Below are 57671 nucleotides of genomic sequence, written 5' to 3' on the forward strand. Positions count from 1 at the left end.
TAATCGATAGCCAATAAACTTGTAGTTGTTTGGGTTAATGATTCTGCAATTATAACTTCCCCTTTACTTTTATAAGATTGAAAAGAGGGGGTAACAATTATTGCCCAACTATTATTATTATAAGGAAGATAAATTTCAGCTTCGATTTCAGGGCTTAGCCTCTGTTTACTTTCAAAGTTAAATTTATTAAAAGCTAAAGTTGGATGTTGAAATGAAGCCGACATACTATTGTAGTTAGCCTTTATCCAAATATTTATTCCTTTGCGATACTTTTTAACGACTTCTTCTTTATATTCTGGATCTGTACCATTATTAAATTTGTTGAATATTTTGGTAAGATCTTTTTTTAGATATTTGGTTTTTTTAATATCTCCAATTTTGATATTATCACACTTTAAATTATCCCATAATTGTTTTTTATAAGTTTTATTGGTTTTGATGATATTACGATCAACCATATATTTTTTTGAAATTAGTTGTTGTACAGAATCTTCTTTAATATTAAAGAAATAACGTTCAACACTATTTTCGTTATACATGTATAAGTTGGCATCACCTGCAACAATTTGTTTAAGGAATATTGTCTCGGTCTTAAATTTTGGTTCTATATTCTTGCTTATTGGTGATAGGGCAGTGACAGATCTGTCAATATCGACAGTAAACCGTTTATATTTCCAAGAGTTATGAGTTTTAAATTCTTGAATGTCTTTAATGCTCGCTATTTTAATTGTTGATCCTTCGAATATTTGATATTTGAATGTTTTGGGATTATCTCTCCAATCTAAATCTTTAATTAGGCAGTTTATTGTATCCTTATTGTTATTGATGAAATAGCCTTTCACGAATTCTGATTGAGCATAAGAATTCAGAAGTGTACACATAAGGATAAACGAGAGTAAAATTTTTCTCATAATTATGTTTTAAGTTAGAATGTCCGAATATACAAAGACTATTTATTATAAATTCTTTAATGAGATCTGTTGCAAAAAATATTATCCTTTAAATTACTTTCGAGAGCATTTATTCCTAAAATAGTCATATTATGATGTTTTATGTTTTAGAAAAACTGCAATGTTATAGAGATCAAAAGTTCATCATTTTTATTTCTTCGCAAACCTTTGCATTTTTCCTGAATTTTTTTTTCCATTTTCTTGCCTAAGTTCCCGTAATCATTACCTTTACCCCCTGTTATAGAACATGTTTATTAAGAACTGTTCTAAAACAGAAAACCAAACAAGTAGAGTTAATAGCTTGGTTGAAAGTTCATAAAGGTTTGTATTTGTAGTTAAGGTCTATTCTTTTTTGAGATATTTTCATCCAATTCCTCCTAAATCTTGTGTGGAATTTGATATGGCAAGCTAAATGTTGTATTATCTTGAAAATTCAAAAAACGACTGATTTTATTACTTTTCAATTCTACTTTCTCCCTTCTCTGGCTTTACGACTATAAAAACCAATCAACTAAACAAACTACGAATTTAACTCATCGTTAAATTAAACAGTCATGAGTCAAAAGACAAAAATCATTGAAAAAGAAGAGGTTGTTATTCGATTTTCGGGTGATTCCGGAGATGGGATGCAATTAACGGGAACTCAGTTCTCCGATACTTCAGCGCTATTTGGTAATGATGTGGCAACTTTCCCCGACTATCCGGCAGAAATACGTGCCCCTCAAGGTACAGTAGGTGGTGTCTCTGGATTTCAGTTACATTTTGGTCACCAGGAAATTAATACACCAGGCGATTTTGCAGATGTATTAGTTGCAATGAACCCTGCGGCTTTAAAAGCGAATCTAAAATGGGTGAAACCTAGTGGAACGATCATTGTAAATGAGGATAGTTTTACTGATAAGAATCTGGAAAAAGCGGGTTACGATTCGGATCCATTACTAGACGATAAACTTGCCGATTATAATTTGATTAAGGCTAAAGTGACCTCTTTAACACGAGAGTGTTTAAAGGATTCTACACTTGACCAGAAATCGATTCTTCGTTGTAAAAACATGTTTACATTGGGGATGGTGTATTGGATGTTTGATCGTCCATTTGAGCATACTGAAGCTTTTATTGATAAGAAGTTTAAGAAATATCCTGAGGTTGTTGATGCCAATAAAAAGGTATTACGTGCGGGTTATAATTTTGCCAGAACAATTGAGGCTTTGGCCTACAACTTTAGTGTAGCTCCAGCTAAAATTCGTAAGGGAACTTACCGAAATATTACAGGTAATAAGGCAACAGCCTGGGGGTTGATGGCAGCAGCCGAGAGAGCTAATCTGGAGCTGTTTTGTGGTTCATACCCTATTACACCGGCAACTGAAATTCTTCAGGAATTGGCTGCTCGTAAGGATTTGGGTGTAAAAACCTTCCAGGCAGAAGATGAAATTGCAGGTATTTGTACGGCAATTGGAGCCAGTTTTGCCGGCGATTTTGCTGTGACAACGACTTCCGGTCCGGGATTGGCATTGAAAACTGAAGCGGCAGGTTTGGCTGTTATGACTGAATTACCTCTTGTAATCGTAAATGTTCAGCGTGGGGGCCCATCTACAGGTCTTCCGACTAAAACAGAGCAATCCGATTTACTGCAAGCTATACACGGAAGAAGTGGAGAGTGTCCTATGCCTGTGATTGCAGCCAGTACTCCATCAGATTGCTTCCATTATGCATTTGAAGCGGGTCGAATAGCACTTGAGCATATGACTCCGGTTATTCTTTTAACGGATGGATTCATTGCCAATGGTGCTGAACCCTGGAGAATTCCTAAAATGTCTGATCTTCCGGAGATTGTTGCTCCTATTGCACAAGAAGGAGATGAGTATCTTCCATATGCTCGTGAAGAGAAGCGATTGAGCCGTAAATGGGCTATCCCTGGAACTAAAGGTTTAGAGCACCGAATTGGTGGCCTTGAAAAGATGGATCGTGACGGGACTGTTTCATACGTGCCTGAAAACCATCAGGTGATGAGTGATATTCGTAAAAAAAGAGTTGAACTCGTTGCCAATAATATTCCTGAACTTGAGGTGAAAGGAAACGAAGAAGCGGATGTTCTTGTAGTTGGTTGGGGTGGTACTTATGGCCATTTAATTACTGCAGTTCGCGAGTTACAAAAGGAGAATAAATCCATTAGTTTGGCTCATTTCAATTATATTTTCCCACTTCCTAAAAATACCGCTGATGTATTCAGTCGTTATAAGAAAATTATTGTGTGCGAATTGAATGATGGTCAGTTTGCTGAATATCTGAGAAGTTCATTTCAGAATATTAAGTTTGAGCAGCACAATAAGTTGATGGGATTACCATTCACTGTTCTGGAATTAAAAGAGAGATTTAATCAATTACTGGAGGAGAAATAAGTCATGGCTGATACATTATTAAATACATCTAATATTAAGAAGCTAAGTGCTAAAGACTTTAGAAGCGATCAAGAGAATCGTTGGTGTCCTGGTTGTGGTGACCATGGAATATTAAATTCTGTTCAGAAAGCAATGGCTGAGATGGATTACAAGAAGGAAGACTATGCCGTTATTTCTGGTATTGGTTGTTCTTCGCGTTTCCCATATTACATGAATACCTATGGGTTTCATACTATTCACGGACGTGCAGCTGCAATTGCATCAGGAGTCAAATGTGCCAACCCAAATTTAGAAGTTATTCAGGTTTCAGGAGATGGTGATGCGCTTGCAATTGGAGGGAATCATTTTATTCATGCTGTTCGCAGAAACATAGATATGACCATTCTTCTTTTTAATAACGAGATTTATGGTTTGACTAAGGGGCAATACTCACCAACATCTAAACAAGGTATGGTGACAAAAACATCGCCATTTGGTACGATTGAAGAACCTTTTAAGCCGGCTCAGTTAGCACTTGGAGCTCAATCGAAGTTCTATGCCCGTTCTATTGATACAAGCATTAAATTGACCTCAGAGCTTGTGAAAGCAGCTTCAGCCCATAAGGGAACATCCATTGTTGAAATCCTGCAAAATTGCGTCATTTATAATGATGGAACGCATTCAATGGTGACTGATAAAGCGACTAAGGGTGATTATCAATTGATATTGGAACATGGCAAACCAATGATTTTTGGTATTGAGAAGAATAAAGGTCTCGTTTTGGGAGCTAATGGTAAACTTATTGTGGTTACTATTGGAGAAAATGGCATAACAGAGGCTGATATTCTGGTTCACGATGCACATACTGAGAATCCACATATGCACTGGTTACTTTCCAGCATGATGGCTCCGGAATATCCGGTAGCTTTGGGTGTCATTCGTGATGTTGATTCAACCTCTTATGATGAAAAGATGGTACAGCAAATTAAAGCTGTTCGGGCTGAGTCTTCATTTAAATGTATGGATGATTTGCTTAACAGTGGAGACACTTGGGTAGTTGACTAGTTCAATTTATTAAATAGTTAATCCTGTTTGGTTTCATATCAAACAGGATTTTTTTGTTTTAATTGGTTCCAATTTTTAAATTGGAATTCTAGAATTAGAATCATTTTGCTTGTAAAGCCTTATTTATAGCACAATCCTTGTTATCAATTGTCAATTGTTTATTACTTTCATCCGTTAAACACAAACAAAGAAGTAAGATGGAAGAAATTGCGATTTCGAAAATTTATAAACGTAAGAAGAACGACAGAGATATATTTCAGGAATTAATGCCTTTTAAGGTGAAAGAGATTCTTCTTGTTGCAACGTATTACGATGCCTATACCATTGTTAGAGAAGGTCAGTTTTCAGATAAAATTGTTGGAGAATATCTGCAGTTGAATTTATATACAGCACCGCGATTTACAAGTGTGGCTACCAATGAAGAAGCGCTTCAGGCAATGGATGAGCGAAACTTTGATATTGTTATTCTTATGGCTGGACTCGACAAAGAATCCCCCTTGGAGTTGAGTCAGGAAATTAAGAAGAAACAACCTGATCTGCCTGTTTTGGTTCTTGTGAATAATAACAGCGATTTGGCTTATTTTGATAAGGCCGCAGATAAAATTAAAAACAATATCGAGAGGGTATTTGTCTGGAATGGATCGACTAAGATTTTCATGGCCATGACAAAATACATTGAGGATAAAATGAATTTGGCTCCTGACTGTAAGATTGGTGATGTGCGTGTCATGCTTTTGGTTGAAGATTCAGTCAAGTATTATTCACGATATCTACCTTTGCTTTACACCTCTGTTATGACTCAGACTCAGAAGGTTATTTCTGATGAAGATGATATTGATGAGATGCATAAAATTTTAAAAATGCGAGCTCGTCCAAAGGTTATTTTAGTAAGTAGTTATGAGGATGCTGTTGAGATTGTCGATAAATATCTGGAGAATTTGCTTTGTGTTATTTCTGATGTTCGTTTCGCCCGCGAAGGTAAATTAAATGATGATGCAGGGGTTGATTTGATTTCTTATGTGCAGGATAAACACCTGAGAATCCCTTGTGTGATGCAGTCGCATGATACTGATAATGCTATGAGAGCCTTCCAGGTAAATGCTGATTTTATTAATAAAAACAGCGATACTTTGGCATTGGATATTTTTAATTTTATTCATCTAAAATTGGGCTTTGGCGATTTTGTTTTTAGAAATCAGAGTGGCACACAAGTCGCTATGGCCAAATCGCTTGAAGATTTTGAGGAAAAGCTGAAATATATTCCTGACGAGTCGTTGCTTTACCATTCAAAAAGAAATGGAATTTCAACATGGTTGATGGCTCGTGGAGAAATTAATATTGCAAAAAAACTGAGGCGTTATCAAATTTCCGATTTTAAAACAGTTCGTGAGTTACGTCAGTTTTGTTTGGATGTGTTTGAAGCATCCCGTTTGAAACAACTCAGGGGGCGAATTATCAAATTCAGACCAAGTTTGGCAAATTCAAATCACTACGTTATCCGACTTGGTAGAGGCTCAGTTGGTGGTAAAGGTCGTGGATTGGCTTTCTTGAGTAATTTTACTGAAAATATTAGTTTTCAGAAGCTGATTAAAGACATTAATATTACAATTCCGAGAACTGCGATTATTGGTGTTGATGAATACGATAATTTTCTGGAAGCCAATAATCTTTTAGATAAAATCTATAACGAGAAAAATTACGGTGAAATAAAAAAACAGTTTCTTAATGCGCAATTGCCGGAGAAACTTCGAAAAAAATTGCGTCTTTATCTCGAAAAAATGGATATGCCTCTTGCAGTTCGTTCCTCAGGTTTATTCGAAGATTCACTGATGCAGCCATTTGCTGGTGTATACGCTACGTATTTATTGCCTAATAATCACGAGGATTTTGAGGTGAGATTTGAACATTTAGTAACGGCCATTAAGCTGGTTTACTCTTCAATTTTCACACCCGAAGCCAAGGCATATTTTTCTGCAGTTGATTATAAAATAGAAGAAGAAAAGATGGCTGTTATCTTACAAGAGGTGGTTGGTCAGGAATACAATGGTAAGTTTTATCCTAATATTAGTGGGGTGGCCCAATCTTACAACTATTACCCATTCTCGTATATGAAACCTGAGGATGGATTTGCAGTGCTTGGATTAGGTTTGGGTAAGTATGTGGTTGGTGGAGAAAAAACGCATCGTTTTTGTCCTGAGCATCCAAAATTGCAGTTGGCGTCTATCGAAGATCAGGTGAAAGATTCTCAGAATTATTTTTATGCCATAAATATGGAGTCTGATCAGTTGAATTTGCTTGAAGATGGTGAGGATGCAGCCACTTTAAAATATGATTTGGCTGTTGCTGAAAAGGATGGTAATTTATTGCATTGTGCTTCAGTTTACGATGCGCGTAATGATAGAATTGAGCCGGATTTGAAGTTGCGAGGTCCTCGAGTTGTCGATTTTGCAAATATCCTGAAATACAATCAGGTTCCTTTGGCCCAAACTTTAAGTATTCTTCTGAATATATTTAAACAAGCCATGGGAGCCCCCGTTGAAATTGAATTTGCTGTTGATCTTTCAAAGGGTAAGAATGGCTTACCAACGTTTAATCTCTTACAGATTAAACCTCTTATTCGTCAGGAAATGAGTGTAGAAATTGACATGTCGAAAGTTGATAAAGAGAAATTGATTTTGTTAGCTGACAAGGGGATGGGAAATGGTAAAATTGACCATGTTCGGGATGTTATTTTTATGGATGTGAGTAAGTTTGATAGAACCAAAACTGAGGAAATGGCTCAGGAAATGGCTTTATTGAATCAAAAAATGAAGGAGCAGGCTAGAGAGTATGTTCTCATTGGTCCCGGCAGATGGGGAACAAAAGATAGATTTACAGGAATTCCTGTGCTATGGTCACAAATTTCGAATGCTAAGGTGATTGTTGAGCAGGGACTTGAAGATTTTCCTCTGGATGCTTCATTGGGATCGCATTTTTTCCATAACGTAACATCGATGAATGTTGGCTATTTCTCGGTAAAATCAAATTTAGCAACAAGTTTTGTAAAGGAAGATATTCTGAATCAACAAGAGCTTGTTGAACATGTTCACTACTTTAAACATGTTCGTTTTGCTGAACCATTAGAGATTTTGATGGATGGTAAGAAACAGATTTCTGTCATTAGTTTTAAATAGTTTTTACATCTACGTTCAATAAAAAAGAGATCTCGATTAATCGAGATCTCTTTTTGTTTTATTGATCGTTAAGATCAGTATTTATAGGCTATGCCTGATATGAATCGACACCGGCAGTTTCCATTTTACGGTCAACTTTTTTAACTAAACCCTGGATAACCTTACCAGGACCAACTTCAGTGAATGAGCTAGCGCCATCAGCAATCATGTTAACCATCGTTTGAGTAAAGCGAACTGGAGCTGTTAATTGCGCAACAAGATTTTTCTTAATCTCTTCAGGATCACTAACAGGTTTCGCGTTTACGTTTTGGTAAACCGGACAAGTAGGAGTGGAGAAAGTTGTGTTTTTGATTGCTTCCTCAAGCTCAACACGAGCCGGCTCCATAAGTGGAGAATGGAATGCACCACCAACATTTAAAGGCAAAGCACGTTTCGCACCCGCTTCTTTTAATTTTTCACAAGCAATTTCGATACCTTTCATGCTACCGGAAATAACCAATTGACCAGGGCAGTTGAAGTTTGCCGGAACAACAATTTCTTCAATTTCAGCACAAACTCGTTCTACAGTCTCATCGTCAAGACCAATGATAGCAGCCATTGTTGAAGGCTCAACTTCGCAAGCTTTCTGCATAGCCATCGCACGTTGAGATACCAATTTTAGTCCATCTTCGAAAGAAAGAGCACCATTAGCAACCAATGCTGAGAATTCACCTAAAGAGTGACCCGCAACCATTTCAGGTTTGAAATCATCACCCAAAGTTTTAGCTAAAATAACCGAGTGAAGAAAGATAGCAGGTTGTGTTACCTTAGTTTGTCTTAAATCTTCATCAGTTCCGTTAAACATCAGCTCAGTAATATTGAAACCAAGAATTTCGTTGGCTTTATCGAATAATTCTTTACCTAGCTCAGAGTTTTCGTACAGGTCTTTACCCATACCAACAAATTGGGCTCCTTGCCCAGGGAATACATATGCTTTCATAGCTTTCAATTAGTGATTGATAGTCATCAACCGTTAATTAGTAATTTATATAGTTTTTGCAGAGATCAGTCGAATGAATTCTTCGCGTGTAGCGACTTTTTCGAAAGCTCCGGTAAAATCAGAAGTCGTTGTAATTGCATTTTGTTTTTGAACCCCTCGCATCGACATACACATGTGCTGTGCTTCAATAACAACAGCTACACCAAGTGGTTTAAGTGTATCCTGAATACAATCTTTAATTTGAGTTGTTAGTCTTTCCTGCACTTGCAAACGGCGTGCAAAGGCATCTACCACACGGGCAATTTTACTGAGTCCGGTGATGGTTCCATCCGGGATGTAAGCAACATGTGCCCGACCTACAAAAGGAAGCATATGATGTTCACACATTGAATAAACTTCAATATCTTTAACGATTACCATTTGGCGATAATCTTCTTTAAACATTGCTGATTGCAAAATTTCTTCAGGTTTAACATGGTAACCTTGAGTCAGAAATTGCATCGCTTTAGCGACTCTTAACGGGGTTTTTTCAAGTCCCTCTCGCTCCACATCTTCGCCCAGTAGTTCCAATACTTTTTTGTAGTGAAACATGAGTTCCTCAGTCGTTTCCTGGTTGAATTTTTCTATTTTTGTGAAACCTTTATTTTCTGTTCCGTTAATTGAAAACTCCATCTTATAATTTGTGTTTAAATACAGTCGTTAGATAAAATCAATTGAGTACCTTTTTAATTTGAGGTATCAATTTATAGCTTAAGCCTGCAAATTTAAGTATATTTTTTGTCGATTGAGCAAATTTAGGTCAGCTTTGTTTTTGCTAAGTACTTGCATCTATGGATATTTTAATTGTTAGTCCCACTTTTATCGCCTTACAAAAATTCATTAGTCAACTTCAATTGATTGATAATTATGGGAAAAACTATGCTCGTTTTCAATTGGCTGAAAATGAATTTGATATTTTAATTTCAGGCTATGGCGGAAGCATCGTTAGCCATTGGTTGAATAAAGCCATTCAGCGTAAAAACTACGATTTGGTTATTCATATAGGGCGGTCATTTTCTTTAAACCATAAATCGGAGATTGGGAGTTTAGTGAACGTTATCGATGATTATTTTGGTGATATAGGTTTCTCTATTGATTCTGGCTTTCAATCATTTTTTGATTTTGATTTGATTTCGAAAAGTGAGCATCCGTTTCACAATGGAATTCTTGAAAATTCTTCGGACTATTCTGAAATCCTGACCTCGTTCCGCAAAGTTAGCGGTATGACTTGCAATACGATTCCAGCCAATTTGTTTCAGATTGGAGAAATTTACATCAAAAATTACCCTGAGGTGATCAGCTCGGAAGGTGCTGCCGTTTTATATGCTTGCCTGGAATCGAATACCGATTTGATTCAACTTTCGTATGTAGCCGGGAAACTCGAAAATGCGACTGAAAACTTAGGTATAGATGATCAGGAAATTGATACAATAACCGAAGTTCTGGAAAATTTGTTGGTGAAACTGTACCAGTTCCAATTATTAAAAAGCTAAGAGAAACGATCGAATTTATTTAAATTTTATCAGGATTGCCTTCTTAAAATAAAAAGCCTGAAACAATCCTCTCGATAACATGAATGCTAGCATGGCAATCCACAGACCATGATTTAAAAGAATATCTTTTAAGCCAAAATAAACGGGTATAAAAACAAGAAGTGTAGCAGCCATCATGGTTTTTCGCATATAGACCGATGCGGTGGCACCAATATAAATTCCGTCGTAGAGGAATGATGCAAAACTTAAAATAGGAAGCAGAATTAGCCACTTAAGGTAAGGGCTTGCCGCATGAATAGTTTCTGAATTATTGGTAAGCATGCTGAGAATCGAGTTCCCAGCCAAAGCATAAATTAGGGTAAAGCCAAGACTAATTCCGATTCCCCAAATAAACAAATACCGAATAGTTGTTAGTAGATTTTTGCGGTTTTGTGCCCCAACAAATCGGCCTACAAGTGCTTCAGCTGCATAAGCAAAACCATCCATCAGATAAGAAAAAATAAAGAGAAACTGTAATAAAAGGGAATTTACAGCCAGTATGGTTTTATTGCTGCTTGCCGATTCTGTTGTGAAAAAAGTAAATACAAAAATAATACAGAGTGTTCGGATAAAGATGTCTTTATTTATTAAAACAAAGTGTTTCAGCTCAGCTATTTTCAATAAACCTCTGTTTGTCCAGTATTTAAATAATCTTCGGTAGTATCGCCAGATAAAGAAGGATGCCAAAATAAGCCCGCAATATTGGGCAATTACAGTCCCCAGAGCAACCCCTCTTGCATCAAGATTTAGACCATATACAAAAAAAGCAGATAGACTGATGTTTATAATATTACAGATGATGGCTATTGTCATCGGAATCTTGGAATTTTGCATACCAATAAACCAACCTGTCAAGGCATATAACGAAATGGTTGCCGGAGCTGCCCAAATTCGAATATTGTAATAGGAGCGGGCAATTGTTTCAACAGAAGCTTCGGAGTCGATATAATTGAAACTCAATAAGGCGATCGGTTTTTGAAGTAACAATATCAGAATACTTCCCGCAGCAGCAACAAGTAATGCTCTTCCCAGTGAAAGGATACTTTCGTTTAGCTTACGTGCACCATAAGCCTGAGCAGTAATGCCGCTGGTTCCCATTCGAAGAAAGGCAAACCCCCAATAAAGGAAATTGAAGATCGTACCACCTAAGGCTATTCCTCCTATAAAATCGACTTCACCCAGGTGTCCCATCAGGGCCAAATCGACGATTCCTAAAAGAGGAATGGTGATATTACTAATGATATTAGGAAGGGCGATATCTAATATTTTCTTATTCACGTGTCTGGTCTTCGATGTTTGATTGGGCACGAAATTACAGAATTGTCATGAGGATATTCGTGTTTAGATGTTGAAATTTGCCTTAAGGTTCTTTTAATAAAACGGATAAAATGAGTCGGATACTTTTGAGTTAAAGAAATTTTCAAATAAAAGACAAATAAGTCTTAAAATATTTGGAAGAGTTTTAATTATAGTATAGATTTGTTTTATTATTGAAAACAAGATTAAATAAAGATAGTGTTTTTGATAGTTTAATTTAACAGATTAAAACGGTTATATATGAGTTTTGAATTACCTAAATTACCATATGCATATGATGCTTTAGAGCCACATATTGATGCAAGAACTATGGAGATTCACCATTCAAAGCATCACGCGGGTTATACAAATAATTTGAATGCAGCACTTACTGGTACTGATCTTGAGGGAAAATGTATTGGAGAAGTTCTTGCTAGTGTTTCAAAACACTCAGCAGCTGTTAGAAATAATGGAGGTGGTTATTATAATCACGATTTGTTTTGGAAATTGATGTCACCTAATGGAGGTGGAAAACCTACAGGGATATTTTTAAAGGCTTTAGAAGATAATTTTGGCAGTTTTGAACAGTTTAAAGATGAATTTTCTAAAGCAGCTGCAACACGTTTTGGTTCAGGTTGGGCATGGTTGGTAAAGCTATCGGATGGTAGTTTGAAAATTTGTTCTACACCAAATCAAGATAATCCTTTGATGGATGACGCAGAAGTAAAAGGAACACCAATTTTAGGATTGGATGTATGGGAACATGCTTACTATTTAAAGTTTCAAAATAGAAGGCCCGATTACATTTCAGAATTTTTTGAAGTTGTTAATTGGGAGGAAGCGTTCAAGCGCTTTCAGGATTAGTTTTGTTTATTGTTTTTTTGATTTTGGGATCGACTTTCGGATTTATTCGGAGGTCGATCTTTTTTTTTGCTGATTCGATCTTTTTGGCGAAATTAGAGTGAATCAAATAAACAAAATTATGAAACATGAACTTCCTAAATTACCCTATGCTTTAGATGCATTAGAGCCTTTTATTTCAGAGAGGACTCTCGAATTTCATTACGGAAAACATCATCAGGCCTATGCGAATAATTTAAACAACTTGATTGAGGGCACATCATTTGAAAATGCTGATTTGATTGATATAATCATGAAATCCGATGGAGGTATTTTTAATAATGCAGCTCAAGTTTATAACCACACGTTTTATTTTATGGCTTTAAAGCCACGTGGTGGAGGTCAGCCACGTGGCAAGTTGTACGATGCTTTAGTTTACAGCTTTGGTTCGTTTGATAATTTTAAAACCGAATTTTCGAAGGCTGGTGCAACTCTTTTTGGTTCTGGTTGGGTGTGGCTGGTTGCCGATAAAAAGAATAAACTGAGAATAATACAAACATCTAATGCCGGCAATCCTTTATGCGATGATTTGGTACCAATTATGACCCTTGATGTCTGGGAACATGCTTATTATCTGGATACTCAAAATGCAAGGCCAAAGTATATTGAGAACTTTTGGGAATTAATTAATTGGGAATTAATAGAAACGCGTTTCGAGAATTTGTGATGCGATTTTATATGTTTAAATAAGCTGTTACGGTAGTAGCAGCTTATTTTATTTTAGATTTGTACTTCCTATTGTATTTTTTAGTTAATTAGATCTGGAGTAATTTTTTTGAAATTGGCTTTGTTTTTTCAAATGAGTTTTCATTTTAAATAGCATCATTCTCTTGATGAAAAGTAAGATTATCCTTACCTTAAAAAGAACTTAAATAAATACATTGGACGATTTCATTTTTAGAATGTAATTGTATCAAATCTTCATAGCCAACCGTATAATAAGATAGAATTCGAATGTTAAAGGAATTAGTATTAAGAAATAGAAGTTATCGCCGCTTTTATCAAAATGAAGCAATTAGTAAAGCGCAATTGAGAGAATGGATCGACTTGGCCAGACTTGGGGCATCCGGACGAAATGCCCAAAGTTTAAAATACCTCACCATAACTGATCAAAACTTATGTAAGCAGGTGTTTGAAAATCTGGCATGGGCAGGGTATTTAAGTGATTGGCCTGGTCCCATTGAAGGTGAGCAACCTGTGGCTTATGTTATCATGTTGAATGATGAACGCTTGAGCAAAAATTATTTCTGTGATGATGGCATAGCGGTACAAAATTTGCTCTTAGGTGCTGTTGAAGCCGGTTTTGGCGGCTGTATTTTGAGAGCTTTTAAAGAAAACAATTTGAGAGAATTATTAAATATATCTGAGGATTATTCAATGATTCAGGTCGTTGCTCTTGGAAAACCAAAAGAACAGGTGGTTTTGGATGAAATGAAAAATGATGATATTAAATATTGGAGAGACGAAAATGGGGTGCATCATGTGCCTAAGCGATGCCTTGACGATATTGTTATTGGTGAATTATAGACTGAAATACGATACATTATGAGAAAATTAATTTTTTGCTGTGTTTTAATTCTGGTTTTCTTTTTCCCTAAGGATTCCAAATCCCAGAAATATAATCTTGATTCGATATTTTTTACCGGAGCTGTAATGGATCAAGCTGACTTGAAAGGTTTGCCTTATGCTCATTTTAGAGTGAATAAGAAACGAGGTGGAACGACTAATGAATATGGCCGATTTTCTTTCTGGGTAAATTCCGGGGATACCATTCAATATTCATTTGTTGGTTACCATGGTGTTCAGGTGGTTGTTAGTGATACATTACAACAGGAAGATTATTTGTTTGGTGTATTTCTGACTAAAGATACAATTGCGCTTCAGGAAGTTCTAATCTTACCACGATTTGGTGATTTTAAAGAAGCTTTTATGAATGCAAAGGTGAATACGCCCGAGTATGTACGAGCAAAAAATAACATCAATTCGGCAACTTACGAGGCTTTAACTCAAAAGCCAACAAAGATGGATGCCAAAGCGAATACCGATCTGCTTATTCGAAATCATGTTAATGCAATTGAAAATAAAACAATGATTCCTACCGAGATGACAGCAGGTGTGAGTACAACCAGAACCTTGCCTGAGTTGAAAAGGCTGGAGCGTAAGCGGAAAATGAAAATACCGGATGCAATGGTAACGGATTCCGAAGTTAAAATTCTGCAGCAGATGTATGAATATGGAGTCAAAAAGAAATAACAAATAAAAAAGCGGTGAATTTTTCACCGCTTTTTTTATCCTCTACTAAAAAGTGCTTTTATAATCAACATGGCCATTTTTGGATTCTCTTTAAGTCTTCGTGTCGAATAGCCAAACCAATCTTTTCCAAATGGGACATAAACTCTCATATTATGGCCTTTTTCAACAATAGATTGTCTTAGCTCAGGAGTAACACCATAAAGCATTTGGAATTCATATTTGTCTTTAGACACATTATACTTTTCAATTAAATCGAATGCGGGCTGAATTAGATTCTTGTCATGGGTAGCGATACCAGGATAAATATCATTCTTAAGCATGAAATCAAGATCTTTAATATAGTTCTCATTGATTTCTTCATACTTCTTGTATGCAATCTCAGCGGGCTCAACGTAAATTCCTTTACACAAACGGTAGTTAAGTCCTGTCCCGTTTTGCATATCCATCATGTTTTCCAAATCGGAAAGGGTACGCTTTAGATAGGCTTGTACAACGAGACCTACATTTTTAGGGAATTCTTTTTTCAATCGTCTGAACATGTCTATTTCTTTATCCACACATGGTGAGTCTTCCATATCGATACGGACGAAATTATTGTATTCAGCCGCTTTTGCAACTACGGTTCTAATATTCTGATAACAAATTTCAGGATCGATAAGTAAACCAAAGAAAGTTGGTTTTACAGAGTAATTTCCATCAATATTATTTTTTTCGAAAGCTTCGATGATATTTAGATAGGCATCCTTGTTTTCTGTTGCCTGACTTAGATCTTTAATAAATTCACCTAATAGATCCACAGTAACCTTGATGCCCTGAGCATTTAGCTCCTGAGACGCTTTTATGGCATCTTCGATGGTTTCTCCAGCAATATAGCGTTTGGAAAATAACCAAACTAATTTTTTTGGCATATAAGGCAGGGTCGCTGCTATCATTTTATTAATCATCTTTAATGTTTTTAAGGGTTAATTTTGGGTTTATTGTAGGCTAAATGTAGACATCATGTAAATTAAAAAGAATGACGTTTATCAGTAAATTTGATCAGATTTGAATTTCATGATATTTCGTCTATCACCAGAAAATTTTATCTCAGAAATTTTTCCATTATCATTTAAAACTTATATTTGCTAGGCTTTAGTTAAAAGTAAGGCAGGTTTGCGTTTTTTTAAATTCGTGAATGGAAAAATAAGTACCTAAAATCAATTATTATACGCTATGATTCGTTTGGGAAGTTATTCCCGGACATTTTCCCAATTGGAATTTATTCCATGCAGGATGGCTATTTAAAATCAAACTAGAAAAACATGAAAAATCTATCCATTGTTCTTAATGCAATTTTAATTGTTGCTGTTGGAATTTTATTCTTTTTACATTTCTCAGGTGAGAATAAAGCTGAGGTGAAAACCATTGCCGGAGAAGGAGCTGTAGTCTATGTGAATACAGATTCTTTATTATCAAGCTATAATTTTTCAGTGGATTTGAATGAGAAATTCCTAAAGAAACAAGAAGATTCTAGAACTGATTTTAATTTTAAAGCTCAAAAATTGGAGAAAGAAGCGGTAGATTTTCAGCGTAAACTTCAAAATAATGGATTCTTAAACCGTGAGCGTGCTGAAAAGGCACAAAGAGAATTAATGGAAAAAAAGCAAAACTTAGATCAACTTGACAGAAAATTAAGTTCTGAGTTGATGGCTGAGCAGAATGAAAATTCAAAGCGTCTATTCGATAGTGTAACCAACTATTTGAAATTATATAATGCAAAGCATAAGTATAGCTTAATTATTAGCACAACAAAAGGTGGAACCGTACTACATTCTGCTAATGGTTTAGATGTAACGAAAGATATTATTGATGGTTTGAATGCCAGATATAAGAAATAGACTTAAAAAATATTGAATAAAGGGGCAGAGGCTAATAGCTTTCTGCCCTTTTTTTATCTTTGTGCCTGATAATGATTTTTAATTCTTGTTATCCCTGAAGCAATCGCAGTTTAAAACCTACAACGTTTATTAATGAGTTTCGCAAATAAATACCTGAAAAAGCAACAAGTTTACCCTGACTATATTACTAGTGATGTGCCGGAGAATTTAGGACTCATTGTTACAATTCCTTGTTTTAATGAGCCTGATTTGGTTTCAAGTTTGAGGGCTCTGTGGCTTTGCGATCGACCAGGCTTTAATGTTGAAGTTATTGTTATTGTCAATTCAAGCGAGCAGGCTTCTGATGAGGTTTTAAGCCAGAATGCTAAAACGATTACTGATGCTCAGGAGTGGATTTCTCAACATGAAGATGAAAAAATGCGCTTCTTTTTAATTCATCAGCCTAATTTGCCTAAAAAATCAGCTGGAGTTGGATTAGCTCGTAAAATTGCGATGGATGAGGCCGTAAGTCGTTTTAATAAAATAAACTGTCCTCAAGGTATTATTACAGGCTACGATGCGGATTCTTCTTGTGATAGCAATTACTTTACAGAGATAGAGAAACTATTTAAAAAGTATCCTAAGGCCAATGGAGCGAATATATTTTATGAGCACCCGCTTGAAGGGGATGAATTTGATGAACTCATTTATAATTCGATTGCTCAGTATGAGTTGTATTTGCGCTATTATATGCTAGCCATGCGATTCGCCGGGCATCCACACGCCTATCATACAGTAGGGTCGAGTTTTGCAGTCACGGCTGAAGCCTATATCAAACAAGGTGGTATGAATCGGCGCCAGGCTGGAGAAGATTTTTATTTTCTTCAAAAGATTATTGCTTTGGGTAAGTTTTATGAAATTAAGCATACTCGGGTTATTCCATCGCCACGTACATCTGATCGTGTCCCTTTTGGAACCGGAAAAGCGATGTCGACATTTGTAAATGAAGGAATCAGTAATTATAAAAACTACAATTATGCAGCCTTTAAGGATTTAAAAGTTTTCTTTGATCGGGTTGATGATTTTTTCGGAGTTGATTATGATACTTTTATCAACAAATTGATTGTTGAATTACCTGGCCCGGTAAGGAGCTATCTGAAGGAGGATAACTTTTTTGAAGCGCTTGAAGAGATTAATCGAAACTGTGCTTCAATTGATTCTTTCCGAAAGAAATTTTTTGGTGCCTTTAATGCTTTCAAAGTTTTAAAATATCTGAATAATGTTCATGAACAGTTTATGGAAGAAGAAAGTGTTATTGTGAGTGCCAAATTATTACTCAAGGATTTGGGTATTGCTACTAAAGGAATTTATTTGGCAAAAGAATTACTTGAGATATACAGGGAGTACGAAAAGACACATTAAAATATATGAAAAGCATGGATTTTAATCCATGCTTTTTAATTTCTGCTATTGTGTCAAATTTAAATTATTGGAGAACAAAATTAATCGATGTTGAATAAGTTACTTGAACAGGGACACCTCTTTGTTTTCCTGGAGCGAAAGGAGGTAAGCTTTCGATAACTCTTACGGCTTCCTTATCCAGATAAGGATCAACACCTCGAAGTACTTCAACATTTTTCACCCGACCATCGCGTCCAACCACAAATCTGACGAAAACACGGCCAGTAATTCCATTTTCACTAGCAATGACAGGATATTTAATACTTTTCTGAATGTATTTGCTCAGTTCGATATTGCCTTCTGCCATCGTTTTGCAAATATCCGGACGGAAAATTGGCATCTCTTCCACAACAACAAAAATCGCTGTTTCGTCAACTTCTTCCGTTTCAAAAGTGACTTCTTCAGGCTTGGCATCAATTTCAGTTTCCTGATTGATATTTTCTTCTTCAATAACTAAATTAGGATCTTCTTTAGAATCATTTTCGACGATAGTAATCACATCCTGAACTCTGATTTTTACAGGTGGTTTTACTTTAGGTTTTTCTGGTTCTTGTCTGGTGATTGGAATGATTTCTTCCAAATCTGTGAGTTCCTGTGCGGCATCAATTTCTTCGGTTTCGTGAAATGGAACTCGCCAATTAAAAGCAATAAATACCATCAAAAGGGCTATAGCTAGCCCAATTTCAAAGAATAAACTCTTCTTATTTTCAAGATCGGCACTTTTTCTTTTTTTAGGTAACATGGCTAGGATTTTCTAAGTTTATTATATAATCTCAAATAAATCGCTTCATTTCAAAAATTGCTCAGTACATAAAGAACGCTTATCTTATTATACGATAAGTTATAAATATAGTTGCGGATCGGATTTTGCATTTATAGTTGATACTGTAAAGTACAAAAAAAAGGAATAGCTTTCACTACTCCTCTTCAATTATTATAAAAATGTCTTCATCTTTCTTTTTCATGAGATACTGTTCCCGGGCAAATTTTTCGAGATTCTCACGATTTGTTTTTAGCTCATGAATTCTGTTTTTATCTTTTTTTATCTTGTTTAGGAAGTATTCTTTTTCTTTAGTTAAAGCTTCTATTCTACTTTTATATTCCTTACGTTCCCAAATTGAATGCTGATCGAAAAAGAATACCCAAAAGAAGAAGATCAGAAAACTAATAATAAATTTGTTACTGATAGCCTTAATTAAAAGTGATTTAAGTCTCGATTTATCCATCATGAGGTTTCGTTCTGTGTTTATACAGGCTAAAATTAGTGAAAATATCTTTTTGTTAAGAATTTGTTCAAATTTTTGTCGGATGATAAAAAATCAGGAAGAATATGAAAAAGAAAGGACGTTGAATAGTATAAACAACGTCCTTTATTTTGAATTAGTTGAGCGGATTAAATTTTATAAATTGGAGAGAATTTGTCTGGTTCGCTTTCTCTCATGATATCATAAATAATCTCAAAGACATCTTCTGCATTTGGATTTGAGAAATAATCTCCATCAGTACCATAGGCTGGACGGTGATCTTTTGCACTAATTGTACGTGGTTCTGCATCTAAATGGAAGTAAGCTTTTTGCTCTTCAAGAACTTTTTGCATCATAAATGCTGTTGCTCCTCCTGAAACATCTTCATCAAAGAAAACGACCCGGTTGGTTTTCTTTACGGATTCAGAAATCATATGATTGATATCGAAAGGCAATAGGGTCTGAACATCGATCAGTTCAACAGAAATATCAAATTCTTTGAGTTGTTTGACAGCATCCTCGGCAATTTTCACACAGGATCCGTATGTAACAAGTGTAATGTCAGTACCTTCTACCATAACCTCCGGAATTCCAAGAGGTGTTTTGAATTCACCAAGGTTATCCGGCATTTTCTCCTTAAGTCTGTATCCATTCAACGGTTCAATCACCAAGGCAGGTTCATCTGCTTCCATTAATGTGTTATACATGCCGGCAGCTTTAGTCATGTTTCGGGGAACACAAACATGTATGCCACGAATTGAGTTTATGACCATGCTAAGAGGCGAACCTGAATGCCAAATTCCCTCAAGACGATGTCCTCGAGTTCGGATAATTACCGGAGCTTTTTGTCCTCCTTTGGTTCTGTATTGAAGGGTTGCCAAATCGTCGCTCATTGTTTGCAAGGCATACAACAAATAATCGAAATATTGAATTTCAGCAATAGGACGAAGTCCACGCATTGCAAGGCCAATACCTTGCCCTATAATAGTTGCTTCGCGGATTCCTGTATCGCTAACTCTTAGCTTACCATATTTTTCCTGCATCCCCTCTAAACTTTGGTTTACGCCACCAATAAAACCAGTGTCTTCACCAAAAGTTAAAAACAAGGGGTATTTACTGAAAAGCTGATCAAAATTGTCGCGAAGGATTTCACGTCCGTTTACAATTTTTGAAGAGTCAGAGTAGATTGGTTTAACTGCAGGGATTTTTGCTATTTGTTGATCCGTTTCGCTATATAAATGTGAACTGTAGCGTTCGTGATTTTCATCAATGGTACTTTTTAACCAAGATTGAAGCTGTGATTTTAAAGGTTTGAAAGTGGAACATGAACTACAAATGTGACGTAAGATTTTCTTTGCTGAACTGACATTATCTTTCCTGATAGGATGAATAATTTTCTTCAAGTCATTAACGATTGCATCAATACGTTCTGTTTTTTTGCAATTACATGCTGAAGCTTTTACCAATTCAATCAATTCATCTCTTTCTTTTTTAATTGGATCGATGAATGTTTTCCATGCTTGAGTTTTGGCTTGTTTGACTTCTTCGATACATTCTGCCTCAATAGAAGCGAGTTGCTCCTCAGTAGCAAGTTCCATATCAAGCATCCACTCACGCATCTTTTTAATTGGGTCGTATTCTTTTTCCCAGTTCAGTCGTTCTTCAGTTTTATATCTTTCGTGTGAACCTGATGTAGAATGGCCTTGTGGTTGTGTCATTTCTACCACGTGAAATAGGGTAGGGACATGATCTTTACGACATAGAGCAACACCTTCTTCGTACATTTTGCAAAGTTCGGGATAATCCCATCCCTTTGCCTTGTAAATATGGTACCCATCACCATTTTCATCTATTTTAAATCCCTTTAAAACTTCTGAAATATTCGATTTTGTTGTTTGATATTTGTTGGGAACAGAAATGCCCCAACCGTCATCCCAGACACTCATAGCCATAGGGACTTTTAGTACGCCAGCTGCATTTATGGTTTCCCAAAAATGCCCTTCCGAAGTACTGGAATCCCCAATAGTCCCAAAGGCAACTTCGTTACCTTGATCTGAGAATTCGGTAAATTGGTGTAATTCTGTGTTCTCTCTGAAAATTTTGGATGCGTATGCCAAGCCTAAAAGTCGTGGCATTTGTCCTGCAGTAGGTGAAATATCAGCAGAGGAATTCTTTTGCGACATTAAGTTTTTCCAACTTCCATCAGCATTTAAACTTCTCGAAGCATAGTGATTATTCATCAATCGACCACCATTCCCCGGATTTTTATCGAGTTGAGTTTCACCATAAAGCTGAGCAAAGAACTCTTCAGGCGTCAGCATTTCGGTAGCCAACATAAAGGTTTGATCCCGGTAATAACCTGAACGCCAATCACCATTTTTAAAGCTTTTTGCCATGGCAATTTGGGCGACTTCTTTACCATCACCAAAGATTCCAAATTTGGCTTTTCCGGTGAGGACTTCTTTTCGTCCTAATAAACTGAGTTGACGACTTATGTTTGCAATTCGAAAATCTTTAAGAACTTCTTTTTTAAAATCCTCAAATGAAATTTCTGGTTTAATGTTATCCTTATATATTTCTGACATACTTACAACTAATAATGATTAATAGTGATAGAAACTGTAAACGTTTGCATTCAAGCTTAGAGTTTTATCACTCATTTTGTTAAGCCATACAAATTTAGGGAGATTTATTCTAAATAAGAAGTAAATTCAATACTATTTAGGACCTCATGGTCTTTAATAATTTGAAATATCTTTAGGAAATGGTACTTTTGTCATAAATATAAATATCTAGAGTCATGATTTTGAAACTCATATTAGTTAGCGTTGTTATTTTAGGAATTGGATTCATTGGTTTTGCAATTTCTATACTTGTTAAGAAAAACGGGCAATTCCCGGAAACGCATATTGGCAAAACTGAATTTTTGAAGAAAGAAGGCGTTAGCTGTGCAACTTCACAAGATAAACTTGAACAAGCTAAAGCCTATAAAAAGGGTCAATATAGTAAAGAGACAATATTAGAAAAAGAGCTTAGTAAATTATAGTTAATTTACCCGATAAATTGTATTTTCTTATGACAATGTAATTTTATCTTTTTTTAAGCTTTAAAGAGTATTTTGCAGATTATAATAATCCCCTGTCAATGGAAGTTGACAGGGGATTTTCTATTTTATTACCTAAATTGTTTGATTGCTCGTTATTTGACAATTAGGTCTTTTATTTTTGTGCTTAAATACGTCTGATATTTTCCCTCATGGTCTGCATAAATAAAATAGGCTTCCAGGTTTGGATCATTTTCTACTATTTTAATACTTTTTTCTAACCCCAAAACCATAAATGCTGTAGCATACGCATCTGCGGTCATGCAATTAGGAGCAATAACTGAAGCTGACAATAAGCTGTGTTGAACCGGATAACCTAATTTAGGGTCGATGGAGTGGGCATATTTTTTCCCATTTTTAATGTAGAATTGACGGTAGTTTCCAGAGGTAGCCATTGCCCCATCTTCCATGTTGAGTACATCTTGAATTTCTCTTTTTTGTAGGGTCGGATCGTCAATAGGTCTATCAATTCCAACCCGCCAGTTTCTATTTTTATTACTGACCCCCTTGACTCTGATTTCGCCTCCAATCTCAATCATATAATTGGAGATACCTTTGCTCTCTAAGAAATCAGCAACCACATCAACACCGTAGCCTTTAGCAATGGCACTAGCATCAAGCATGATTCTGGAATCTTCTTTCACAATTTTATGATTTTGCAGACTAACTTTGTTAAATCCAACAATCTGTAGAAGACTGTCAACAGGAATATCTTCCGGTTCTAATTTGTTTTTAAAACCAAATCCCCAGGCATTAACCAAAGGGGCTACTGTCATATCAAAAGCTCCGTCGGTAATTTTAGAAATTTCCAAACTGCGTTTGAATACGGTTTCAAAATAGTGATCAAGCACTACAGTTGAGTCGTTATTATTAACTCTTGAGATGATAGAATTGGGTTTATAGGTTGATAGTGAATGGTCAAATTCATTCATTTTCACCTTAATTTCTTCATGCAAATCTTTGCCACTAGGGTTGTCATAAATGATATGATAGATTGTACCCCAAATATAACCTTCGTTGAATTGATATTCTTTTTTTGAGGGTTGACAAGCAAACATTAAGATCGCTGTCAGAACAAGTAATTGAATTTTTTTAATCATGATGATTTGAGCTCAAAGTAGGATTGATAGGTGAATTTGCTGTAAAGGTAAAAAATATAGCCTGTTCCAAGATATAAAAAAAGCCTCGGGAGAACCGAGGCTTAAAATATTTATGAACCGAAATCGTCAAATTCAACCATTTCGTCTGGTACTCCTAATTCGTACAGCATGTTTGTTACTGCCGAGTTCATCATTGGAGGTCCACATAGGTAGTATTCAATATCTTCCGGCTCATCGTGATTTGCCAAATAGTTATCGTAGATTACCTGATGGATAAATCCAGTAGGACCTTCCCAGTTATCTTCCGGCTGAGGCTCAGAAAGAGCTAAATGCCATTCGAAGTTAGGGAAATCAGCTGCAATTGCATCAAATTGCTCTGCATAGAAAACCTCTTTTAATGAACGTGCACCATACCAGAAAGTAGCCTTACGACCAGTTTTCACAGTGTGGAACAGGTGGAAGATGTGTGAACGCATTGGAGCCATACCAGCACCACCACCAATAAACATCATTTCATTATTCGTCTCTTTGATGAAGAATTCACCGTAAGGACCTGAAACAGTCACTTTATCACCTGGCTTACGAGAGAAGATAAATGATGAACAGATACCTGGATTAATATTCATCCAGCCACCGCTAACTCTGTCGAATGGAGGTGTTGCAATACGAATATTAAGCATTACAATATTTCCTTCGGCAGGGTGGTTAGCCATAGAGTAGGCACGATAAGTTGGCTCCGGGTTTTTCATCTTAAGATCAAACATCTTAAATTGTTCCCATTCGCCACGGTATTGTTCTTCAATATCCATGTCCTTGAAATCAACATCGATTTTAGGTACATCAATCTGAATATAGCCACCTGATTTGAAGTCAAGAATTTCACCCTCTGGTAATTTCACAACGAACTCTTTAATAAAAGTTGCTACGTTGTTGTTTGAAACCACTTCACATTCCCATTTTTTAATTCCCAGAATTTCCTGAGGAATTGACATGGACAAATCTTCTTTAACTTTTACCTGACAAGCCAAACGCCAATTGTTCTGTGCTTCCTTACGAGTAAAATAATCAACTTCAGTTGGAAGAATGCTACCTGCACCGTCATGTACCTGACATTTACACATTGCACATGTTCCACCACCACCACAAGCCGATGGTAAGAAGATTTTAGCAGCACCTAAAGTGCCTAAAAGGGTATTGCCAGGCTCAACCACTAATTTTTGATCACCGCCGTTAATATCAATCGTTACTTCCCCTGATGGAGTTAGCTTCTTCTTTGCAAATAAAAGGATAGAAACTAGAACCAGGATTACAAGTAAGAAAATTGCTATACTAATTCCGATAACAACTGAATCACTTGTGCCTGTAACAGCTCCCTGTGTTGTTAATAATATCATCTCTAGTTCGATTAATTTTTTGAAAACTTAATTTACTATTTTATTATCAGCTTAGAGTTTGATACCCATGAAGCTCATAAAAGCGATTCCCATTAATCCGGTTACAATAAATGTAATTCCAAGACCTCTAAGAGGAGCAGGAATGTTTGAGTAACGGATTTTTTCACGAATAGCTGCAATACCAACAATTGCAAGTAACCAACCAATACCTGATCCAAGACCAAATGAAGTGGCTTCTGCTAAAGTTGAATAACCTCTTTCTTGCATGAAAAGAGAACCACCCAAAATAGCACAGTTTACAGCAATAAGTGGTAAGAAGATACCTAGAGATGAGTAAAGTGCCGGAGCAAATTTCTCAACAATCATTTCGACCAATTGTACCATAGATGCAATAACTGCGATAAACATGATGAAACTTAAGAAACTTAAGTCGACATCTGCCATCGAAGCAGAAATCCATGTTAAAGCACCTTCAGATAAAATATATTTGTTTAGCATGTAGTTCATAGGAACTGTAATTCCCAATACAAAAACTACGGCTATACCTAGTCCCATAGAAGTTTTTACAGTTTTAGAAACTGCAAGGTACGAACACATTCCAAAGAAGAATGCGAACACCATGTTGTCGATAAAAATCGACTTGATAAATATATTAATCAGATTTTCCATGTTTCGATTTTTCTTTAAAATTAGGACTCAATTAGAGCTTTGTTACGAGATCTTTGTACCCAGATGATGATACCTACAGTGACCAATGCCATTGGAGGAAGGATCATCAAACCGTTGTTTTGGTATCCCATATCGTAAAATGCCTGAGGAATCACGTTGAAACCGTAAAGGGTTCCTGATCCTAACAATTCACGGAAGAAAGCTACAATCACAAGAATAATACCGTATCCGGCAGCATTCCCAATACCATCAAGAAAAGCAGGCCAAGGACGGTTACCTAAAGCAAATGCTTCAAGACGTCCCATAATGATACAGTTGGTGATAATCAGACCCACAAATACTGAAAGTTGTTTACTTACATCGTAAGCATAAGCCTTTAGGATTTGGTCTACAAGGATTACCAATGCTGCAACAATAACAAGTTGAACAATGATACGGATACGTGAAGGAATCGTATTTCTAAGTAATGAAACTATAACATTAGCAAGTGCCAATACAGCCATAACTGAAATGGTCATTACTACTGCGGGTTCTAATTTTGCAGTTACCGCCAAGGCCGAACAGATACCCAATACCTGAATGGTAATTGGGTTATCGCTTCCCAACGGGTTGGTCAGCAATTTTCGATTCTTAGCTGAGAATAATGGTTCTTTATCGCTCATCTTTATCTTATTTTGAAGATTTTAAAAACTTTTCATAACTGCTAAGGTTATCCTGAAGCATAGCTTCCAAACCTTTTGAAGTAACAGTACCACCTGACACAGCATCGAATGCATGTGGGTTATTAGAGGCAGTTCCTTTTACCAATTTTAGAGAAGTGAAAACACCAGACTCATCAAAGATTTGCTTCCCGGTGAATGGCTTTTGGAACTCTGCTTTAGAGATCTCAGCACCCAAACCTGGCGTTTCTCCTTGGTGGTCGAAAGTAGCACCGAAAATGGTTTTACGATCTGGCTCCATTGAGATAAATCCCCAAACTGGTCCCCACATTCCTTTTCCACGAACAGGAATAATTAGTTTTTTGCCAACTTTAGTATCATTGAAAATAAAAACAGGAAGGTTTCTTTCAGAAAGATCTTTCTTGTTTTCATTTTTAAGATCAACTTTAAAAGTCTCAGCTTTATCATTTGATTTCACTTCACCTTCTGAGTTTACGATAATGGCTTCAACAATGTATTTGTCGTAAAGCTCAACCGCATTGTCAGGAGTAGAAGCAACATTCACAGCTTTTAGAATGTCTTGCTTTTTCTCAATTTCTTTATTCATGTTTTGGCGACCTTTCAGTGTCAATGACGTGAAAGAAAGTACTGCCGCAACAATTACTACCATAATGGCAGCATAAAGAAATGTATATGTATTGCTTTGAGTATTCATTTTCTAAACGTTTTTTTAATTAAGCATTTACCTTAACACGTTTCAATCTTCTTTTGATGTTACCCTGAACCACATAATGATCGATAAGTGGAGCAAAAGTATTCATCAATAGAATTGCTAACATCATAGCTTCCGGGAAACCTGCGTTCATAACACGAATTAATACCGCTAGGAAACCAATAAGGAAACCATAGATGATTTTACCTCGAGCAGTTTGCGCAGCAGATACTGGATCGGTAGCCATAAAGACAGCACCAAAAGCAAAACCACCCATAATTAAGTGTTGCCATGCAGGTATTAACTCCATATAAGCATTTGCACCTACAAGGTTGAAGATTGCTCCCATAGTGTAACCACCAACGAAAACAGATGCCATGATTTTCCAGCTTCCAATTCCTGAAGCGATTAGAATAACGGCTCCAATTAGAATTGCGATAGTTGAAGTTTCACCAATTGATCCAGGGATAAAACCTACAAACATATCCCATGCATTTGAAAGATGTTGTGTATAGATAGAAGTGGCAGCCTCACCTGTAGCATCAACAAGAGTTGCAGCATGGGCCAAAGGAGTTGCTCCAGAGAAACTGTCTGCCTTTTCAGCAATCCAAACCACATCACCCGACATTTTTGAAGGGTAGGCAAAGAAGAAAAAGGCACGAGCTACAAGAGCCGGATTCCAAATGTTCATACCGGTACCACCAAAAACCTCTTTACCAATTACTACAGCAAAAGCAGTAGAAACAGCAACCATCCAAAGTGGAGCGCCAACTGGCATAATTAGAGGAATAAGCATACCTGAAACAAGGAAGCCTTCGTTTACCTGATGACCACGCATTTGTGCAAAGGCAAACTCAATACCCAAACCAACGACATAAGATACGACGATAATAGGAAGGATTTTGATTAGACCATAAATGCAAATATCCATAAACTCAGCAGACTGGCCAAGAGAAAGGAAATGCTGATAACCTGTATTGTAAATTCCGAACAATAAAGCTGGAATTAAAGCCAATACAACAACAGACATCGTACGCTTCAAATCGATAGCATCTTTGATGTGTGTTCCTGTATGTGAAGTTGTATTTGGGACGTATAGGAAAGTTTCAAAAGCCTCGAAAGAGGATTGCAACTTTGCAAACTTCCCACCCTTTTGGAATAAGGGTTTCTTTTTATCAAGAAATTTTCTTAATGCTTTCATTATAAAATAATTTACCGTTTATTCTTAGCTCATTTCTTTAATCATCAGATCAATTCCCTGACGAACTAAATCCTGTACATTAATTTTTGATGTACAAACAAATTCGCACAAAGCAAGATCTTCCGGAGCTACTTCGTAAATACCCAATTGTTCCATTTGGTCGATATCCTCAACCATAATAGATTTGATCAATTGTTGCGGAAGTACATCCATAGGTAATACCTTGTCGTACTCACCTGTCATTACAAAAGCACGGTGCTCACCATGAAGGTTTGCATCTAATCGGTATTCTTTGTTTGGAGTTAACCATGAGAAGAATGTCTTCGACATAGAAAATTTCTGTAAGCCTGGAAGCGCCCAACCTAAGAATTCGTAATTATCACCTTCAGGAATAACAGTGATTTGTGAATCATAGAAACCTAAGAATCCATCTTCAGGAATTTGTGTTCCGGTTAGAACATTACCCGAGATAACTCTGATTTTATCATCATCTTTAAGCTGAGCTTTAAGAATATTACGAACTGAAGCACCAAGAATGGTATTGTAATATGAAGGGTTTTTCACTTCAGATCCAGTAAGTGCGATTTTACGGCTCACGTCATAAATCCCTTTTTGGAATAGTCTACCAATGAAAAGAATTTCTTGAGGACGAATCACCCAAACAATATCACCTTTATTAATAGGATCGAGTTTGTGGATTTGAACACCAACATTACCAGCCGGGTGAACACCTGCAAATTTGTTGATAACAACATTTTTTGCTTCAGTGAAAACTTTCGACTGTGTTTTCTGTGCATTGATGTTTAAGTGAACTTTTCCATCGGTAAGTTTCGTTAAAGCATCAAGACCCATTTGGAAAGCTTCAGCTTCACCTTCAACTAAATAATCGAAATCGGCAGCAAGCGGTGCAGAATCAAAAGCCGAAATGTGGATAGCCTTTGGTGCATCAGCTGGATTTGCAATAACGTCGTAAGGACGCTGACGAAGGAAAGCCCATAAACCTGATTGTAACAACTGCTCTTTAACTTCATCGCGAGATAAGTCAGCAGGATTAGCTTGTTTAAATTCCTCGTATTGCAATTCGTTGTCAGCCTGAATGATGACTTCAAGAATTTTTCTTCTTTCGCCACGATTCACGGCAACAACCTTACCGCTAACTGGAGAGGTAAAATTAATTTCAGGGCGATACTTATCGAAGAATAAAGCAGAACCTGCTTTAACTTCAGCATCAACCTTTACTTTTAATTTTGGAGTAAGTCCAGGGAAATCGGTAGGTTTAATTGCAAATGTCTCAGAACGATCAGCTTTTTCAAGTACTTTGTCAGCCTTTCCTATCAGCTTAATATCTAAGCCTTTTTTGATCTTTTTAACTTCAGACATGTTAAACTATTTGATATGATTAATTTGTTTAAAATTAACTAAGTCCAAGCCTTTTTTCTATTCAGAGAATGGTATTCAAATGCTGTTTTAAAACTTTTGGAAACCAGATAGATTGTCTTGGAAAATCGAAAACAAAGATATAAAGCAATTTTATATATTTGTAGAAATTCTTGCAATTTATAAACTTCATATATAGATATCCAAATGTTTAGGTTCCTCTTTAAGATCTTTTTTATTTCATACTTCTGTATCTCTTATTGTCTGAGCGCTTTTGGTTCTGAAGAGGTTAATATTTATAAAAACGAAATAAAGAAAGTTAGTATTCATACTGTTCAATGTTTTCCTTTGGGGTGGGAAATTTCACCCCCAATTATTGAATTAAACGGTCAAAACCAACTGCAGTTTTCTTTTGATGAATTGGGGAAAAATATACAAGATTATTCTTATCGAATTATTCATTGCAATGCCGATTGGAAATTATCGGGTTTAAGTGAATTTGATTATTTAGATGGCTTTTCGGAAAATCAGATTCAAGATTATGAATTCTCATTTAACACCAATGTCAACTATGTGCATTATTCGCTTAAGTTGCCTAATGAAGATGTGAAATTGAAGCTTTCGGGGAATTATATTCTTGAGATTTTTCAGGATTTCGATACTGAGAATGTTGTGCTTCGCCAGCGGTTTATGCTTTTGGATTCCAAAGTTGAGCTCAAAGGTAAAATAAAGCATCCTATAAGTATGGATTTAAGAAAAACCCATCAGGAAGTCATGTTTAGTATATTCCATCCGGGGTTTTTGATTGATAATCCGCATTCGGATCTGACCGTTATTTTAAGGCAGAATGATCGATCGGGAGGAAGTCAGATGAAGGTGAAGCCCGTATTTATTCGTAAGGATGAATTGGTGTTTGATAATAATATGGTATATGTATTTCCAGGTAATAATGAGTTTCACTATTTTGATTTAAAGAGTTTTCGATACCAATCAATTTACATTCGATCTGTTGAAAATATTGACGGTGAGACTGTGGTGAACTTAAGTCCTGATAAAATTCGCCAGTTTGATCCCTATATATACAGAAGAGACAATAATGGTATTTCGGTAATTTCAGTTGACGAAAGAAAAGAGCCCACAACTGAAGCTGACTATGCCCATGTTATTTTCACATTGCCTTTTAAAAATGAGTTAAAACATGGTGATATATATGTTTATGGTGCATTTAATAATTGGGAATGTGACGAAAGGAATAGGATGGTTTACGATTATGCTTTAGGGGCGTATCAGAAAAGCATTTATTTAAAACAAGGCTATTACAACTATGCCTACGCTTTACTTGAAAAGGGATCGAACCAACCGGATTTAAACTATATAGAGGGCAGTCACTGGCAGACTGAAAATGACTATATGATCTATGTTTATTATCATGATATCGAAAAAAATTACGACCGTTTAATTGGCTTTGAAGTTTTAAATTCGACTAAGAATTTCTAATAGACCGTCATTTTATATACAAGCCCCTTTAGTATTGATATACAGATGGTATAGGCTTGACTGTATTCGTTCTAAATTTCACAAATTCAAAATCAGACTGAGTTTCGCTTATGAATTATTACTATTTTTGCTTTTAAAGTAATAAATTGTAATTAACTGCTGACGCCCGTAGCTGTCAGTTTTTGCTATAAAAACAAACGAGAATGAAGGTTCAAATTGATGATGTTGATCAGAAAATATTATCTTATCTGATAAAGAATGCACGCATTCCATTTTTAGAGATTGCACGTGAGTGTGGTATCTCCGGTGCCGCTATACATCAGAGAGTAAAAAAACTTGAAGATGCAGGAATTATAGATGGATCGAGATTTATCGTGAAACCAAGAGCCTTGGGGTATGAAGTTTGTGCTTATGTTGGTATTTTTTTGGACCATGCACATCAGTACAAACAAGTGGTTGGGCGTATCGAAGCGATACCCGAAATTATTGAGTGCCATTTTACGACGGGGAATTTTACATTTCTTGTAAAGATGCTTTGTCGCGATAATCAGCACCTTATGGATGTGTTGATTAATACACTGCAGAATGTTCCGGGCATCTCAAAGACTGAAACATTTATTTCTTTAGACCAAATTATTGACAGGGAGATTCGTTTATAGTTAGCTGTAAAATTGAATAATATTTAAAAGACTTTTCGAAAGGAAAGTCTTTTTTTATTGACCATGATTAAGCTTTTTTAATAGGGGAAATTCCAAGTAAATTTTTATCTTTCGTCTGTTTTGACAGAGATGTACACTTTTTCGTTGAAGTTAGAGTGGTAAATTCTTTGATGAATTTGAATAATTACACCCTTAAACAACATATCATGTTTTCAAAAGAAATTTATATTAACAGACGTGAGAAATTACGTCAATCCATGAAAGATGGAATTGCATTATTCCTTGGCAACCCCGATGCACCAATGAATTGTGCTCACAATATTTATAAGTATCGTCAGGATAGTAACTTCTTGTATTTTTTCGGTTTAGATCATCCTGGTTTTGCTGGTGTTTGCGATATCGATAATAATAAGGACTATATTTTTGGTAATGATGTTGATATTGATGATATCATTTGGATGGGGCCACAGCCTTCAGTAAAAGATCAGGCAGCACAAGTAGGTATTGATGCAACGGCTCCTTTTTCCGATTTAAATAAGTTTATTTCTGAGGCAATGGAAGCAGGACGTAAAATTCATTTTTTACCTGTTTACCGTGCAGAGAATAAAATTTTATTGGAAGAATTGGTTGGTGTTAAACCAGCAGACATAAAAGATAATATTTCAGAGGAATTTATTAAAGCGATTGTAGCTTTGCGTGAAATTAAAGAACCATGTGAAATTGCAGAGCTTGAGAGAGCTGCTGAAACAGGCTATCAGATGCATGTAACCGCTATGAAAATGGCTCAGGATGGTGTTTACGAGAGAGAAGTTGCAGGTGAGGTTGAAGCTATAAGTCTCCGTGCCGGAGGGATGCTTTCTTTTCCTGCCATAGTTTCTAAACGAGGTGAGACGCTGCATAATCATGAGCATGGTAATTTATTAAAGAAAGGTGATTTATTACTTGTTGATTGTGGTGCTGAAACCGATACACATTATGCTTCTGATAATACTCGAACTATTCCAGTGGGAGGTAAGTTTACTCAAAAGCAGAAGGAAATTTATGAGATTGTTTTAGCTGCCATTAATAAAGGGACTGAATTGGTTCGTCCAGGAGTAACTTATCGTTCTGTTCATCTTGAAGTTTGTAAGGTGATCGCATCAGGTCTTATAAAACTTGGTTTAATGAAGGGTGATGCTGATTCAGCTGTTGCAGCCGGAGCTCACACTTTATTTATGCCGCATGGTTTAGGTCATATGATGGGCTTGGATGTTCACGATATGGAAGATCTTGGTGAGGATTATGTGGGGTATGATGATAAGGTTCAGCGTGCCAGTCAGTTTGGAACGGCTTATTTGCGTTTGGGTAAGGAGTTGAAACCAGGTTTTGTAATTACAAATGAACCAGGTATTTATTTTATTCCTGCATTAATTGACAAGTTTCAGAGTGAAAAGCAACACTTGGATTACATCAATTACGATAAGGTAAATGAGTACCGTGATTTTGGTGGAATTCGTCTTGAAGATGACCTATTAGTTACGGAAAATGGTTGTCAGCTAATTGGAAAAAGAATTCCTATTACGGTTGAAGACGTAGAAAATACTGTGCAGTCATAGTTTTTTTTATCGATATTTAGATTCAAGAGGCATCCATTTTTGGATGTCTCTTTTTTTTATAGTTTATATAAGCTATTAATTGCGTATCTTTGTTTATGTCAGTTAATCTAAAGAAATTGACTGTTGATCATCATGAATATGTTTCTTGTGTAAGAAATTAGATTAGGGCTATTTTTTTTGAATATATTGTATTAACATAAGTTATATCTTCTCTGGATCTGTTGTTTCGATCTTTTATTTTAAAATAATAGTAGTTTTAACCTCATCTCTACCTGGATATGGATACTAATACTGTGAATGACAAGCGAGCTTTATTAACTTCTTCGCTTCTATTAAGACTATTTGTAATTCTGGTCTTTAGTTTGTTGGCTCCCCAAGGATTTGCTCAATTGGATTACATCCATTATATACCGCCATTATATGATGGCTCTAACTCGGATAATGATATTGGTCGTAATGTGGTTGTGATTACAACTGATAGTAGAGATTTAATTGATGTGTGGATTTATAAGGGAGATAATAATTTATTAGCTCAGATACAAGTCTCTCGTTATCAACCATATCGTTATACGTTCGAAACCTCGCGTGCAGATAATTATGGTTTTATTACTTCTTACCCAACTGATTATGAATTTCCGTTTGGTGTTGTAGGGGCCAATGACTTGAATAAAGTCTTGGTTGATGCGGGATTAAAATTTGTTTCATATGATGCGCCTATATATGTCAATATGAGGCATGTGACGGAAGATCAGGGAGGATCCTTGACGACTAAAGGGCGTTTTGCAATGGGAAAAGAATTTCGGACGGGTCATGTTTATACTGCGAATGTTGGTGCAACTTTTAGACGGGCTCATTTCTTTTCTGTTATGGCAACTGAAGATAATACCACGGTAAAATTTACAGATATTAAAACAGAAGTTTTATCTCAGTTAGTAGCAGGAAGTATAGAGCCTCTTCCCATTTCGGCCCTTGATACCATTACAGTTTTATTGCAAAAAGGGCAAAGTTATGTTATCGGTATTGATCATGATGTCAAAGGATTTGATACCGGTAATATGAATGCCTTAAACGGGTCGCATATTTTATCAGATAAAGATATTGTTGTAAATACAGGCTCCTGGACATCGGGTTCAAGTGCTGGTCAGGATATGGGAATTGATCAAATTGTCCCATATGATCAAGTCAGAGATAAATATATTGTTCTCAAGGGAGAGGGTAATAGTTCCACAGAGGTCCCTATTGTTGTGGCAACTGAGGATGGAACCGATATTTATCTGAATGGAAGTTCTACGCCTATTAATTCCTTTCCTTTAAATGCGGGAGAATTTTATCTTATTACAACGGGAAATTACTATGATAATAAGGTGTATATAGATACAAAAGGGAAGAATGTTTATGTCTATCAAACTTTGTCAGGGAGTTCATCTAAAATAGGACCTACAGTAGGAATGAATTTTATAGCTCCCCTTTCTGCGACAGGGATGCACCAGGTTGATATTCCTTTTGCAGATAAGTTGGCAGAAGAAAGTGTGAATTCTGTGATAACAATATTAGCTCAAAATGGTGCTACAGTTAAGTATGAAAATATTATAAATGGAGTAACGACAGAAAGAGAATTTTTACCATCAGAATCTTCTGCGATTCTTGGAACTGATGAATGGGTGAGTTATAGAATGGATGCAGTTGTAGGCAACATTCGTTTTCAAAGTTCTCGTGCATTAAATGTGTGTTGGACGGTTCAAACTGGAGTTGTTGGTTCTGCTGGTTATTATTCTGGTTTTTCAAAAGCGATTCCTAAAATTATTCCGGATCTGCATGTTGATATGCAAACGGATCTTTCGGTCATATGCGAGAGTTTTAATGATAATATTGTCGTTGATTTTGTGTCAACCCCGGATCCTGATTTTTATGAATGGTATAGGAATTTAGTAACTGCGGATAGTCTGATATTTGAAAATGAAAAATTAAATGTGTTAGCGCCAGATATTCCTACAACATATATCCTGAAAGCATATTATAGAGATCCCTCATTGGATATTTTATATAATGGAGATTTTAGTAGTGGGCGCGGCAATTTTGAGACGGATTATGTCGAGGTTAGCGGAAATTTAAGAGAACCGGGTCAGTTTGCATTGACCTTTAGTCCTCAGAGTGAAAACTCGGCTTTCGAAGATTTTGATGATATGGAGGGGGGAGGCCTTATGTTTGTGGCTCAGTCTAATGAACCTGGAGATACAATCTATCAAAAATTGGACATTCCAATTGAAAGAGATTACAATTACATCTTAAAACTTCATGGAAGGATGGCTCAGCTTGCAAAGCCGCAGTTGATAGATGTGTATGTTAATGATGAGATCGTTAAATCAAATTTTTTAATTGATGATGTCACTGCATGGCAATCAGTTTCGTGTTTATGGAAATCAAAAGATAATCAAACAGCGACCATTTCTTTAATTGATGCAAATGCGAGTGGAGATATAGGTGTGTTTGCAATTGATAGTATCACGTTTATTCCTGCAGTTCAAGATTCTGCAGTATTTAATGCTTTGGTTGTTCCTAATTACAGTTTTACACCATATAATAAACCTCAACATTTTTGCATGGGGCAATTATCCGGGAATATTGATATCTCTAATGGGGATACGAGTTGGTATACTTATGTGTGGGAAAGAAAAAATGGTGAGAACGATTATATTCCGATTGCTGAACCGAATGTATCCGGTACTGATAGCTACAACTTAAGTTTTACTAATATAACTGCTGATAATGCGGGTATATATCGATGCTCGATTAATTTTAAGGAAGAATATCAGCAATGTGGAATGACTTTAGAACCTGCACAGGTAGAGGTAGAGGTTGTCGTTGACGAACTTGCTCGAATTGTTTCGCTTACAGAGCAGGCTGATTTATGTGAAGGAGAGTCTGCTGCTTTGGATGTTAATGTGGAGGGAAAGTACAGCCGAATAGCATGGTCGGTAAATGGTGTGGAAAAGGCTGAAGGAAAAGTATTTGATTTTAATTTGGATAAAGCATATGGAGCCGGGGTTTATACAATTCGTTGTGATATTGAAAATGCCTGTGAGCCTTTATCAAGAGAGATCGAGATTGAGATTTTTGGGAAACCAAATTTAACAGACTTATTAATTCCTTCAGGTTTGTGTGATCAGACTTCTGCAGATTTAACAGCTATTGTTGGTTTTGTCCCTGTTGGTGCAAGTCTGGAGTATTCATGGTATCGTGACAATAATTTAATTGCGACTAATAACTTATCGGTATTTTCAATTATACCGGATATGAGTGATTCCTATTATAAAGTGGCTGTAGCAGCCCGTTATAATATTGGTAATGTAGATGAGCATACCTGTATGGGAAATGTACTCGTGAAAAACTTGGCGTTGGATGCAGTTTTTCCTCAGGTTGTACTAATACCTTTGGACTCTAAAACCTTGTGTGAGGGGGTATCGTATTTGTATAATACCAAATTGGAAACATCGGGCGATTATTATACTTATAATTGGGAAGTTCCGGTTGGAGTTGCAGGAGATAAAACGAATGCGGATTTTAATCTTATCAATATAACACCTGATATGGCAGGTGATTATAAAGTAACGGTGAACAATCGTTGTGGTAGTGATTCGTCGACCAGTGTACTAACTGTTATACCTAAATTAAGAGTTACCGATATTACCATAGATAAGAATAGTCCTTATTGCGATGGCGAAATGGTGACAATTGATGTTGCTGATAATGGTCAGGCAAAGCTTTATACAGCTGAAAACACGACTATTGGACAAGAACAGGTTGTTAGTCCGATGACTAATCCATTTAGTTTTGCTGCGGATAATACAAATAAAGGACAGTGGGAGATTACAGCAGAAGGTAATTGCGGGACTATTTATCAAGAACTTTTTACCATTAATTTATTAGACAGTTTTTCTGATCCGAATTTGAATGATGTCACAACCTGTTTGGGAGAGGACGTAAGTCTTGAGGTACAGATTGAAACCATTCCATCCGGTTCGGGTTTGACTTATGCGTGGACAGATCCCAATGGTGATCCCATCGTTATTGCTGACCCCAATCCTAAAAATATTGTTAATATTGTTGATGTACAGGCTGATGAATTGGGCATTTATACTTGTGTTGTAAGTAATAAGTGTGGTTATTCAAAGACTGTTACAGCCAATTTGGATATAGAAAGTGTAACAAGTGCTCTTACAGCACCATTGGTTGAAGTCTGCCAGGGAACAGCAAATTACCGTTTTGAAATTACTACGGTTGGCACGCCAGAGTTTGCATGGCGATTTAATGATCCCGATGGAACTGTGATTAGTGCAGAAAGTTTTTACGAAATACCAGTGGTCGAAAAAGCAAATGAGGGAATTTATTATTGTGATATAACTCTTGCTTGTAGAACAGTCTTGAAATATCAAAGACAGTTGGTTGTGAATGAGCATATAACAGTTGTGGAAGAATCTCCGGCAACTGTAGATATTTGTCAGGGTGAGCAAGCAGAGCTTCGTATTAGTACCACAGGAGCAGTTGGTACAATTCAGTGGTTTGATAATGACGATAATGAATTGTTAGCCTACGCAGGCAAAACAAGATTGTCCACAGGTATCCTCAATACGCCTGGTACTTATACTTATAAATATCAACTGACAGGTGATTGTGAAAATCTAAATGGAGATTTCGATGTTGTTGTTCATGCCAAACCCAGCATTGAACCAATTGCACAAATTAATGCTTGTTCAGGTGATGTGAATCTAAATATGCTTGTTACAAGTATTGACCCTGCGACATCTTCCTGGTGGAATGCTGATGAAAGTTTAAAATTAGCCGATGGATTGAGTCATACTCTGACTGGAGTACCATACTCGGGAGATTTGTTGAGTTATGTAGCTTTAACCAATACAGCGTATTGTGGTGATGTAAAGACGACTGCTCAAGTTTATATTTATAAGCCAATAGCAGTTGTTTCAAATTCCGATCTTACACCCAAACCTTGTGTTGGTGAGCCGTTGAGTTTAATTGTGAAGGGAACTGGAGATAATTTGTCTTATAATTGGTTTAAGACAGATGCTCCTGCTGTTACATTATCCACTAGTACAATTCTTGATTTGGGACCTGCTGAATTAGCAGACCAAGGTGATTATCGTTGTGAACTTATATCCGGAAACGGATGTGGGAATCTTAATGTGGATTTTACTGTTGATGTGCGCGAGCATGCTAAAATTACTCTACAACCTCTTGCTCAGACGCCATGTGAAGATGATGCATCTGTGATTTTTAAAGTTGCAGGAATAGCGGAAGATTCTCCATCATATCAATGGTATAACGACAATATACTAATTAGTGATGGTGGTGATTTTGCAGGGACAACGACAACAGATTTATCTGTTTCGAATTTATTGGCACATGATACAGAATTATTTCATTGTAGGGTTAGTGGAGATTATTGTGATCCTGTTGAATCTGATAAAGTTAGTTTAATAGTAAATCGAAATATTACTATTACAAATCAGCCAGTTGCTATTACAATTGATGAGAATGGATCAGCAACTTTTACCATTATAGCTATAGGAGGAGATCCTATTTCATATCAATGGTACGAGAATGGGGTGAGTATGGGATCTACTCCAGCTTCTGCACAAACAGCTAGTTTAACTTTAACTTCAGTGCCATTGTCAAAAGATGGATCAATTTATTACTGTAAGGTTACCAACTTATGTGATGTAGAAGATAGCGATCCGGCAAGCTTGAATGTAAACATTGATAATAGAATAATAACTCAAGGTTTAAATACTGAGGCTTGTGATGGAAGTTCATTTAGTTTTACTGTGGATTATAAAAATACCACAACTAATTGTGTTTGGGAATATAACGATGGGACTGGGTTTACACCAATTGGTGGATTAGGGACTATTATTAATGGAGTTACATCGTCAACGTTGACAGTTACTACAGCAACAATGGCTATGGATACTTGGAAGTTCAGAGCTTTAGTACAGAGAACAGGTTATGTAGATAATGTCTCAAATGAACTTGAAGTAAAGGTATATAAACAAGTTGATTTTGATAATATTGCAGATGCAACGCTTTGTTTAAATGCGGGTAAAAGTTTTGCTGTGACAAATTTAACAGGTACTGGTCCTTTTAATTATGAATGGAAAAGAGGAGCCACTGTTCTGGCTTCAGGTTCAAGTTTAAATTTGAATTCAGCTGCCGCTATTGATGGTGGATATTCGATTGAAGTGGGTAATAATATATGTAGTCCTACAGTAAAAACCTTTAATATTGCTCATTATGCAGACCTGGTAATTACAGGGATTTCTTCAATTGACCCTGTTTGTGAGAATGTTGCAGAAAACTTAGTCGTAAGCATTACAAAAGATCCAGCTTTAGCCGAGACTTATACTTGGACCAAAGATGGGAACTCTCTTGTTGGAACTACAGATACGTATACGATCGATGGAACTAGTACATCGCAAACAGGGCTTTATAAAGTAGTCGTTAATGATGGGTGTGTAACGAAAAGTATAAGTTCGTATGTAAATGTTTTTGAAGACATTGCATTATTAACAAGTTCTCCTATTGCAACAGATCTTTGTGAGGGTGAAGATTTAAGTTTACATGTAACTGGTTCGGGAGATAATTTGTCGTACAATTGGTATAAAACAACTGCTCCTGCTACAAGTTTATCTACAAATGAAACACTTAATAAGTTAAATATGCTTGCAGCTGATGCTGGTGTGTATCGATGTGATTTAACTTCTGCTAGTGGTTGTAATACGGACTTTATAGAGTTTACAGTTAATGTAGGTAAACATGCAACAATAGATAATCCTCTTGATGTTAGTATGTGTCAAAATACAGGAAATGCATCATTTGATGTTGTAGCAACAGGAGAAGGGGATTTGACATATAAGTGGTATGATAATGATATTCTGATGGGGGGGGAAATTACAGCAAGTTTGTCTGTTAACAGTTTATTAACCAATAATGGTCATTCATACCATTGTGTGGTAAATGGAACATCGTGTGATGAAGCCGTATCTGAAAAAGCTGTCTTGACAGTAAAAGAAAATGTTGCTGTGACCAAACATCCGGTAAATGTTAGTGTTGCGGATGGTGGAACAGCTGTTTTTACAGTTGAAGCAAGTGGAACAGGACCTTATTTCTACTTATGGTATGAAGATACAGGCTCTGGGTTTGCAGCTATGCCAACAGAAACTTCAAGTACTCTAACTTTATCAGCTTTGTTAGCTGATAATGGTAATCAATATTATTGTAAAGTAACTGGTAACTGTACTTCAGTCAATAGTAATAATGCTTTATTAACTGTTGATGTAAACAAGAGAATAACTTCTCAAGCAGTAAATGCTGAAGCTTGTATAGGTGACTACTTTACTTTTATAGTTACTTATAAAAATACAACAGAAGCTTGTGATTGGGAATATGACTCAGGTTCCGGTTATGTTGCAATTGGTGGTTTGGGATCTTCAAATTTCACATCTACATCTTCGGTGTTGACCGTAAATTCAGCAACATTAGCTATGAATTCTTGGAAGTTTAGGGCTTTAGTTAAGGAAGGAATTTTAGCCCCAGATATTTCGGATGAAGTAGAAGTTAAAGTTTACGAACCTATTGATTTTAACGCTATAGCTGATGAAACTCTTTGTAAGAATAAAGGTGTCAGTTTTACTGCTAGCGGTCTGAGTGGAACAGGACCATTCTCATATGAGTGGAAACGTGATGTTACTTCAATAGGAACAAATTCGAGTTTGAGTTTAAGTGGAGTAGATGCAACAGATAATACCTATTCATTAGGAGTGAGTAATGGGGTTTGTCCTGCAACCACAAAGACATTTAATATCTCTCATTATGCGGATTTAGTTATTGATGGTATTACTGATATTGATCCGGTCTGTGAGAATGTTGCCGAAAATCTTAGTGTTAGTATTACTAAAGATCCGGCTTTATCTGATACTTATATTTGGACAAAAGATGGGGGCGCATTAGTTGGAACAACAAACACTTATACAATTGATGGATCGAGTACTTCTCAAACAGGACTTTATAAAGTTGTGGTTAATGATGGCTGTATGACAAAAAGTATAAGTTCATTTGTTAATGTTTTAAAAGATGTTGCTTTGTCAACAAGCTCGCCACTTACAAGCAACTTGTGTGAGGGTGAAAATTTAAGTTTACATGTTACCGGTTCAGGGGATAACTTATCATATAATTGGTATAAAACAACAGATCCAGCAACAAGTTTATCTACAAGTGAAACATTGGATATTTCAAATGTATTTGAAGTAAATAGTGGAATATATCGATGTGATTTAACTTCTGCTAGTGGCTGTAATACTGATTTTATAGAGTTTACTGTAAATGTGAGGAAACATGCTACCGTAAATAATCCTATTGATGATTTTATTTGTGAAGGAACAGGAAATGCATCATTTAATATTATTGCAACGGGTAATGGAACAATAGTTTATCAATGGTATGAGAATGATGTCTTAATTCCAGCAGCAACAACATCAACTTTGTCTGTTGCTAGTTTATTAGCTAATGATGGTAACTCTTACCACTGTGTTGTTAATGGAGATTTCTGTGATGAAGCAGTATCAGAGAAGGCGATTTTAACAGTTGGAGAAAATGTAACAATTACAAATCAGCCTGATGATATAAGTATAGATGAAAATGGATCAGCAACATTTACGGTAAATGCAACTGGTACAGGTTTATCTTATCAATGGTTTGAAAATGGTGTGAGTATGGGGAGTACGCCAGCGTCTGCTCAAACTAAAATCTTGAGTTTGACTTCTGTCCCATTAGCTCATAGTGGTTATGAGTATAAATGTGTTGTAAGTGGAACATGTACAAGCGAAGAAAGTGATCCGGCAATTGTTACTGTTATAGGTGAGAATAGAATCATCGCACATGCTGAAAATACGATTGCCTGTCAGGGAGAACCTTTTGCATTTGAAGTTCAGTACAAAAATACAACTACTGCCTGTGTTTGGGAGTATGATTCAGGTTCTGGCTATAACCCAATTGGAGGATTAGGAACCATAGTTTCTAATTCAACCTTATCAACACTAACAATTGCAGATGCCTCTGTAGCTATGAATAATTGGAAATTTAGGGCAGTTGTAAAGAGAACAGGATATGAGGATAATATTTCCAATGTAGTTAGTGTAAGAGTAGATGCTCCTGCTAGTTTTGATGAAATTGCAAGTGTGGAACTATGTAATGGTGTAGGAGCTAGTTTTTCTGTAAATAACTTGACAGGATCTACACCTAATAATTATCAGTGGAGTGAGGGAGTACGAAATTTAGGTACTAACTCAAGCTTAAATTTAATTACTGCTGATGCTACAGACGGAATTTATTCTGTTGGTGTTACTGCAGGAGTTTGTCCAGCTGTGGTAAAGACATTTACTATTTCTCATTATGACGATTTAGTATTAGATGATCTGATTCATGCTAATACGCTTTGTCCGGCAGATGATATAAATTTAAGTGTTGTTATAGTTGGTGAACCTGCACAATCTGCAATCTATTCATGGACGAAAGATGATGTTAATTTGGGGGTAACAACAGCAACCTACGATAAATTAAATGTTACTGGTGCAGAAAGTGGTTTGTATAAGGTTACAGTCAAAGACCACTGCATGTCTCAATCAAAATCAATTAATATTGATGTCTTAGATATTATAACAAAAGCATCTGCAGATTGGATAGATCAAACGCTTTGTGTTGGAGATGCTTTATTGCTTGAAGCTAAGGTAACAGGTGATAACCCAACTTATACATGGACAGTTCCTGCAGGAAGTGCAGATCCAGGAAATGTTGCGACTCTTAAGGTTGACGGAGTAGTTTTGGAAAATGCAGGCACATACACTTGTGTTGTGAGTGGAACTTGTGGTACAGATGTAACATATACCGTTGATATTATTATTAACGATGTGCCCAACATTACCGCAGGACTTGAAGCTCTAACAGGTGTTTGTGAGAATGAGCCATTGGTATTAGGTCCAATAGAGTATGATACAACCACCGGCGAAAGTATTCTTTGGAAGTTCAATGATGGCGTTATTGGAGGTGAAACATCAGAAAGCCTGAATTTAGCTAATGCAGATTTAGCTGAAGAAGGTAATTATCGGGTAGAAGTAACAAATGCCTGTGGAACTGATTTTAGTTTGGGATTTCAGGATGTTCATCCAATACCAACACTTGCATCTATTGGTAATCAAACAGCCTGTCAAGGTGAGAATGTTATATTTAGAGCTGTAACAACGGGTGAGGATTTAACTTATCGTTGGCTTATTGATGATGTTGTTCAGTCAGCATATGATGATAAATCTGAAATTGAGATTTCAAATATTCAACCAGAAGATGCTTATACGCCTAAAAACTACAAGGTTGAATGTCGGGTGAGTTCATGTAATACAGATCTGAATGAAACGGCTTATGTGCTTGTGAATCCTACTACCATTCTAAACACGTCTATCAAAGGGGAGGTCGTATATGTCGGTAGTCCTTATGTGTTTGATTTGGATATTACGGGTAGTAATTTAACCTATGAATGGCATCACATTCATACTGATAATACAGATGAAATACTTTTGGAAACATCTAAAACGCTGACAATTGATAATCTGAGTTTGGCCGATGCAGGAGAATATTCATGTAAGATAACTGGTGATTGTGGCGTTCGATTTACATCGGGATATTTGACTGTTAAAGATCCTTTAAAGATTGTTTCAGGCCTTGATAATCTCGCAGATATTGAAAAATGTTTTGGAGAGCCATTAAACTTGAATATTAGTGTTCAGGGGGAAGTATTCTCAATCAATTGGTTTAAAGGATATGATGATCTTAATCATCATGAGTTGAATTATTCAATACCAGAGCTTGATGTTTCTGATTCAGGAGAGTATCGTTGCGAAATTGTTGGAGAAGGAACTAGTGTATCGGAAACTGTAAATGTTGTTGTATATCAAACAACTGTATTGAATTCTGATTTAAAGGATAAGGTTTTGTGTGAGAATGAAAGTTTACTGTGGTCTCCTGATGTGTCAGGTTCTTTACTAACCTATGATTGGAAGCATAATGGAAAAACAGTATCTATCGACCCTGCTCTTAGTATTTCGAATACTCCAATGGATTCTGCAGGTATCTATTCTGTTGATGTTATCGGTAAGTGTGGGCTTGTTTCTACTGAGGCTAATCTGACATTAAAAAAATTACCATATTTTATAAGTAAGAGTGATGATCTTGAGAGGTGTGAGAATGACGCTGAGGCAATATTCACGGTAAATTATGGTGGTGATAATCTGCTTTATCAATGGCAAAAAGATAATGTTGATATAGAGGGTGCAAATAGCTCAGAACTTACAATTCAGAATCTAAGGACAAGTGATGCCGGAGCTTATAAATGTGTTGTGAGTTCAGCTTGTGGATTTGCTCCGGAAAACCCGGTAATGAATCTTGTTGTTATTCCTCAACTTAAGATTTTGAGTGAAAGTCCTGGTCTGGAAATCTGTGACGGCGAAGAAGCTCAGTTTATTGTAGAGGTTGATGGGACTGATGAGGTATATCAGTGGCAAAAGGATGGAGTTGCCCTTCAGGGAGAAAATGCTCCTCAACTGACAATACAACCTGCGAGTATTAATGAGGAAGGTTATTATACTTGTGAAATTTCCGACCGATGTACGGTTAAGAGATATTCTAATTCGAAGAGTTTAATCGTTAATGAATTACCAAATTCACAAATATTTGGACGTATGACTCTTTGTGTATTGGAAGACAGAGTGGCGTACAACACGTCAATTCAGCCTGATATTAATTATGGCTGGTTGGTTGAGGGTGGAGAATTTACTAGCCCGTCTGAAGGAGTTAAAACAAAGATTACCTGGGGAGATGTAATTGAAGATGGTAAAGTGAAATTGAAGATATTGAATGAAGCCACAGGTTGTTATTCTGAGGTAGACTCTTTGGTTACACTTCATTCTTTACCAAATGTTACATTAGCATCTTTGGAATCTAAGGGTATTTGTGAATCCGAATTTGATTTAGGCGGTGGTTTGCCAACAGGTGGTATTTATTGGGTGAATGGCGTTGCTCAGAATACATTTGATCCTTCAAAAGGAAATGGTGACTATCAGGTTCGATATTCGTTTACAGATAATTTTGGTTGTTCAAATACAACAGATGAAACAATCATGAGAATTGATTCTTTACCAGTTGTGAAGCTGGTTGAAGATGTGGTTGTTGGGGCTTGTAGTAGTAAAGAATTGAGTGCAGCGACTGAGGAGAATAATATTAAATGGTCACCAAGTCGTTATTTGGATGATCCTAATTCTTTAACGCCAACCTTTACATCAGGTGAAACGACACTTTATGTCGCAACAGTTGTTGATAAGCACGGTTGTGTTGGGAATGATATTGTAAATGTAACAGTAGCTCCATTGCCTCTTATTACAACCATAAATGATACGATAATAGGGGAATGTAAGGAAATTGAATTGACAACACATATTTCGGGTGATATTGCCGAAATTAACTGGTCTAATTCAGGAGATTTGGATAACTCTAAGAATTCTAATCCTAAGTTAATAAAACCTCATGTTGGGGTAACCGATTATCAAGTTAGTGTGACTGATAAATATGGCTGTGTTGGATCAGCTTCGATAAAAGTAGTTGTATTACCTAATCCGGAAATTGGTGAAGATCAATTCTTGTGTGAAGGAGAAAACCTTGTTGTTGATATAAAAGATTTATCTAATCCAATATGGAAGGATGGTTATACAGCTTGGGAAAGAATTATTGATAAACCTGGAGAATATGAATTAAGTGTTGAGGAAAATGATTGCGAACTTAAACAGAAGATTGTGATGAATCCTCTACCAAAATTTGAATTGGATAATAAGGATGAGTATCCGGGGATAGTCATTTTTGAGGGAGAAACATATACTCTTGATCCGGATCTTGATCCAGACTATGGACCATATGTATATGATTGGAGTGATGGTAGTGTATTGCCGCAATTGGTGGTGACAGAGTCAGGTATTTATAAGCTTAAAATTGAAGATAATTTTGGCTGTGTTGCAACAGATTCAGTTGCAATTGAGGTTAAGCCAATCGGAATTGAAGCGCCAAATGCATTTACACCACTATCGAAGAATGAAAATGATCATTTCTATTTGAAAGATATCAATGTTACAGATAAGTTTGAGATGTATATCTATAATCGTTGGGGAGAGCTTTTGTACAAAACCAATGAGGCTGGTTATGCTAATGGATGGGACGGGACTTATAAAGGTGCGGATTGTCCTGTTGGAGCTTATGTCTGGGTATTGATGTTGGATGGAAAAGTGAAAGAGAAAGGGAATGTAATTTTAGTGCGTTAAGAGTCGTAGAATATTGATTGAAAAAAGGAGTTGACCACTAAGGTCAACTCCTTTTTTGCATTAAAGATCAGTGCCAACTTAATCTTAAGGTGATTGAAATGAGATATTTGTTAAAAATGGGGTTGAATTTTAGATATAAATGGGATGAATTTGTCTTTGGTATATATATTGTTTAGCATATAAAAATAGCGTTTTGTCAATATTATACTTCTTTTGGTCATTGTTTATTGTAATGATTTAGCTTGAGTCTTATGACATTATAATTAATAATTGTTTTTAATACTATGAGCTTGTTTTCTTAATGTTTTGATTCATAGAGACTCGGTAATTCATCTGTATGATGTTTTGTTAAGAATTGGGTTTTGATGTAGTCTGAATATGATAATTGTTTGGGCGATGATTAGTTTGTTGTGTAAATTTGTTTTTGTATTCTTGTGTAAGAAAATAAGCTTTTAATCATTGAAATGTCGCCATTAAAATTTATTTTTACATCTGTTAAGAAAAATTAACGACGTTAATAAATTCGTTATGTTAATAGAACTTACTTTTGTTGGCTAACTAAAATCTTTGTGATGAATTACTCATTTCGTTCTGTAAAAATAGAGACTTGTTTTAAAATAGCTATCCTATTTCTATTATATGCTTTACCACTAACGAGTAAGGCCCAATTAGATTTGATACACTATGTTCCACCTTTATATGCAGGAACAAATAGTGAATCAGATATAGAGGATCATTGGGTTGTGTTAACGACGCCATCCGAAACACCTATTACAGTTACTATTAAAAAAGGGGATGGTACGATTTTTCAAGTCGTAGAAGGGGTTTCAATGGATACGCCAAAGTCAATACCTCTGGGTAGTGGTACTCTCATTAACCCACCATTAGGCGTTGTGAATTACTCAAGTCTGAATAAAGTAATAAGCGATCAAGGATTAATCTTTACTTCCTCTGAGGCTTTCTATGTTAATATTCGTCACAAATCGGAAATTCATGGCTTGTTTTTAACGGCCAAAGGTCGGGCTGGTTTAGGAACGTCATTCCGTTCAGGACATTTATATAGTATACGAGGAGAGAACGTGCAAGGTTGGGGAGGTGGCTATTATGATCGCTGGGGTCGTTGGGTGAATTTTAATACAAAAACTGTAGGTCATCGCAGTCATTTTATATCCGTTATGGCGACTGAAGATAATACGCAGGTTACTTTTTCAGATATTAAAGTTGGGAACCTGACATCTGATACAGAAAGTGCTCTTCCTATAACAGATGATATAACTGTTACGCTTAATGCCGGACAATCATATGTGATTGGTGCTGATCTTCTATTTTTAAGTAAGAATGAAGCGAATGGATTAAATGGTACGCATATAACTTCTGATAAGCCAATTGCAGTAAACTCAGGATCATGGACTGGTGGAGCTTCACTTAACTCCTGGCAGGATATTGGGGTGGATCAGATTGTTCCAGAAGATTTGGTTGGGAGTGAATATATTCTTTTAAAAGGTAAAGGTAATGATGAGACTGAGCGTCCCATAGTTGTTGCAACTCAGGATAATACCAATATTTATGTCAATGGTGGTTCAACGAAAATTAATCCGACGCCTCTAAATGCCGGAGATTCTTATGCTATTGGAGCGAATTATTATACTACAGATGGAACTATGTTAATCAAGTGTGATAAGAACGTTTATCTATACCAGACGACTTCGGCTTCAGATAGATATGAGTCTGGGATTGATTACGCATATGCAACAGTAGGGATGAATTTTATTCCGGCAATTAGTTCTCTGGGGTTTCGTCAGGTTGATATTCCCTTTGTGAATCAGGTTGGTACAGGTATTGTCGCCATTTATTCTCAAAAAGGGGCCAATGTTTTTGTTAACAAATCAACTACTCCTTTAAGTCAAGCTTCTGCAAAACCTGTTTCGGGTAACGATGAGTGGGTTGTGTATAAATATTTAACCACGGATGAGAATGTATCTGTGATGTCGAATAAAGCGATTTATGTAGCCTTGTCAGTTGAGGATGATGCAGTAGGGGCTGCAGGTTATTTTTCTGGTTTCACCAAAGCTATTTCTCCTATTCATCCGGAAACGGGAGTCGGATTGGAACATGATTTGGGATATATCTGTGAGAGTTACAATGACAAGATCGAATTATCGATAAACAGTACCCCAGAAGCAGACTTTTATGAGTGGTATAAGAATGAAATTAAGCCCGAAAATTTATTGTTTAAAAATTCAAATTTACTTGTTGATGCTCCCGATGTCGAAACAAAATATATCATAAAGGCCTATTTCAGAGATCCAAATTTAGATATTATTTACAATGGGAACTTTTCAATTGGACGCGGAAGTTTTGATTCGTCTTATGATTTTACGTCGGTAGGAAATTTGGAAAATCCGGGCAAGTCTGTTTTGTGTTATAATCCGAAAGATATTAATGCTCAGTTTCAAAGTTTTAATGATAAAGATGGGGGAGGACTTATGTTGCTGACTCATTCAACAAATTTTGGAACCGGAGATGTTATTTGGAGTAAAACGATTAATGAAAATATTAAGAATCAGGGGTTTATTCTGAAACTGTATGGTCGTATGGCTCAAGAGGGGCATTCTCAACTTCTGGATATTTACGTGAATGATGAAAAGATATATGATAATTTTCCGTTGAATGATGTAAATACTTGGCAATCAGTAAAAGCATTCTGGGCTTCAGGTGATTCTGAAAGTGCCCGTATTTCTGTGGTTAACTCCAATCCGGCAGGGCAAGATGGGGTATTTGCTTTGGACAGCATTTCATTTGTTGTAGCTGTCGAAGATCAGGCAGAGTTTAATGCTTTAGTTATTCCGAATTACAGTTATAAAAATTTTAACGAACCTCAGCATTTTTGTGTTGGACAGGCAGGAGAATTGGATATTTCTAATGGTGATGTAAGTTGGTATGATTATAAATGGGAGAAAAAAGAGGGCGAAATCTTTGTCCCAATAACAGATCCCTCAATTACAGGGTTGGGTACGCATAAGATTCAATTTGCTGAAGTTAAAGAAAGTGATGCCGGAATCTATCGTTGTACTATTAATTTTAAAGAAAACTATCAGCAGTGTGGTGAAAGTTTAGGAACAGCCTCGGTTGAGGTTGAATTAATTGCTGATAAATCAGCGACAGTTACAATTAATGCAGATAAAACAAGATTGTGTGAGGGGGAACAGGCAACTTTAGAGGCCGTAGTTACGGGTACTTATTCTGGTATAAAGTGGTTTGTGGATGATGTGCAAAAGTATGTTGGAAAGGAATTTCTATTTGATAATCCGGCAGGTGAATATAAGGTGCGTTGTGAGGTTGGGAATGCTTGTAGTACACCATCTGATAGTCAGGATATGTTTGTTTATGGTCGTCCGGTATTGAATGATTTACAAATTCCTACAGGTTTATGTGAAAATATTTCTGCAGAGTTAACAGCTGTTGTGAATACTGTGCCTGCAGGGGCTAGTTTATCATATAAGTGGTACCAAGGAGAAAATTTGTTAGCGACGACTAGTGAGTCGACCTATTCTCTGGAACCGACGATGGATGATTCTTATTATAAGGTTGCAGTTAGTGCAGTTTATAATGTCGGCTTGGCTGATGAACAGACCTGTGTTGGTAATCAAATTGTAAAAAATATTGTTCCAGATGCCATTTATCCAAAGGTTGATCTAAAAGATTTGGCTGATGTAAACCTTTGTGAGGGTGATTCATATACCTACCAAGCTGAGCTAGGGAATACGGGTGATTATTACACATATGAGTGGGAAGTTCCATTTGTAAGCGGAGCTGATAAAACAAGTTCAGACTTTGTGATTGGTTCCGTTACCAGTGCCATGGCAGGTGCTTATAAAGTAACTGTTTCCAATCGTTGTGATAGTCAGACTACAACCAGTAATCTGTCTGTGAACCCGAAGTTGCTTGTTGATGAAATGTCAATTGATAAAACGGGGCCTTATTGTTTAAATGATGTGGTTACATTCTCGATGAAAGATAATGGGGAAGCAAAATATTATTTTGCTGAGAACCTTATGACAGGGGAGATTATTAATCCAATAACAGATCCTTTTAGTTTAACGGTTACTGACTTAAAACAAGGACGTTGGAAAATTACTGCAGAAGCCGAATGTGGCACACGCGTAGAACAAGAATTTGATATCTATTTATTGGATGATTTTTCAAATCCTCAAATGGCTGATATCACAACCTGTATGGATGAAACTGTTCAACTTAAAGTTCAAATTTTTGATATTCCTGTGGGATCTGATTTAACTTACGAATGGACAGGTCCTGATGGGAGTGCGATAGTAAATGATAAATCAACCCTAGATATTGCAAATGTTCAATTAAGTGACCTGGGTGATTATACCTGTAAGGTTACGAATCAGTGTGGTTATTCGCAATCGGTGAGTGCGAATCTGTCTGCTGATCAAGTGAATACTTCGTCAACAGGTTCAGCTTTAGAAGTTTGTGAAGGAACGCTTAATTATCGTCTGGAAATAGCTTATGATGGAAATCCTAAATTCTCATGGCATTTTAATAATTTAAGTTCGCCTGAAATTGGAACAGCTAATTATTTTGAGATTTCAGAAGTAAAACCTGAAAATGAAGGCGTTTACTATTGTTTGGTTACTCTTGCTTGCGGTGATTTTGTTACATATCAGCGTCAGTTAGTTGTAAATGAGATGATAACTGTAGTTGAAGAAAGCCCTTCAGTTTCCCATATTTGTGAAGGAGAACAGACTGAGTTGAAAATATCGGCTTCTGGTGATATCAAACAAATAGAATGGTATGATCCTTCAGGGAATATAATTGCCGCTGCGAATAATAAAACAAGTATACAGACAGCTGTGTATAACACAGCGGGAAGCTTTATTTATAAATATAAAGTAGTTGGTGATTGTGATACAAAAGAGGGTGATTTTGAGGTTATTGTGCATGATAAGCCTGTGTTGAATCCGATTGCTGATATCAATTCTTGTGAAGGTGATATCACTTTAAATATGAGTATTTCCGGAAGCGATTATTCTGGTTCTGCCTGGTGGAATGCGGATGAGAGTCTGAAATTGGCAGATGGTCTGTCATATATAATAGCCGATGCAAAATATCTAACAGAATCAGGAAATTATATTGCCAAGCTTAGCACTCTTTATTGTGGTGATTTAAGAGCGACCGCACAGGTAAATATTTATCAGCCAATTACTGTTGTTACTCATTCAAATCTTAATCCAACTCCTTGTGTAGGGGAGCCTTTAAGTCTAATTGTTAACGGTTCCGGATCGGATTTGAGTTATAATTGGTATAAAACGGATGCTCCAACAGTTAGCCTGTCGAAATTGTCCACTTTGGATCTTGGTACAGCAGATTTATCTGATGAGGGAATTTATCGATGCGAGTTAATATCAGATAATGGCTGTGGAAATGAGATTGTTGAATTTAATGTTGATGTGCGTGAGCATGCAAAAATAACTTTGGATCCAGTTGATGTTTCAATTTGTGAAGGCACAGGATCTGCAAATTATGTTGTAAATGCAGATGCAGAGGGAACATTAAGGTATCAATGGTATGATAAAGATAATAATGCTTTGGCAGGTGAGACTTCAGCAAATCTTGAAATTACAAATCCGTTATTAAATGATGGTCAAAGCTATTATTGTGAAGTGAGTGGTGAATTTTGTGATCCTGCAGTTTCATTAAAAGCTCAGTTGGAAGTTAAGAAGAATGTGACAATTACCAGTAATCCGGTAGATGTCAGAATCGCTGAGGGTGGTGTAGCTACTTTTACCGTTGAAGCCGAAGGGAATGATCCTTTGACTTATCAGTGGTATTGCAATCCTACTGGAATAATTGCAGGAGCAACAACATCTGTTTTAACAATTGATCCAGCCACAATAGATTTGAATTCCTATAAGTATTATTGTGTTGTAAGTAATGCTTGTGTCGGTGCAACAAGTGCTGAAGCAGTACTATTGATCGATCCTAATGTGAAAATTACAGCTCAACCAGAGAATACAAAAGTTTGTGAAGGAGAGACTTTTGAGTTTGTTGTTGAACACAAATCGTTGGTAGCAGGTAAAACATGTTATTGGGAATATAATGATGGAAGTGGATTTCAAGCAATAAGTGGATTGGCAGATCAAACCGTTATCGAAAGTGCAAACCAAAGTATTCTTAGAATAACGAATGCAAAAATAGATTTCAACAGGTATTTGTTTAGAGCTGTCGTGGAAGGATTAACAGATGACATATCTAAAGAGGTTAGTGTTGTTGTGTATCAGCCTGTGAGTTTTGATACCATTAGCAATGTTGAAATCTGTAAAGATGCAGGTGTTCATTTTGAGTTGACAAGTTTAAAGGGAACAGGTCCTTATACTTATGAATGGAAAGAGAATACTCGTACATGGAAGACGTCGGATCTGAACTTGGATGGAGCAGCTGCACTTGATGGGGATTATTCTATTGAAGTAACTAATGGTGTTTGTCCTTCTCATAAAGAAGATTTTAAAATATCACATTACGACGAATTGATCTTAAATGATATAGATGGTTCAAGTCCGGTTTGTCAAAATGTTGCAGAAAATTTAGTGGTCACAGTTAGTAAGGATGATGCATTGGGAGTTAATTACCAATGGTTTAAAGATGAAGATGCTACTGTTTTGAGTAGCTCAAATACCTATACCGTTGCTGGCCTCGGCAAGTCTGAAGAAGGTTTATATAAAGTTGAGGTTAGCGATGGTTGTATGACTAAAGTTAAAACTAAGCTTATCAATATTTTGGACAAAATTGTTGCAGGTACAACTTGGGAAGCTAATAAAAAACTGTGTGCAGGTGATGAATTTTTATTGGATGCTCAGGTTAGCGGTGATAATCCGACTTATACCTGGACAGTTCCTAATGGAAGAATTGTTGGCAATGTTTCAAAATTGAAAATCGATAATTTGACTGTAGCAGATGCAGGAACTTATAAATGTGTTGTTAGCAGTTCTTGTTCTGATGGGGATATTGTTTTTGTGACTGAACTTGTCGTAAATGAAGCACCTAAAATTACAAATGGTATTGATAACCTGAGTGCAGTATGTGATGGCGAAGATTTAGAGCTTGGCCCTATTGTTGTCGACGGTGAAGTTGTTTCTACTAACTGGACTTTAAATGATAGAAGTTTAAGTACGGTTCATAGCAGTATTTTGAATTTGGGTAAAGCTGATGTCAGCAAAGAGGGAAACTATAAAGTTGAAGTGAGTAATGCTTGTGGAAATGATTTCAGTCTAGGTTTTCAAGAGGTCGTTCTTCTTCCAACATTGGCCGATATTCCAAATCAAACTGTTTGTGAGGGTGAAGATGTTGTGTTTAGAGCTCAAACGACAGGTGAAAATCTGGATTATAAATGGTTTATTGATGGTGTCGAAGATTTAACATATTCTGGTAAATCGGAATTGATTCTTGAAAATGTAAAACCTCTTGATGAAAATACTTTACGTGTTTATGATATTGAATGTCGTGTAAGTAGTTTAAATGCTTGCGGAACAGAGCAAATTAGACATGCTCAGCTTGTTGTAAATCCAAATACTATTCTTCAGTCTTCGATTAAAAGTGAGGTGGTTTACGTGGATAGTGATTATGAATTTAATTTGGATGTAAAGGGAAGTAATTTGACTTACGAGTGGCATCATATTAATAAGGATGGTGTCGATAAGCTATTGACGGAAACCAGTTCAATACTTGTATTGAATAATTTAACCATGGCAGATGGTGGTGAATATGCATGTTATATAGGAGGAACCTGTGGTAATCGATACACCTCCGGATTCCTGACAGTAAAAGATCCGTTAAAAATTGTTGAAGGTTTGAGCAAATTAGTTCAAATTGAAAAATGTTTTGGAGAGCCTTTATCTTTAAATATTGTGGTGACGGGAGAGGTTTATGATATCAATTGGTTTAAAGACGATATCAGTTTGGATCAGCATAACTTAAGTCTTTTTATACCTGAACTTGATTACAGTGATGCTGGTAAGTACCGTTGTGAAATTAACGGGGATGGTGGCAAATTAATTGAATCGTTAGATCTTATTGTGAATAAACTAACAGTATTGAATTCCAATTTGAAAGATAAGAACCTATGTGAAAATGAGCAGCTTCTATGGAGTGCTGGTGTCGATGGATCAAATCTGACATACAATTGGCAGTATAATGGAGCAACTATTTCGACTGAGGCAATTTTGAATGTTGAAAATTTAAAATTGGAACAAGCCGGAGAGTATAGACTGGATGTGACAGGTAAATGTGGGGACGTTGATACCGAAGCAGAGCTTAAAGTTTATCAATTACCATACTATAGCAGTCATAGCGAAGGTGTTGAAGTTTGTGAAAATACCGATGAGGTAAATTTCAGAGTGAATTATGGAGGAGACAATATAAGATATCAATGGAGAAAAGATGGTATTGATATTTTTGGTGAGACAAGTTCTTTATTAACAATACAGAATATAACCCAAGCCAAAGGGGGAGTTTATACCTGTGCGGTTAATTCATCATGTGGTCAGGAAATGATTAGTCCGGATATGGTTTTGTCGGTTATTCCGAATCTGAAAGTTTTAAATCAAAGTGGTAATCTTGAAATTTGTGATGGCGAATCAGCAGAATTTTTTGTTGAAGCAGAAGGACGTAATGTTCAATATCAGTGGCAATTTAATGGCAATAATATTGATGGAGCAACAAATTCAATCTATCAGATTGATAAAAGTTCGTTGTCTGATCGTGGTTATTATACCTGTGAATTGTCAGACGAATGTACTTCAAAACGTTATTCTGATTCAAAACAGCTGGAAGTCAATGCACTGCCTAATTCGCAAATATATGGCAGAATGGAAGTTTGTGTATTGGAAGACAGAGTTACTTACACAACTTCAGTGCAGCCGCAAATTAATTATTTATGGCAGGTTAATGGAGGAGAATTTACGACTCCTATCGATGGTGAAAAAACCAAAATTACATGGGGAACGCTGGAGAACGGTAATATCAGTATCAGAATTGTTGATGAAGAAACCGGGTGTTATTCTCAGGTTGATTCATTGGTGCAACTTCATCCACTGCCTGATGTGAGTTTGTCAAACCTTGATTCTCATGGGGTGTGTGAATCTGAGTTTCAGTTGACAGGTGGTTTACCTGAGGGAGGTATTTATTGGGTAAACGGCGTTCGTGAGAGATCTTTTAACCCGGGTACAGGAAAAGGAGAATACCCAATTCGATACTCATACACTGATGAGAATGGTTGTTCAAATACCACTGAAGAGAAAATAATGACAATCGATTCGTTGCCGGTTGTTAAGCTGATTGAGGATGTTACTGTTGGTGCTTGTAAGAGTAAACAACTTTGGGCAGAAACACAACTTGATAATATCAAATGGTCGCCAAGTCGTTATTTGGATGATCCAACATCGAAAACACCTGTATTTACTTCAGGTGAATCTGAAAGATATGTTGCTTTCGTTGTTGATAAGCATGGATGTGTTGGGAACGATATTGTTAATGTGAATGTGGCTCCTCTTCCAGTAATTACAACAATAAATGATACTATTATTGGACAATGTAAACCATTGGTGCTAACAACGGATATTGTTGGTGAGGTTTCTGAAATTAATTGGACTTCAGATAAAGAACAATTGAGTAAATCAACTATTCGCGATCCCCAATTGGAGAATTTATCGGTCGGGATCCATAATTTCACAATCAATGTCAGCGACATGTATGGTTGTATAGCAGATGCTTCTGTTATGGTTGATGTGAGAGCGAATCCGGAAATAGGCGAATCCCAATTTTTATGCGAGGGTGAATCGATTGAAATCAATACTCGGAATTTGGAGAATGCTGTGTGGAGTGATGGGTATACAGCTTGGGAGCGAACAATTGATAAGCCGGGTGAATACGAATTAAGTGTTAGTAATGAATTTGGTTGTACCGAAGTACAAAAGATAAAAATGAATCCTCTGCCAAAATTTAAATTGGATAATACAATACTTCCGGGGATTTTGATATTCGAAGGTCAGACGGTTACTCTTGATCCTGATCTTAACTCTGATTTTGGCCCGTATGTATACGAATGGAGTGATGGCAGTGTGTTGCCACAACTAGTGGTAAGTGAGTCTGATACTTATAGTTTGAAAGTGGTTGATAAAATTGGATGTGTTGCGACCGATACCGTTGTGGTTGAAGTTAAACCTGTGGGAATTGAATCACCTAATGCATTTACCCCAGGCTCGGGTAACGAAAATGATCGTTTCTATTTGAAGGAAATTAATATCGATAAGGACTTTGAATTCTATGTTTATAACCGCTGGGGTGAGTTAATGCATCGATCAACTGAAGCTGGATATGGTGGCGGTTGGGATGGTACTTATCGAGGAAAAAAATGTCCAACAGGTGTTTATGTATGGATTTTAATTATGGATGGTAAAGCCATGGAAAAGGGTTATATGACCCTGGTCAGATAAGTTTTTGATTTCTGAGAAATAAGAAATACCTTTCAGATAGAAAGAATTTATATCGTTTATAAGAATATAAAGAAAATAATTGTTCTTTTTGTAGTCAGTAAACACTGATCATTCAAAGAGAATAACACATAATAATTTAATAAATACATGAATAAGCTTATATTTTCTATTATCTTTTTTGTTTTTGGAATAAGCTTAGTAGGTCGTGCTCAGGATATTCGTTTTTCTCAATTCTATGCAAACAAATTATATCTAAATCCAGCTTTGGCAGGTTCTTCTGATCATGCTAATATGAGTTTAAATTATCGTAACCAGTGGCCGAATCTGGATTACCCATATGTTTCTTATAGTGTTTCATATGATAATTTTTTCTCCGGTTTAAATGGTGGTTTAGGTTTTTTAGTGATGCAGGATGACCAGGGTGATGGAGCTATTAAAACAACTACATTTTCAGGTGCTTATTCATTTTTTTTGCGTATAAATGATGACTTGGTATTTCGTCCTGCAATTCAAGCTTCTGTAATTCAAAAGAAATTAGATTTTAAAAATTTGGTTTTTCCTGATCAAGTTGATCCTATTTATGGGAATCTGGGGGATATTTTTCATAATGTTTCTGGAGATCCTAGTAACAGAAGCTGGAATGG

General features: G+C 36.3%; 32 protein-coding genes (2 of these 32 cut by a window edge). 17 read left to right on the forward strand and 15 right to left on the reverse strand.

Features of this window, described 5'->3' with window-relative positions:
• A protein-coding gene (locus EO244_RS03750) for a porin family protein (protein WP_129253065.1) crosses the window boundary here: on the reverse strand, positions 1 to 911 show its 5' portion. Its footprint begins 325 nt before the window's first position; only the first 911 of its 1236 coding nucleotides appear in the window; its start codon is at positions 909 to 911; its stop codon lies off the left edge, out of view.
• Between the two features lie 593 nt (positions 912 to 1504).
• Here EO244_RS03750 and EO244_RS03755 point away from each other — a divergent pair.
• From EO244_RS03755 to EO244_RS03765, 3 genes are all read left to right on the forward strand, one after another.
• The gene (locus EO244_RS03755) at positions 1505 to 3349 is read left to right on the forward strand and encodes a 2-oxoacid:acceptor oxidoreductase subunit alpha (RefSeq protein ID WP_129253067.1); all 1845 of its coding nucleotides are present in this window, start codon (positions 1505 to 1507) and stop codon (positions 3347 to 3349) included.
• A 3-nt stretch (positions 3350 to 3352) separates the two neighbouring features.
• Positions 3353 to 4393, forward strand: coding sequence for a 2-oxoacid:ferredoxin oxidoreductase subunit beta (locus EO244_RS03760; RefSeq protein WP_129253069.1), 1041 nt, complete (start codon positions 3353 to 3355; stop codon positions 4391 to 4393).
• Between the two features lie 197 nt (positions 4394 to 4590).
• Complete coding sequence (locus EO244_RS03765; protein ID WP_129253071.1) at positions 4591 to 7566, forward strand: PEP/pyruvate-binding domain-containing protein; 2976 nt, start codon at positions 4591 to 4593, stop codon at positions 7564 to 7566.
• An 88-nt stretch (positions 7567 to 7654) separates the two neighbouring features.
• Here the strand turns inward: EO244_RS03765 and fabD are convergent, their stop codons facing one another.
• Positions 7655 to 8545, reverse strand: coding sequence for an ACP S-malonyltransferase (gene fabD, locus EO244_RS03770; protein WP_129253072.1), 891 nt, complete (start codon positions 8543 to 8545; stop codon positions 7655 to 7657).
• A 45-nt stretch (positions 8546 to 8590) separates the two neighbouring features.
• Positions 8591 to 9217: a GTP cyclohydrolase I FolE gene (gene folE, locus EO244_RS03775; RefSeq protein ID WP_129253074.1), complete on the reverse strand. Its 627-nt coding sequence runs from the start codon at positions 9215 to 9217 to the stop codon at positions 8591 to 8593.
• 158 nt (positions 9218 to 9375) lie between these two features.
• Between folE and EO244_RS03780 the strand changes: the two genes are divergently transcribed.
• Positions 9376 to 10077 carry a nucleoside phosphorylase-I family protein gene (locus EO244_RS03780; RefSeq protein WP_129253076.1) on the forward strand — a complete coding sequence of 234 codons (702 nt, stop codon included), beginning with the start codon at positions 9376 to 9378 and terminating at the stop codon, positions 10075 to 10077.
• A 15-nt stretch (positions 10078 to 10092) separates the two neighbouring features.
• Here EO244_RS03780 and EO244_RS03785 read toward each other — a convergent pair whose 3' ends face one another.
• Positions 10093 to 11394, reverse strand: a complete 1302-nt coding sequence (locus tag EO244_RS03785; protein ID WP_129253078.1) for an MATE family efflux transporter — start codon at positions 11392 to 11394, stop codon at positions 10093 to 10095.
• Positions 11395 to 11673: 279 nt separating this feature from the next.
• On the opposite strand from EO244_RS03785, the gene EO244_RS03790 reads away from it, so the two are divergent.
• From EO244_RS03790 to EO244_RS03805, 4 genes are all read left to right on the forward strand, one after another.
• Positions 11674 to 12276: a superoxide dismutase gene (locus EO244_RS03790; RefSeq protein ID WP_129253080.1), complete on the forward strand. Its 603-nt coding sequence runs from the start codon at positions 11674 to 11676 to the stop codon at positions 12274 to 12276.
• Positions 12277 to 12394: 118 nt separating this feature from the next.
• Positions 12395 to 12979, forward strand: coding sequence for a superoxide dismutase (locus EO244_RS03795; RefSeq protein ID WP_129253082.1), 585 nt, complete (start codon positions 12395 to 12397; stop codon positions 12977 to 12979).
• A gap of 287 nt (positions 12980 to 13266) precedes the next feature.
• Complete coding sequence (locus EO244_RS03800; RefSeq protein WP_129253084.1) at positions 13267 to 13839, forward strand: nitroreductase family protein; 573 nt, start codon at positions 13267 to 13269, stop codon at positions 13837 to 13839.
• 18 nt (positions 13840 to 13857) lie between these two features.
• Entirely contained in the window at positions 13858 to 14565 is a 708-nt protein-coding gene (locus EO244_RS03805; RefSeq protein ID WP_129253086.1) for a carboxypeptidase-like regulatory domain-containing protein, read from the forward strand.
• 35 nt (positions 14566 to 14600) lie between these two features.
• Here the strand turns inward: EO244_RS03805 and EO244_RS03810 are convergent, their stop codons facing one another.
• Entirely contained in the window at positions 14601 to 15509 is a 909-nt protein-coding gene (locus EO244_RS03810) for a proline dehydrogenase family protein (RefSeq protein ID WP_129253088.1), read from the reverse strand.
• 357 nt (positions 15510 to 15866) lie between these two features.
• Here EO244_RS03810 and EO244_RS03815 point away from each other — a divergent pair, with 357 nt between their 5' ends.
• Both EO244_RS03815 and EO244_RS03820 read left to right on the forward strand, forming a co-directional pair.
• Positions 15867 to 16442, forward strand: coding sequence for an OmpH family outer membrane protein (locus tag EO244_RS03815; RefSeq protein ID WP_129253090.1), 576 nt, complete (start codon positions 15867 to 15869; stop codon positions 16440 to 16442).
• Positions 16443 to 16574: 132 nt separating this feature from the next.
• A complete protein-coding gene (locus EO244_RS03820) occupies positions 16575 to 17843 on the forward strand; it encodes a glycosyltransferase (RefSeq protein WP_129253092.1) in 1269 nt (422 codons plus the stop codon).
• A gap of 64 nt (positions 17844 to 17907) precedes the next feature.
• Here EO244_RS03820 and EO244_RS03825 read toward each other — a convergent pair whose 3' ends face one another.
• The 3 genes from EO244_RS03825 to EO244_RS03835 form a co-directional block, all read right to left on the reverse strand.
• A complete protein-coding gene (locus EO244_RS03825) occupies positions 17908 to 18624 on the reverse strand; it encodes an energy transducer TonB (RefSeq protein ID WP_129253095.1) in 717 nt (238 codons plus the stop codon).
• A gap of 175 nt (positions 18625 to 18799) precedes the next feature.
• Complete coding sequence (locus EO244_RS03830; protein ID WP_241687934.1) at positions 18800 to 19111, reverse strand: septum formation initiator family protein; 312 nt, start codon at positions 19109 to 19111, stop codon at positions 18800 to 18802.
• 164 nt (positions 19112 to 19275) lie between these two features.
• Entirely contained in the window at positions 19276 to 21711 is a 2436-nt protein-coding gene (locus EO244_RS03835; RefSeq protein WP_129253096.1) for an alpha-ketoacid dehydrogenase subunit alpha/beta, read from the reverse strand.
• A gap of 215 nt (positions 21712 to 21926) precedes the next feature.
• Between EO244_RS03835 and EO244_RS03840 the strand changes: the two genes are divergently transcribed.
• Positions 21927 to 22172 carry a hypothetical protein gene (locus EO244_RS03840; protein WP_129253098.1) on the forward strand — a complete coding sequence of 82 codons (246 nt, stop codon included), beginning with the start codon at positions 21927 to 21929 and terminating at the stop codon, positions 22170 to 22172.
• Between the two features lie 152 nt (positions 22173 to 22324).
• On the opposite strand, the gene EO244_RS03845 is transcribed toward EO244_RS03840, so the two are convergent.
• The 7 genes from EO244_RS03845 to EO244_RS03875 all read right to left on the reverse strand — a co-directional run bounded on the left by EO244_RS03845 (position 22325) and on the right by EO244_RS03875 (position 29344).
• Complete coding sequence (locus tag EO244_RS03845) at positions 22325 to 23329, reverse strand: FAD:protein FMN transferase (RefSeq protein ID WP_129253100.1); 1005 nt, start codon at positions 23327 to 23329, stop codon at positions 22325 to 22327.
• Between the two features lie 110 nt (positions 23330 to 23439).
• Complete coding sequence (gene nqrF, locus EO244_RS03850) at positions 23440 to 24723, reverse strand: NADH:ubiquinone reductase (Na(+)-transporting) subunit F (protein ID WP_129253102.1); 1284 nt, start codon at positions 24721 to 24723, stop codon at positions 23440 to 23442.
• A gap of 51 nt (positions 24724 to 24774) precedes the next feature.
• Positions 24775 to 25392: an NADH:ubiquinone reductase (Na(+)-transporting) subunit E gene (nqrE, locus tag EO244_RS03855; RefSeq protein WP_129253104.1), complete on the reverse strand. Its 618-nt coding sequence runs from the start codon at positions 25390 to 25392 to the stop codon at positions 24775 to 24777.
• Positions 25393 to 25412: 20 nt separating this feature from the next.
• Complete coding sequence (locus EO244_RS03860; RefSeq protein ID WP_129253106.1) at positions 25413 to 26054, reverse strand: NADH:ubiquinone reductase (Na(+)-transporting) subunit D; 642 nt, start codon at positions 26052 to 26054, stop codon at positions 25413 to 25415.
• 7 nt (positions 26055 to 26061) lie between these two features.
• A complete protein-coding gene (gene nqrC, locus EO244_RS03865; RefSeq protein ID WP_129253108.1) occupies positions 26062 to 26766 on the reverse strand; it encodes an NADH:ubiquinone reductase (Na(+)-transporting) subunit C in 705 nt (234 codons plus the stop codon).
• 19 nt (positions 26767 to 26785) lie between these two features.
• The gene (locus tag EO244_RS03870; RefSeq protein ID WP_129253110.1) at positions 26786 to 27964 is read right to left on the reverse strand and encodes an NADH:ubiquinone reductase (Na(+)-transporting) subunit B; all 1179 of its coding nucleotides are present in this window, start codon (positions 27962 to 27964) and stop codon (positions 26786 to 26788) included.
• 24 nt (positions 27965 to 27988) lie between these two features.
• Positions 27989 to 29344 (reverse strand): Na(+)-translocating NADH-quinone reductase subunit A, encoded by a 1356-nt coding sequence (locus tag EO244_RS03875; RefSeq protein WP_129253112.1) that lies wholly within the window; start codon positions 29342 to 29344, stop codon positions 27989 to 27991.
• 204 nt (positions 29345 to 29548) lie between these two features.
• Here EO244_RS03875 and EO244_RS03880 point away from each other — a divergent pair, with 204 nt between their 5' ends.
• The 6 genes from EO244_RS03880 to EO244_RS03905 form a co-directional block, all read left to right on the forward strand.
• Positions 29549 to 30838, forward strand: coding sequence for a type IX secretion system plug protein (locus EO244_RS03880; protein ID WP_129253113.1), 1290 nt, complete (start codon positions 29549 to 29551; stop codon positions 30836 to 30838).
• 203 nt (positions 30839 to 31041) lie between these two features.
• Positions 31042 to 31497, forward strand: coding sequence for an Lrp/AsnC ligand binding domain-containing protein (locus EO244_RS03885; RefSeq protein WP_129253115.1), 456 nt, complete (start codon positions 31042 to 31044; stop codon positions 31495 to 31497).
• A 206-nt stretch (positions 31498 to 31703) separates the two neighbouring features.
• A complete protein-coding gene (locus tag EO244_RS03890) occupies positions 31704 to 33092 on the forward strand; it encodes an aminopeptidase P family protein (protein ID WP_129253116.1) in 1389 nt (462 codons plus the stop codon).
• A 278-nt stretch (positions 33093 to 33370) separates the two neighbouring features.
• Positions 33371 to 46516, forward strand: coding sequence for a T9SS type B sorting domain-containing protein (locus EO244_RS03895; protein ID WP_129253118.1), 13146 nt, complete (start codon positions 33371 to 33373; stop codon positions 46514 to 46516).
• A gap of 572 nt (positions 46517 to 47088) precedes the next feature.
• Positions 47089 to 57027: a T9SS type B sorting domain-containing protein gene (locus EO244_RS03900; RefSeq protein WP_129253120.1), complete on the forward strand. Its 9939-nt coding sequence runs from the start codon at positions 47089 to 47091 to the stop codon at positions 57025 to 57027.
• Between the two features lie 147 nt (positions 57028 to 57174).
• Positions 57175 to 57671, forward strand: partial view of a PorP/SprF family type IX secretion system membrane protein gene (locus EO244_RS03905; protein ID WP_129253135.1) — the beginning only. 499 nt of this gene lie beyond the right edge of the window; 497 of the gene's 996 nt are visible here — the first part of the coding sequence; it begins with the start codon at positions 57175 to 57177; its stop codon lies beyond the right edge, outside the window.

It is taken from the genome of Ancylomarina salipaludis (assembly GCF_004122035.1).
GTDB classification, from domain to species: Bacteria; Bacteroidota; Bacteroidia; order Bacteroidales; family Marinifilaceae; genus Ancylomarina; species Ancylomarina salipaludis.

Excerpts from the sequence above, each read along its gene's own strand:
- EO244_RS03755 (WP_129253067.1), top strand. The coding sequence starts at position 1,505 with ATGAGTCAAAAGACAAAAATCATTGAAAAAGAAGAGGTTGTTATTCGA.
- EO244_RS03760 (WP_129253069.1), top strand. The coding sequence starts at position 3,353 with ATGGCTGATACATTATTAAATACATCTAATATTAAGAAGCTAAGTGCT.
- EO244_RS03765 (WP_129253071.1), top strand. The coding sequence starts at position 4,591 with ATGGAAGAAATTGCGATTTCGAAAATTTATAAACGTAAGAAGAACGAC.
- fabD (WP_129253072.1), bottom strand. The coding sequence starts at position 8,545 with ATGAAAGCATATGTATTCCCTGGGCAAGGAGCCCAATTTGTTGGTATG.
- folE (WP_129253074.1), bottom strand. The coding sequence starts at position 9,217 with ATGGAGTTTTCAATTAACGGAACAGAAAATAAAGGTTTCACAAAAATA.
- EO244_RS03780 (WP_129253076.1), top strand. The coding sequence starts at position 9,376 with ATGGATATTTTAATTGTTAGTCCCACTTTTATCGCCTTACAAAAATTC.
- EO244_RS03790 (WP_129253080.1), top strand. The coding sequence starts at position 11,674 with ATGAGTTTTGAATTACCTAAATTACCATATGCATATGATGCTTTAGAG.
- EO244_RS03795 (WP_129253082.1), top strand. The coding sequence starts at position 12,395 with ATGAAACATGAACTTCCTAAATTACCCTATGCTTTAGATGCATTAGAG.
- EO244_RS03800 (WP_129253084.1), top strand. The coding sequence starts at position 13,267 with ATGTTAAAGGAATTAGTATTAAGAAATAGAAGTTATCGCCGCTTTTAT.
- EO244_RS03805 (WP_129253086.1), top strand. The coding sequence starts at position 13,858 with ATGAGAAAATTAATTTTTTGCTGTGTTTTAATTCTGGTTTTCTTTTTC.
- EO244_RS03810 (WP_129253088.1), bottom strand. The coding sequence starts at position 15,509 with ATGATTAATAAAATGATAGCAGCGACCCTGCCTTATATGCCAAAAAAA.
- EO244_RS03815 (WP_129253090.1), top strand. The coding sequence starts at position 15,867 with ATGAAAAATCTATCCATTGTTCTTAATGCAATTTTAATTGTTGCTGTT.
- EO244_RS03820 (WP_129253092.1), top strand. The coding sequence starts at position 16,575 with ATGAGTTTCGCAAATAAATACCTGAAAAAGCAACAAGTTTACCCTGAC.
- EO244_RS03825 (WP_129253095.1), bottom strand. The coding sequence starts at position 18,624 with ATGTTACCTAAAAAAAGAAAAAGTGCCGATCTTGAAAATAAGAAGAGT.
- EO244_RS03830 (WP_241687934.1), bottom strand. The coding sequence starts at position 19,111 with ATGATGGATAAATCGAGACTTAAATCACTTTTAATTAAGGCTATCAGT.
- EO244_RS03835 (WP_129253096.1), bottom strand. The coding sequence starts at position 21,711 with ATGTCAGAAATATATAAGGATAACATTAAACCAGAAATTTCATTTGAG.
- EO244_RS03840 (WP_129253098.1), top strand. The coding sequence starts at position 21,927 with ATGATTTTGAAACTCATATTAGTTAGCGTTGTTATTTTAGGAATTGGA.
- EO244_RS03845 (WP_129253100.1), bottom strand. The coding sequence starts at position 23,329 with ATGATTAAAAAAATTCAATTACTTGTTCTGACAGCGATCTTAATGTTT.
- nqrF (WP_129253102.1), bottom strand. The coding sequence starts at position 24,723 with ATGATATTATTAACAACACAGGGAGCTGTTACAGGCACAAGTGATTCA.
- nqrE (WP_129253104.1), bottom strand. The coding sequence starts at position 25,392 with ATGGAAAATCTGATTAATATATTTATCAAGTCGATTTTTATCGACAAC.
- EO244_RS03860 (WP_129253106.1), bottom strand. The coding sequence starts at position 26,054 with ATGAGCGATAAAGAACCATTATTCTCAGCTAAGAATCGAAAATTGCTG.
- nqrC (WP_129253108.1), bottom strand. The coding sequence starts at position 26,766 with ATGAATACTCAAAGCAATACATATACATTTCTTTATGCTGCCATTATG.
- EO244_RS03870 (WP_129253110.1), bottom strand. The coding sequence starts at position 27,964 with ATGAAAGCATTAAGAAAATTTCTTGATAAAAAGAAACCCTTATTCCAA.
- EO244_RS03875 (WP_129253112.1), bottom strand. The coding sequence starts at position 29,344 with ATGTCTGAAGTTAAAAAGATCAAAAAAGGCTTAGATATTAAGCTGATA.
- EO244_RS03880 (WP_129253113.1), top strand. The coding sequence starts at position 29,549 with ATGTTTAGGTTCCTCTTTAAGATCTTTTTTATTTCATACTTCTGTATC.
- EO244_RS03885 (WP_129253115.1), top strand. The coding sequence starts at position 31,042 with ATGAAGGTTCAAATTGATGATGTTGATCAGAAAATATTATCTTATCTG.
- EO244_RS03890 (WP_129253116.1), top strand. The coding sequence starts at position 31,704 with ATGTTTTCAAAAGAAATTTATATTAACAGACGTGAGAAATTACGTCAA.
- EO244_RS03895 (WP_129253118.1), top strand. The coding sequence starts at position 33,371 with ATGGATACTAATACTGTGAATGACAAGCGAGCTTTATTAACTTCTTCG.
- EO244_RS03900 (WP_129253120.1), top strand. The coding sequence starts at position 47,089 with ATGAATTACTCATTTCGTTCTGTAAAAATAGAGACTTGTTTTAAAATA.